This window comes from Sphingobium scionense (genome assembly GCF_014197035.1).
GTDB lineage: Bacteria > Pseudomonadota > Alphaproteobacteria > Sphingomonadales > Sphingomonadaceae > Sphingobium > Sphingobium scionense.
The window spans coordinates 1-55,411 of sequence record NZ_JACIEU010000027.1; the positions used below are offsets into that span (position 1 = coordinate 1).

Below are 55,411 nucleotides of genomic sequence, written 5' to 3' on the forward strand. Positions count from 1 at the left end.
ATGATGGTTTCCAAAGTTGGTGTCGCAACCCCTCGGAATCATATCGAAACTCGGCCGTCCACCGTTACGTCAGCGTTCTGACACAGCCTCTCAGAGTCTTTTTGCGCCCACGGCGCATCGGCACCGGTCTAGATCAGAGCGTGCGGACCCAGCCGGCCGGATCGGCCACGCTGCCGCGCTGGATGCCGGTCAGTTCGGCGCGCAGGCTTTCCGTGACCAGTCCCCCATCGCCATTGCCGACGGTGAAATCGCCGTCGGTGCTCTTGACCGTCCCGATCGCCGTGACAACGGCCGCGGTGCCGCAGGCGAACGCCTCGCGCAGCTTGCCGCTGGCGGCGTCGGCGCGCCACTGGGCGAAGCTGTAGGGCTCCTCGCGCACCTCATGCCCCTTGGCGCGGGCAAGGCTGATGATCGAGTTGCGGGTGATGCCGGGCAGGATGGTGCCGGTCAGCGGCGGGGTGACGATCGCGCCGTCATCCATCACGAAGAAGACGTTCATGCCGCCCAGTTCCTCGACCCACTTATTCTCGGCAGCGTCGAGGAAGACGACCTGGTCACAGCCATGCGTGATCGCTTCCTTCTGCGCGACCAGCGACGCGGCATAATTGCCACCGCACTTGGCCGCACCGGTGCCGCCGCGCGCGGCGCGGGTATAATGTTCCGACACCCACAGGGTCACGGCCTTCTTGCCGCCCTTGAAATAGGCGCCGGCGGGCGAGGCGATGACGCAGAAAATATATTCGTTCGACGGGCGCACACCCAGGAAGGCTTCGCTGGCGAACAGGAAGGGGCGCAGATAGAGGCTGCCCTCGCCCGAAGGAATCCAGTCCGCGTCGATCTTCACCAGCTGCTCGACCGCTTCGAGGAACAAATCTTCCGGGATCGCCGGCATCGCCATGCGTTCGGCGGATTCGGCGAAGCGGCGGGCATTTTCCTCCGGCCGGAACATGGCGACGCTGCCGTCGGCCAGGCGATAGGCCTTCATCCCTTCGAAGATTTCCTGGGCATAATGGAGCACGGCGCAGGCGGGATCGAGCTGGAACGGCTCGCGCGGGCCGACGGCGTGGCTGTGCCAGCCCTGCCCCTCGCTATAGCGGATGGTGACCATATGGTCGGTGAAGAGCCGGCCGAAGCCCGGATCCTCCAGAAGTACCGCGCGCGCGTCCGCCGCCACAGCCTTGCTGCTGGGGGTAACGGTAAAGCGCGACTTCTGTTCGACGTCCATGGTGAGTCTCCTTATGCGTTGGACGGGGGCGCCTATGTCACATCCGGCCCCGCGAAACAATTGGTCATATATACTGTCCAATTTTGGAATAAAGAGCCAAGGCGCACTCGCTGGCCTCTTCCCGTCCCAGCGCGCGCCCTGTATCGCATGCGCCATGCACTTCTTTTCGGACAATGCCACCCCGATCTGCCCCCAGGTGATGGCCGCCATCGCCGGCGCGGACCATGCCGACCATGGCTATGACGGCGACGCGTGGAGCGCGCGGCTGGACGGCGCCTTTTCCGACCTGTTCGAAACGCCGGTGAAGGCGCAATGGATCGCCACCGGCACGGCGGCGAACAGCATCGCGCTCGCCTGTCTGTGCCCGCCCTATGGCGGGGTGATCTGCCATGAGGAAGCGCATATCGTTGTCGACGAATGCGGCGCGCCGGGCTTCTACACCCATGGCGCCAGCCTGATGGCGCTGCCCGGCGTCGGCGCCAAGCTGTTGCCCGATATCGTTAAGGCAAGGCTCAAGGCCATCCGCCCCGACGTGCATCAGGTGCCGGCACGGGCGATCAGCATCACCAATGCGACCGAATATGGCATGGTCTATACGCCGGACGAGGTGGCGGCGCTGGGCGAGATCGCCAAGGTCCATGGGCTGGGCTTCCACATGGACGGCGCGCGTTTTGCCAATGCGGTGGCGCATCTGGGCTGTGCGCCGGCCGACGTCACCTGGCGCGCGGGGATCAACATCCTCTCCTTTGGCTGCGTCAAGAATGGCGGCATGGTGGGCGAGGCGCTTTTGTTCTTCGGTCCCGAACGCGAGGCGCGGGCGGCGGAAGCGGCGCGCTGGCGCAAGCGGGCGGGGCATCTGTTTTCCAAGGGCCGCTACCTTGCTGCGCAGATATTGGCGATGGTCGAGGACGGACTGTGGCTGGACAATGCCCGCGCCGCCAATGGCGCGGCGCAGGCGCTGGCCGATGCGGCCGCCGGACGGCTGATGCATCCGGTGGAGGCCAATGAGCTGTTCGTCTGGCTGACCCCGGCGGAAGCGGCGACGCTGCGCGCGCAGGGCTTCGATTTCTATGACTGGGGCGAGGGCGCGGCGCGGCTGGTGACCAACTGGTCGCAGGATGCGCAGAGCGTTGCGCCGCTGGCCGCCGCGATCCGGGCATTGGGGCATCATGACGCCTGACGACAGGGCGCAGGGCGGGATGGAGCGGGGCGGCATCGCCCTGCCCTTCATCCTCGTCACGCTGATCTGGAGTTCGACCTGGATCGTCATCCGCGACCAGCTGGGCAGCGTGCCCGCAAGCTGGTCGGTCTGCTATCGCTTCCTGCTGGCGGGGATAGCGATGGCTGCGTTCGCGCGAATGCGTGGCGTATCGCTCAATATCGGGCGGGACGGTCTGGTCTTCGCCACGCTGCTGGGCACGGCGCAGTTCGTGCTCAATTTCAACTTCGTCTATCGCGCCGAAGTCTATCTGACGTCGGGCGTGGTGGCGGTGGTCTATGCGATGCTGCTGATCCCCAACAGCATCCTCGCCTGGATCTTCCATCGCCAGCCGGTCAGCCGCGCCTTCATCGGCGGGTCGGTGATCGCGACCGCCGGCATCGCCATGATGCTGGTGCATGAATATCGCTTTGCCGGGATCGACCCGGACAAGGTGGTGCTGGGCGCGGCCTTTGCCTGTGCCGGGCTGATGAGCGCATCGACCGCCAATGTGATGCAGGGCATGGAGATCGCCCGGCGGCTGCCGATGATCGCGGTGCTGGCCTGGGCGATGCTGATCGGCGCCGGGATCGACGCCGCCTTTGCCTGGATCACCACCGGGCCGCCGGTGATTGAGCCGCGGATCGGCTATCTGCTGGGCATAGGCTGGCTGGCGCTGGCGGGATCGGTCGTCACCTTCCCGCTCTATTTCGGGCTGATCCAGCGCATGGGCGCGGGCCGGGCCGCCTATACCAGCGTGCTGATCCCGGTGATCGCGATGCTGATCTCGACACTGGCCGAGGGCTATCGCTGGAGCGGGCTGGCGGTGCCGGGCGCGCTGCTGGCGATCGCCGGGATGGTGATCGCGCTGCGGGCCAAGACCAGGAGCTGAACGCGGTTTAGAGCCTGACGCCGCCGGGCTGGTAGCGCAGCTTGGCCATGTTGAGGCGGGCGATCAGGCTGCTGAGCGATTCCGGTGCGGGGGCCGCGCGATCGGGCACGGACATGGCGTTGATGCGGTCACCGAGCGAGGAAACAGTCTTGTCGATGCTGGTCATGACACGCCCTTGTTGATGCGGTAATCCCGCTTTCGGCGCACGCTGGTTAACGGGGCGTAAACCATGCGACGAACCGATCAGCAAGGCTGATTTTCTTCCACAAGACAGGCCCTTAGACCTTCGATATGGGTTGGGTAAAGAGGTTTCCAGCCGAGCAGCCGACGCGCCCGGCCATTGGCGACGCGGCGATTTTCGGCATAGAAGGCCAGCGCCTGGGGCGAGAGGTCCGCCTGCTCCAGCGACAGCAGCGGCGGCAGCGGCCGGCCCAGCAGCTCGCAGGCGGTGGCAATCACATCATTCTGGGCGCAGGGATAGTCGTCGGCAAGATTATAGGCGCCGGGCGGGCCGTCAAAGGCGGCGATGATGCCGCCGACGATATCGTCGACATGGACGCGGCTGAACACCTGTCCGGGCAGGGCGATGCGGTGCGCCTTGCCAGCCCTGACACGATCGAGCGCGGAGCGGCCGGGTCCATAGATGCCGGGCAGGCGGAAGCGGCGGACATCGGGCCGCAAGGCGCCCCAGCCGAGATCGGCGCGGGCGCGGGCGGTGCGGCGCCCCTGCCCGACGGGGCTGGCCTCATCGACCCAGGCACCGGCAGCATCGCCATAGACGCCGGTCGAGGAGAGATAGCCGAGCCAGAGCGCCGGCGCGACGGCGATCGCGGCACCATAGCGGGTGAGGACGGGGTCGTCCTCGCCTTCGGGCGGGACGGAGGAGAGGATATGGGTGGCGCCGGCGATGGCAGCGCGGACGGCTGGTTCATCGCCGAAGGCGATATGGTTCGCGTCGGCGCTGCGGCGGACGCCGGTGACCTGCCAGCCCTCAGCCCGCAGCCGGGCAGCGAGGCGGAAGGCGCTATAGCCCATGCCGAGGATCAGCATGTGCAGCATCGAGCCCCTCCCCTAAACCGGCATCAGACCGTGAAGCTCTCGCCGCAGCCGCAGCTGCCCTTGGCATTGGGATTGGCGAAGACGAAGCCGGCGGTGAAATCATCCTCGACCCAGTTCATGGTCGAGCCGATGAGATAGAGGACCGAGGCACCGTCGATATAGAGGACGCCGCCGGGGGTCTCGATCTTCTCGTCGAACTTGGCTTCTTCGGTCACATAGTCGACCGAATAGGCAAGGCCCGAGCAGCCGCGCTTGGGGGTCGAGAGCTTGACTCCGATCGCGCCATCGGGTGCCTGTGCCATCAGTTCGGCGATGCGGCCTTGCGCGCTGGGCGTCAGCATGACGGCGGCGGGACGGGCGCGAGTCTTGGTGGTCGTCTCGGTCATCAGAGCATTCCCAATTCGAGCTTGGCTTCGTCCGACATCTTGCCCGGATCCCATGGCGGATCCCAGACCAGGTTCACTTCGACATCGCCGACGCCGGGCACCGCGCCGACGCGCAGTTCGACTTCGCCGGGCATGGATTCGGCGACCGGGCAATGCGGCGTGGTCAGCGTCATGGTGACGACGGCATGGCCGTCGCTGGTGACGTCGACGCCGTAAATGAGGCCGAGATCATAGATGTTGACCGGGATTTCGGGGTCGAAGATTTCCTTCAGCGCATCGATGATGCCGTCATAGAGATCGCCGCCCGGCTCACCGGCCGCGACTTCGCTGGGCTTCTGCGCCAGGAAACCGTCGAGATAGTCGCGCTGGCGCGGAGCGGCCTCCGCCTCTTCCACGCGCGCCTTGGGCGGGGTTTCCACCGCGTCCACTTCTTCCACCATGATCTTGCGTTCCTCGGTCATCCGAAGATCTTCCTTACCCGTTCAATGCCCTTGACCAGCGCATCCACGTCGCTGTCGTCGCTATAGATGCCGAAACTGGCCCGTGCGGTCGCCTCGACGCCCAGATGCCGCATCAGCGGCTGGGCGCAATGATGGCCGGCGCGGATCGCGACACCCGTTTCGTCCAATATGGTGCCGACATCGTGCGGATGCACCCCCTCCACCTCGAAAGAGAGGATTCCGGCCGAATCTTCCGGACCAAAGACGCGCACGCTGTTGATCTGGCTGATCGCGCTGCGGGCCTTGGCCACCATGGCACATTCATGGGCGTGGATGGCGTCGAGGCCGATGCCCTGGACATAGTCGATCGCGGCCGACAGGCCGACGACGCCGACGATATGCGGCGTGCCTGCCTCGAACCGGGTCGGCGCGGGGGCATAGGTCGTCTTTTCGAACGTCACCTTGTCGATCATCGACCCGCCACCCTGATAGGGGGGCATGGCGTCGAGCAATTCCTTGCGCCCCCACAGCACGCCGATGCCGGTCGGGCCGTAAAGCTTGTGCGCGGAGAAGACGTAGAAGTCGCAATCGAGCGCCTGCACATCGACGGCGAGGCGGGGGACCGCCTGGCAACCGTCGATCAGGATCTTGGCACCGACCATATGGGCGATGTCGGCGGCACGGCGGCAATCGAGCACGCTGCCGAGCACGTTCGACACATGGGCGAGCGCGACCATGCGGTGCTGCGGCGTGATCATCGCGCGCATCGCGTCGAGATCGATCCGGCCATCCTGCGTCAGCGGCACGACGTCGATCTGGGCGCCGACCTTTTCGGCGACGATCTGCCAGGGGACGATATTGCTGTGATGTTCGAGGGTCGACAGCAGGATGCGGTCGCCCGCCTTGAGTTGCGTGCCGGCCCAGCACTGCGCGACCAGATTGATGCCCTCGGTCGCGCCGCGGACATAGACGATCTCGCTGTCCGACGCAGCGCCGATGAAGCCGGCGACCTTGCGCCGGGCGGCCTCATAGGCGAGCGTCATATTGGCCGAGCGTTCATAGACGCCGCGATGCACGGTGGCATAGTCGGGGCCATAGGCGCGGGCGATCGCGTCGATCACGGCGGTCGGCTTCTGCGCGGTGGCGGCGCTGTCGAGATAATGCCAGTCGCCCCCCTTCCCATCTAAAAGGCCGGGGAAATCGTCCCGCAGGCGCAGGCCTTGGGCGAGATCGGTCATACCAGCGTCCCCAGCTTGGCCAGCGCCGCCGCCTCGAACCGTTCGCGCAGATCGTCCTGCGCGACATCGTCGAACACGCCGGCGACGAAGGCTTTCAGCAGCAGCGTCTTGGCGGTCGCCGGGTCCATGCCGCGCGACGCCATGTAGAAGAGCGCCTGCTTGTCCAGTTCGCCGACGGTCGCGCCATGGGCGCATTTCACGTCGTCGGCATAGATTTCCAGTTCCGGCTTGGCATTGGCCGTAGCGGTGCGATCGAGCAGCATCGCCTTGATCGACTGGAAAGCGTCGGTGCGCTGGGCATCGCGGGCGACATTGATGCTGCCGAGGTAATTGCCGGTGGCATGGCTGCCCAGAATCGAGCGGACGGTCTGGCCGCTGGTCGCGTCGGGCTGGGCATGGGTGACGCTGGTGATGATCTCCAGCGTCTGCTCGCCACCGCCGATGATCGCGCCGTTCAGTTCAAAATGGCTGCCCTTGCCCAGCGTGACAGCGAAGGTGACACGTCCAAGCTTGCCGCCCATGTTGAGCAGATGGAAATCGAACCGGGCATTATCAGCGATATCAATGACATAGTCATACACCGCGGTCGTGCCATCGGCCGCGTCCTGCAGCAGATGGTCATGCGCGCTTTCGCCCTCTGCCACCGTGATCCGGGTCGCGGCCGGCACCGGCCAGGCAGCGGCAAGTGCGTCAAGATCGCTGTAACGCCAGGCTTCATCCTTGCGCGTGGGGAGAGCGAGGAGGGTCACGCCGCGATTACCTCTGAATAGCCTTCGCTTTCCAGTTGCAGCGCCAGTTCGGGGCCGCCCGACTTGACGATCCGGCCGGCGGCCAGGACGTGGACGAAGTCCGGCTTCACATAGTCGAGCAGGCGCTGATAATGGGTGATCAGCAGCACCGCCTTGTCAGGCTTGCGCATGATCGCGTTGATGCCCGCGCCGACGGTCTTGAGCGCGTCGATGTCGAGGCCGGAGTCGGTCTCGTCGAGGATCGCCAGCTTGGGATCGAGGATGCCCATCTGAACCATTTCGGCGCGCTTCTTTTCGCCGCCGGAAAAGCCGACATTCACCGGACGCTTGAGCATCTCCATGTCGAGGCCGAGCAGGCCGGCCTTTTCCTTGGCCAGCTTGATGAACTCACCGCCGTTCAGTTCCTTCTCACCGCGCGCGCGGCGCTGCGAATTGAGGCTTTCGCGCAGGAATTGCAGGTTGGAGACGCCGGGGATCTCGACCGGATATTGGAAGCCCAGGAACAGCCCGGCTGCGGCGCGCTCATGCGGGTCCATCCCGAACAGGTCGGCGCCCTCGAAGGTCGCGGTGCCGCCGGTCACATCATAATTGGGGCGGCCGCCCAGCGTGTAGGCGAGCGTCGACTTGCCGGCGCCGTTCGGACCCATGATCGCATGGATTTCGCCCGCGTTGATCTGGAGCGACAGGCCCTTGAGGATCGCCTTGCCGTCGATTTCGTTGGTGAGGTTATCGATCGTCAGCATGTGTCTTTAGTCCTTGTGCGCGCGCTGGAGCGTCCGCGCGGTCCAGAAGGCCATGTCGCGCACGTCGCCCGGCGCGGGGAAAAGCGTATCGATATGGCGCTTGATCGGCATATAGGGCCACCAGTCGGCGTCCGGCTCGGGCGCACCCTTTTCCAGCAGCGCGACGACGAATTCGCTGACCGGTCCCATGCGGGCGAGGTTGGGCGCCTTGGCCTTGTGGAAGGCCTTGTCGCTCCGCAGCTTCTCGGTCATGGCGACATCGCCCTTTTCCAGCGCATCGCGGCATTCGGCCTGATAGGCGTCGAGGTCGCCGAAATCCTTTGCGGCGCGCGTCTGAAGCTCGCCCTCTTCCAGCTCATAATCCTCGGTCAGGATGCGGATCGCGGCGGTCCATGCCTGGCCATTGCTCACATCCTCCGCGAAATCGGCGAGGGCATCCTGGATATCGTCTTCGTCGCTCAATTTTCCGTCCTTCAAAATCTCAAATTCATCGATCGTCAAAACCAGATGCTATGCATCCGCCTGAGAAATGCTTCATCCGAAACGGGGAAACCGGAGGCATCGCCGATCACAGAATCGATACCGCATTCCGGACACATGGCTGTTCCGCCATCGTCCACCCAATCGTCTATCCGGGCAGCAGGGAAACTCGTGCAGCAGTAGAAGCAGCTAGCGATATTGCTGGCTTCCATTTCCTGCCGATGATTAGCGCAATGTATATGCGCCTCCACCTCGGCACCGCCCTGTCGCTTCAGTTCAGAAAGCCGGGCAGCCACTGCATCCGATGCCCTTGTCACCCCACGCTGCCTTCCAGGCTGATGCCGAGCAGCTTCTGCGCTTCCACCGCGAATTCCATCGGCAGTTGCTGCAGCACTTCCTTGGCGAAGCCGTTGACGATCAGGCTGACCGCGCTTTCCTGGTCCAGGCCGCGCTGCATCGCGTAGAAAAGCTGGTCGTCGCTGATCTTGCTCGTCGTCGCCTCATGCTCGATCTGGGCGCTGGGATTGCGCACTTCGATATAGGGCACGGTATGGGCGCCACACTGGTCGCCCAGCAGCAGGCTGTCGCACTGGGTGAAGTTGCGCACGCCCTCCGCGCCCGGCGCGACGCGCACAAGCCCGCGATAGGTGTTGTTCGAACGCCCGGCGCTGATCCCCTTCGACACGATAGTCGAGCGGCTGCCCTTCCCATTGTGGATCATCTTGGTGCCGGTATCGGCCTGTTGCAGATTGTTGGTGAGTGCGACGGAGTAGAATTCGCCGACGCTATTTTCGCCATTCAGCACGCAGGACGGATATTTCCAGGTGATGGCGCTGCCGGTTTCGACCTGGGTCCACGACACCTTGCTGTTGCGGCCCTGACACAGCGCGCGCTTGGTCACGAAATTGTAGATGCCGCCCTTGCCATTCTCGTCACCGGGATACCAGTTCTGGACGGTGCTATACTTGATCTCCGCATCGTCGAGCGCGACCAGTTCCACCACGGCGGCGTGGAGCTGATTTTCATCGCGCATCGGCGCGGTGCAGCCTTCGAGATAGGAGACATAGCTGCCCTCGTCCGCGACGATCAAAGTCCGCTCGAACTGCCCGGTATTTTCCGCATTGATGCGGAAATAGGTGCTCAATTCCATCGGGCAGCGCACGCCCTTGGGAATGTAGACGAAGGTGCCGTCGGAAAAGACCGCGCAGTTGAGCGTGGCGAAATAATTGTCGTGCATCGGCACGACCTTGCCCAGCCACTTCTTCACCAGATCGGGAAATTCGCGCACCGCTTCGCTGATCGAGCGGAAGATGACGCCCGCTTCCTCCAACTCCTTGCGGAAGGTGGTGGCGACCGAAACGCTGTCGAACACGGCATCGACCGCGATCTTGCGGCTGCCCTTCACGCCGGCGAGCATTTCCTGCTCGGCGATGGGAATGCCCAGCTTCTGATAGGTGGCGAGAATTTCGGGATCGACCTGATCCAGCGAATCCAGCTCCACCTTCTTCTTGGGCTCGGCGTAATAATAGGCGTCCTGGTAATCGATCGGCGGGACGTTGAGCTTGGCCCAGTCCGGCGCTTCCATCTTCTGCCACATGGCGAAGGCCTTCAGGCGCCAGTCGAGCAGCCATTGCGGCTCGTTCTTCTTGGCCGAGATGAAGCGGACCGTATCCTCGTTCAGGCCCTTGGGCGCGAAATCCTGCTCGATGGCCGACGACCAGCCATGTTCATAGGTGGAGGCACGCTCGGCGGCCTCGAGCGCTTCCTGATTACGGACGGTGCTCACTTCTTCGGTCATGCCATTTCTCGTGTCAGGCTGGCGATGGTCACGTTCGCGAGCGCTTCGCGGATCGCGTTGTTCGCCAGATTCATGTGCGGACGGATGCGGCAATCCTGTTCCAGATTGCAGTCATGCGCCCCCTGTTCGCTGCATGCGGTCATGGCGATGGGGCCTTCGACCGCCTCCACCACGTCCGCCAGGGTGATCGTCGCGGGCGGGCGCGACAGGCGCACGCCGCCACCGGTGCCCCGGCTCGATTCGAGCAGACCCGCCGCCGACAGCCGGCTCACCAGCTTCTGCGCGGTGGGCAGGGGGATGCCGGTTTCGGCGCTGAGCGTGGTCGCGTTCATCTTAGCCGCACCGCAGTGACGGGCGGCAGCAGACATCAGCACGACGGCATAATCGGCAAAGCTCGATAATTTCATGCGTGTTGCGAACCATTCTCAAATCGGATCGAATCAATCCGATTGGGCATGTGGTCCCACTCGGCCCCGGAATCAAGGCATTTTTCCTACCTTGAGGGTCTGTTTGGAAAATGCGCGAAAGAGCGCATTTTCAGAGCCGCACCGGCCCACACCCCCACCCGGCCACCCAGACATGGTATCCTGATGGGCGGCCGGGTGGGGTTCAAACGAGTCACGGGCCTCGTTTGAAGGCTGGTGCGGATGCGCCAAAGGCGCATTCCAAATAGCGATCAGCTCAGCCGGTTGAGCACCGCGACATCGCCGCCCAGCGTGCGGCGGAGCAGGGTGAGCTGGACCACGGCGGTCGGCTCGGTCTGGAGCTGGTGCGGGGTCATGCCGATGAAATGCTTGATCTCGCGGATGAAATGCGACTGGTCGTAGAAACTGCCATCGTCGCACAGCGCCTGCCAGCTTTCATGATCGAGCGCGATCCGCGCGCTGCAGCGCAGGGCGCGATATTTGCGGGCGAGCAGCTTGGGCGGGGCGCCATAGAGCTTGTTGGTGATGCGGGCGAGCTGGCGCGGGGACAGTTCGGTCATCTCGCTCAGCACGTCGATCCGGGGCGATCCCTCGCCGATCAGCCAGCTGTCGATCGCCCGCAGGATCGCCCAGGTCGCTTCGGGAAGCGGCTTGATGCGTTCGGCGAGGAAGGACCAGGTGAGCGCGGCCATGGCGTCGCCATCGTCCATGCGCTGCAACTGGGCGAGCAGGTCGAGAAAGCTGTCGTCCCGTTCCGCCGCCAGATCGCACAGCCCGTCCGCCAGCGTGTCGGCATCGCCGCCATGCAGCGCCAGCCAGCCGGCAGCAGCGACACACCCACCAGCCGGGTCGGCGCATCCAGTTCGAAACGGGTCGCCCCCAGAGTGGGACCGATCAGGCCGACAGCGGGCGGTTGCTGCACCGACCCGTCCTGGAAATGATAACGCCCCTCGCCCTTCAGCATCAGCCGCAATTGCGCGACATCGGCACGGGTGACGTCGGCATAATGGTCCGCAGCTACAGAAAATATGTAAAGCGAGCCGAAATAGGGCCGGATTTTTTCCGGTGGGGTGAAATAGCGCAGCCGGACCGGCCCTTGTTCGGCATCGACCGAATAGGACAATGGCCCGCGATTATCCGGCACCACCCCCCGCGCCGCACTTAGCGGCAGATCCCAATATTGCGGCCCCATATGTACACCCCAGTGACGCCATTATGAGCGCGGGTTGCAACCGTGCAAGAGCCATGACGCCAGGGTACGTATTTTTCGCCACAGCGTTGAGGCAAAAAAATGACCCGGCAGCTTTCACTGCCGGGTCAGGAAAAGGTCTCATCAGCCAAAATGGCCTAGAGCCTTCGGGTCGCAACACGGCTTTAAGCCCGAATCGGTGGAAGATTATTGGACAGATCGGACATCGGATTGATCAAATCGAACCGATTCATGACGAATTATGTCATGAAATGACGTTCAGCAACGAATGTGGCCGCCACGCAACAGTGACTCGACGCACAACCGACGCGCTGGCATAGCGCGGCCATGTCCTATCGCCTGATCCGCCCGCTCTTTTTCGCGCTCGATGCCGAGCGCGCCCATAATTTGTCGATCGCGCTGCTGCGGACGATGCCGACCCCCGCGCCGCTGAAGGCCGACCCGATGTTGATGCAGACGGTGGCAGGCATCACCTTCCCCAACCCGGTGGGCCTCGCGGCCGGCTATGACAAGGACGGCCGGGTCGCGCACAAGATGCACGGCCTGGGCTTCGGCTTTGCCGAACTGGGCACCCTGACCCCGCTGGCGCAGCCGGGCAATCCCCAGCCGCGCCTGTTTCGGCTGGTCGAGGACAGGGCGGTGATCAACCGCTTCGGCTTCAACAATGGTGGCCAGGGCGCCGCCGCCGACCGCATCGCCCGCTATCGCCGGCCGGTGGGTGATGGACCGGTGATCGGCATCAATATCGGCGCCAACAAGGAGGCGACGGCAGCCGGCCGCGCCAATGCCGATTATGCCACCGGCGTCACCTGCATGGCACCGCTGGCCGATTATCTGACGGTCAATATCTCCTCCCCCAACACGCCGGGGCTGCGCGCACTGCAGGGCCGGGCGGCGCTGGACGATCTGCTCGGCGCGGTGATGGCGGCGCGGCCCGAAGGCGGCCCGCCGATCTTCTTGAAGGTGGCACCCGACCTGGAACCGGCCGATATCGAGGATATTGCTGCCGCCTGCATCGACCATCGGATCGACGCATTGATCGTGTCCAACACCACCATCACCCGCCCGACGCTGCAATCGCCCCATGCAGGCGAGACCGGCGGCCTGTCGGGCGTGCCGCTGACCGACCTGTCGCTGGGCAAACTGCGCGACTTCCGCCGGTTGCTGGGCGACCGGTTGCCGCTGATCGGCGTGGGCGGCATCGCCAATGCGGATCAGGCCTATGCTCGCATTCGCGCCGGTGCATCACTGGTGCAGGTCTACAGCGCGCTGGTCTATGAAGGACCCTATCTCGCCAAACGAATCAATGCGGGGCTTAAGGCACTGATGGCGCGCGACGGCGTGCGGCATATTGGCGAAGTGGTGGGAATCGACGCCTGATCCGTCCTTCCCGGGCATGATCGAGACAAGACGGGTTGCGAAACGAAATGCGAGCTTTAGGGTGCCGGCCATGACGTCCCGCCTGACCGGCCTGCTGGCCCCCTTCGCCCTGATCGCTCCCATTGCCCTGGTGCCCGCGACCGCGCTGGCGCGCGATCCGGTGGCCTTGAATGCCACCGTGTCCGCCGCCGATCCGCGTGCGGCGGCGGCGGGGCAGGAAATATTGCGCAAGGGCGGCAGCGCCACCGATGCGGCGATCGCGATGATGCTGGCGCTGAACGTGGTCGAACCGCATAATAGCGGCATCGGCGGCGGCGGCTTCCTGATGCATCATGACGGCGCCAGCGGTGTGTTGGAATCGATCGACGGGCGCGAGACCGCGCCGGCCGCTGCCCGGCCTGACCGCTTCATGGGCGCCGACGGCAAGCCCCTGCCCTTCGTTCAGGCCTGGCCGGGCGGTTATTCGGTCGGCGTGCCGGGCAATCTGCGCATGGCGTGGGAAGCCCACAAGAAATGGGGCAAGCTGCCCTGGGCCGACCTGTTCCAGCCGGCGATCCGGCTGGCGGGCGACGGCTTCCAGCTGGGCGAGCGCACCGCCACGGCGCTGAAGGCGCTCCAAAATATCTGGGCCGATTTCCCGGAAATCCGCAGCTATTACTGGATCGACGGGCAATTGCCGGCGGTCGGCGCGACGCTGAAGAACCCGCCGCTCGCTGCCCTGTTCAAGCGGATCGCGGCAGAAGGGCCGGACGCCTTCTATCTGGGCGAGAATGCGCAGGCGATCGCCAAGGCCGTCACCACCGCGCCGCGGAACCCGGTGCCGATGACGACGAACGACCTGGCCAATTACCAGGTCAAGGACCGCAAGCCGGTATGCGGCCATTATCGCGTCTATACCGTGTGCGGCATGGGACCGGCATCGGCCGGCGGCGTCACGGTGCTGCAGATATTAGGCATGGTCGAACGCTTCCCGCTGGCGCAGTGGGGCAAGGATGATCCGCGCTCCTGGCACGTCATCGGCGAAGCGATGCAGTTGGCCTATGCCGATCGCGACACCTGGCTGGGCGACCCCGAATTCGTCCATGTGCCGATCGCCGGACTGATCGACCCCGCTTACCTCAGGCAGCGGTCGGGCGAGATCCGGCTGAACAAAGCGCTGGGTGCCTACAAGCCGGGCCTGCCCGCCGGGGCGCAGCCGCGCACCAGCGCCCTGCCCCAGCCGGAAAGCGGCACCAGCCATTTCGTCGCGGTGGACCGCAATGGCGACATCGCTGCCTGGACATCGACGATCGAAAGTTTCTTCGGTAGCCAGCTGGTCGCCAATGGCGTGGTGCTGAACAATGAGCTGACCGATTTCAGCTTCACGCCCGAGAAGGATGGTGCGCCGGTCGCCAACCGGGTGGAGCCGGGCAAGCGGCCGCTGTCCTCCATGTCGCCGACGATCGTCTATGACGAAAAGGGCATGCCGATCTTCACCGTCGGCGCGGCCGGCGGCAAGACCATCATCATGCAGGTCGCCAAGGCGCTGATCGCCCATTTCGACTGGGGCCTGTCGGCGCAGGATTCGATCGCACTGGGGCTGGAATTCTTCAATGGCGACGGGCTGGTGCTGGAACAGGGGACGTCGCTGGAAGCGATGAAGGCGCCGCTGGAGAAGCTGGGCCACCGCGTCACCATCTCGCGCCTGGGCCTCAAGGCCAATGCCGCCGAGCGCACCGCCGACGGCCACTGGATCGGCGCGGCCGACCCGCGCAGCCCCGGCGTGTCGCTACAGGAATAAGCCAAGCGATCATGGCGCGCGCATCGCTGCGCGCGCCTGTCGCGCGTCAGGCGCCCTTTTTGAGGTCGAGCCCGGCGACGTTGAATTCGAACGGGAAGCGCTGATCCTTGGGGCCGACGGCGAGGTTTACCTTCACGCTCTTCGCCTTGGCGATCGCCTCATAGGCATTTTGCGAGGGCATGATCTCGATCCCGTCCTTCGCTTCGGTCATGCGCCCCTTCCAGCGATGGGCCTTACCGTCATCGGTGGTGGCATCGACCGCGCAATCGGACAGGTCGCACTGGAAGGGCGCGCCGACCAGCTTCACCGTCACGGTCTTTTCGCCATTGGACATGGGCTGGACCATCAGCACCGAGAAAGTGTCGGCGGCGGTCATGGTCTGCACGCTGTTGGCACTGCCGATATAGGCGACCTTCTGGCTGGCGCCGGCGGTTTCATATTTCCAGACCTGGCCGATCTGGTCGCGCTGGGTCGGTTCCTTCTTGTCCCCACCCGAACAGGCGGCCAGCAGGCCGAGGATGGCGAGGGGCATGATATGGCGCATTGTCGCATTCTCCTTGTCAGGCAAGAACGCTGGGATGCGCGGGAGTTTCCGTCAGGCGTAGCGAGCAGCGGTCTCGCGGATCAGGGCGATCATGTTGGGGATGCCTCCTGTGCGCTTCGATGTGAGATGATTTTCCAGATGAAAGCGCGTCAAAGCACCATCAATATCAACCGACAGAATATCCGCAGGTTGCTCATCTTGCACGGCCGCAAGAACGAGCGCGATTATGCCTTTTGTGATAGCAGACGTGCTATCGGCCAAAAAATGCAAAGAGCCATCTGAATTACGGATTGGGTAAGTCCAAACTTGGGACTGACAGCCTCGAACCAAGGTCGAATCCGTTTTCAAGGCGGCAGGCATCGCTTCAAGCTTGCGACCAAGATCTATGATTAGAATATGTCGGTCATCCCGATCGAGGAATTCAAACTCATCATAGATGTCATCGAGGGAACGCTTGTCTGCCATCCGCGCCATATAGGCGAATTTACTCCGTCCGAAAGCCCCGTTCGCCCTAAACTCAAATGACACTACATTACTGGTCAAGAAAGTGAGGGCTTCGACAAGCTCAGCCCGAACGGGGAAAAGCGGATCAGAGATCGACGCCGGCGGCGATGGCTTCGAGCTTGCGGATGCGTTCCTTGAGATCGGCAACCTCGATCCGGGCGGCGGCCGAGGGCGGTGCGGCTTCCTCGGCCCGGCGCCCCAGTTCGGCACGCTTGAGGTCGAGCCAGCCATTCCAGCCGCGCAGCGACGCGAAGGCGACGATGGTGAGACCGGCGAGGCCGGCGGTGGCCATGGTCAGATAGAAGAGGGGATCCTGCATCATGTCCTCCCTGTGTTTCCCTTACCGCGATCAGTCGCGGTCCTTGAGCTTCTCGAATTCGCGCTCCAGCGCGGTCGAACTGTCGGTGGCGAGCCGTTCCAGCACGGCGACCCGTTCCTTGAGCGCCTTCACTTCGGCGCGGAGGCGTTCGGCCTCCGGATCGGGACCGCGCTGGATGAAATCCTCACCCTTGTGGCGGCGCACGACGCCATATTTGGCGCGGACGACGCTGGCGATGGCGGTGATCGCAACGATGGCGACGACCATTTCGAACGGGTTCATATCTGTCCTCCCTTGGGCGCGCGAGCGATCAGTTCGCCGGGCCGCGCAGTCGCTCGATTTCGCGATTGAGCTGATGGCTTTCATCGGTGACGATCCGCTCGACCACGGCGAGCCGGTCCTTCATCGAGCCGATTTCGGCGCGCAGCTGGGCATTTTCCTGGCTGATCAGCTTGATGCGCTCGACCAGTTCCTCATTTTTCTGCGGATAGACCGCCTTGCCCCAGCTATTTTCCAGCGGGTAACCGTGCCGAATGCGGAGCCAGGTGGTAAAAACCCAACCCGCGACACCCAGTGATCCGACGATGACCGCGGCAGGCGCAAGAACTTCAACTGGAACCATGATCTTTACTCCCCTTGCCTGGTCAGCGTCAGCGCAGCGCGTCGATATCGCGCGCGGTCCGGGCGGCGGGATCGGTGGCGATCCGTTCGAGGACTGCGATGCGTTCTTCGAGGCGGCTGATGCGGCCAGTCAGCTTTTCGTTTTCACTTGAAAGAAGGTCGATTTTTCGACCGGCGTCGGGATCTGTTCGATGAACGGTGCCGGTCCATTCATTTTCAACCGGATAGCCGTGCCGGGCACGGACCCAGGTGGTGAACATCCAGCCCAGCGTCGACATGGCGATGATGGCCAGAACGAAGGTCGGTCCTGCGAAATTCATGACCTTGAACTCCCTATTGCCTTTGGCCGGGCTGGGTTCAGCGGAGCCGCTCGATCTGGTCCGCGAGGCGGACCGGGCGGTCGGTGACGATCTGTTCCAGCACCTTGATCCGTTCTCGCAGTTCATGGGTGACGATCTGCTGGTCCTGGTCGACGACATTGGCCGTCAACTCGGCCGTCGCCCTGGCGACCTTGCGCCGGGCATAAGCCTGGATCAGGAGCGTCGCGGTGATCCCGCTCAATGCCCCCATGATGAAATATGGTGTCGGATCCATGTTCTCTTCCCCCGGATTTCCGCTTCCTAGCGCAGGCTGTCGATCTCGTCGGCCAAGCGCGTGTTGCGGCTGGTATAATAGACCTCGATGTCGGCGAGGCGACGGTCGATGTCGCGGAACTTGGAGCGGACGTCGCGGGTGGAGCGCGCCGGGTTGGTGCGCACACCCTGCCAGAATTTCTCGTCATCCCGATCCGAATAGAGGCCCTGGGGCTTGGCATCGGCGAAATAGGCGGCGGCGACATAGGCGATCAGCGTCCAGGGGAAGGCGCCCATCAGGGTGACCAGCACCGCGCCGACCCGAACCCAGACCACGTCGATCCCGGTATAGTCGGCGATGCCGGAGCACACGCCCATCCACTTGCCATTCTGCTTATCGAGATAGAATTTGGTGCGGCGGGCGCTCATGTCAGTTCCTCCGGTCGAAGCTGTAATCGTCGTCACCCTGTACCGGGCGTTGCGGGCGGAAATCCGGGTTGTCGGCAGCGACGATCCGTTCGACCGTCTGCAACCTGTCTTCCAGACGGCGGGCGAGCAGGTGGAGTTCATCCAGCAGCCGCTCGTCCTCGTCCGTGATCTTGGGGGCCTGCTTCCACTTGGTGACATAGTGGAAGATCAGCCAGGGCATGCCGATGAACAGCATGCCGCACACGACCACGGGCAGAAACACGTCTTCCATCGGATCAGGCTCCCTTGTTCATCGACGCCTTGAGCGCGGCGAGATCGGCATCGACCTTGTCGGCCGACTTGAGTTCCGCAATCTCTTCCTCCAGCGTCTTGGGCTGCTGACCCAGGCCCATGGCATCGGCGCGGCCTTCGGCCATGTCGACACGGCGTTCGAGCATGTCGAAGCGGGCAAAGGCTTCATTGACCTTCTCGCCGGCATAGGCTTCGCGGACACGCAGGCGGTTCTCGGCGCTCTGCATCCGGGTGACCAAGCTGTTCTGGCGAGCGCGCGCTTCGCGCAGCTTGGCCTGCAGCTTGGCGATATCCTCTTCGGCAGCCTTCAGCGCATCATCGAGGGTCTCGATCTCGTGGGACAGATGCTCTGCCATGTCGGTCGCCTTCTGGCGTTCGACCAGAGCGGCCTTGGCCAGATCCTCGCGGTCCTTGCTAAGGGCGAGCTGAGCCTTTTCGGTCCAGCTGTCCTGCAGCGCGCCCAGCTTGGCGATATGGCGACGCATTTCCTTCTGGTCGGCGATCGTGCGGGCAGCGGACGCGCGCACCTCGACCAGCGTCTCCTCCATTTCGAGGATGATCATGCGGATCATCTTCGCCGGGTCTTCGGCCTTGTCGAGCAAGTCGGTGACATTGGCGGCGATGATGTCTCGGGTGCGGGAGAAAATACCCATTTTAACGGTGCTCCTGGTCTTCTCATTCAAGGGGGCCGGGGCGGACGAGAGGGGGCATTTCCGCCCCGGCCTGGGTCGTGCGGCCTTACGCCAGATAGCGCAGGGTCGCGGGGGTATCCTGGGTCGCGAGAACCGGGGCTTCGCTGGCGCGGGCCGGGCCGACCGCCGAAAGGATCATGGTCGATCCGAACAGGACGGCGGCAATGGCGACCGACATCAGTTGACCGATTTCGCGAACGCTGTTGCTGTTCTTTTCCATCTTCAACACTCCTTAAACCTGGCCTTCTAAAAGTGCCGCCTGTCTGTGCAGCGGCTTCATTCCCGACATTGCAGAGGCCGTGCCAATTTTTGAAAAGCACGGAAAACCGCCATTTTTTGAGGATCCGGCACGACTGCACGAAGATTTCACTTGCTGACAGTTGGGAAATTTCGCCATATTTTGGCGCATGGAGAAAAATACCCAGTTTGTCGGCCAGTCGCTGGCCTTTCTCGACGCCGTCGAACTGGCCGGGCGGGCAGCCGAACTCAATCGCCCGGTCCTGGTGATCGGCGAACGCGGCACCGGCAAGGAACTGATCGCCGAGCGCCTGCATCATCTGTCGCCGCGCTGGGGCGAGCCGCTGATCGTGATGAACTGCGCCGCCTTGCCCGAGACGCTGATCGAGGCGGAACTGTTCGGCCATGAACAGGGCGCCTTCACCGGCGCGACCAAGGCGCGGCCGGGCCGGTTCGAGGAGGCCGATGGCGGCACCTTGTTCCTGGACGAACTGGGCACATTGTCGATGGCAGCGCAGGAGCGACTGTTGCGGGTCGTCGAATATGGCGAGGTCACGCGGATCGGCGCATCCAAACCGGTCAGGGTGGACGTGCGCATCGTGGCCGCGACCAACGAGGATCTGCCCGCTGCGGCGGACGCCGGGCGCTTCCGCCCCGATCTGCTCGACCGGCTGAGCTTCGAGGTCATCACCCTGCCGCCGTTGCGCGCGCGGGAGGGCGACATCAGCGTGCTGGCCGACCATTTCGGGCGACGTATGGCAGCGGAACTGAACTGGCCACAATGGCCGGGCTTCTCCGCCGCCTGCGCGGCCGAACTGGAAGGCTATGGCTGGCCGGGCAATGTGCGCGAACTGCGCAATGTAGTGGAACGGGCGGTCTATCGCTGGCCCGAGCCGGGGCGGCCGATCTCGTCCATCGTGTTCGACCCCTTCGCCTCGCCCTGGAAACCGCGCCCGCTGATGCCGGGGACTGCGGCACCGTCAGCAGAAAGTGCGGCACCGGCACCTGTGACCGCATCGGTGATGAACGGCCATGGCGATGTCACCGATCTCAAATCGGCGGTCGACGCGCATGAGGCGGCGATCGTGCGGGCGGCGCTGGAGCGGTTCCGCTATAATCAGCGGGCGACCGCCAAGGGGCTGGGCCTGACCTATGACCAGTTGCGCCATTGCATGAAGAAACATGGGTTGAGCGCAGGATAGGGCGACGCACGGCCGCCCTATCACACCGGATCAGCGGGTCGGGACGGGTTCCGGCCCCGAATAATCATAGAAGCCCCTGCCGGTCTTGCGGCCATACCAGCCGGCCTCGACATATTTGACCAGCAGCGGCGCCGGGCGATATTTGGGATCCCCGGTGGTGGTAAGGAAGACGTTGAGGATTTCGAGCGCGGTATCGAGGCCGACGAAATCGAGCAGCGTCAGCGGCCCCATCGGATGGTTGAGGCCCAGCTTGCAGCCCTGATCGATGTCGGTGACGCTGCCGACACCCTCACCCAGCACGAACACCGCCTCGTTCAACATCGGCAGCAGGATGCGGTTCACCACGAAGCCGGGCGCATCGAAAGCATGGACGGTGGTCTTGCCGATCTTCGCGGCAAAACCCTCGACCGCGGCGACCGTCTCGGGCGACGTGGCGAGACCGCGAATGACCTCGACGAGCACCATCACGGGCACCGGATTGAAGAAATGGACGCCGACGAAGCGACCGGCATCGGGCGCGGCCTGGGCCAGGCGGGTGATCGGGATAGACGAGGTGTTGGTAGCGAGGATGGCGCCGGGCGCCAGGATCTGGCCGACGTTGGTGAAGATGGCGCGCTTCACCTCTTCCCGCTCGGTCGCCGCCTCGATCACCAGTTGAGCACCAGCGAGCGGCGCGATCTCGCCTACCGGGGCGATGCGGGCGAGCGCGGCGTCGGCGTCGGCCTGGCTGATCTTTTCCTTCTCGACCGCGCGGGCCAATAGCTTGGCGATGCCGGCCTTGCCCTTTTCGGCGCGGGGCAGGTCGATGTCGGACAGGATCACGGCATAGCCGGCCTGGGCGGCGACCTGGGCAATGCCCGCCCCCATCTGGCCGGCGCCGATCACGCCCACGGTCTTTATGTCGGTCATGCCATATTCTCCTAACCAGTTGCCGTTTGCGTAACCCCTACCGGCAAGTAGGGTGACACGCCAAGCCCCTCCGCAGGCGGCAAACAGGCCAGAGCAGAGGATGGATGGTTCGCCGCCGCGATTTTCCGCCTTTGCGTGACGCCTACGCCATGCTTAATAGCCGCCCATGCCCCTTGCCGATCCCTTGCCAGCGCCCGCGTCCGGACGGTTCATCGCCGCCGTGCATCATTTCCCGCTGCGCATCTATTTCGAGGATACGGACCTGTCGGGGCTGGTCTATCACGCCAATTATCTGCGTTATATGGAACGCGCCCGGTCCGACATGCTGCGCGTCGCCGGAATCGACCAGCGCGCCAATCATGAAGGCGGCGAGGGCGTCTATGCCGTGACCGACCTGAAACTGGCCTATCGCCGCCCCGCCCGGCTGGACGACGACCTGATGGTCGTGAGCCAGGTGATGGAGGTGCGCGCGGCCAGTTGTGCCATTCAGCAAAGAGTCATGCGCGGCGAGGACATATTGACCGACGGCGTCATCACCGTCGCCTATCTGACACCCCGGGGACGACCGCAGCGCCAGCCGCGCCCCTGGATCGAGATTTTCAGCCGTTTGATGCGAGGGGAAGACATCCACCCATGAACCTGTCCATGCCTGACGTCGGTGCCGCCGTGGGCGCCGCGACCGACGCCGCCACCATTTCGCCGCTCGCCCTGTTCCTGCAGGCCGACATCGTCGTGAAGGGGGTGATGCTGGGCCTGTTGCTGGCCAGCATCTGGACCTGGGCGATCATCCTGGGGTTCAGCTTCACCCTGCGCAAGGCGAGCAAGCAGAGCCGCGCGTTCGAGGAAGATTTCTGGAAGGCGGACGATATCGACCGTTTCTATGAAGCGCGCGGCAAGGCCGAATTTCCGGCCGCCAAGGTAATGGCCGCCGGTGTCACCGAATGGCGCCGGTCGACCGCGCAGAAGGTGATCGACCGCGACGGCACACGCGACCGGCTAGCCACCAGCATGTCGAGCACGATCGCGGCGGAGGTTGACCGCCTGTCGGACCGGCTGAACATCCTGGCGACGGTCGGATCGGTCGCGCCGTTCGTCGGCCTGTTCGGCACGGTCTGGGGCATCATGCGCGCCTTCACCTCGATCGCCGCCGCGCAGAACAGCTCGCTCGCCGTCGTGGCGCCGGGCATTGCCGAGGCATTGTTTGCGACCGCGATCGGCCTGTTCGCCGCCATCCCGGCGGTGATCGCCTACAACCGGTTCAGCCATGGCATCAACCGGATGGAATCGCGCCTCAACCGCTTTGCCGACGGTTTCTACGCGACGCTGAGCCGCGAACTTGAGGCCCAACGCTGATGGCGATGTCCGGTCCTCCGTCCGGTCGGCGCGGGCGCAATCGCGCACCGATGGCGGACATCAACGTGACGCCGCTGGTCGACGTCATGCTGGTGCTGCTGATCATCTTCATGGTGACGGCGCCGCTGCTGGTGACCGGCGTGCCGGTCAACCTGCCCGAAACCCGCGCCAAGGGGCTGGACCAGGATGCCAAGCCGACGGTGGTGTCGATCGACCGCGACGGTGCCATCTATGTCGACGAGGATGTGGTCAGCGACGCCGACCTGCCCGACCGGCTGGCCGAGATCGTGTCGGCCAATGCCGGCAAGCCTGACGCGCCGCAGATTTTCCTGCGGGCGGACACGGCGCTGGATTATGGCCGGGTGATGCGGGTGATGGGCGAGCTCAACCGGGCCGGCCTCAACAAGGTGGCGCTGGTCAGCACCGGCGGGCAGGACGGCGCCGACGATGTCAGCGCAGGTTCAGAATAGGGGCCATAGGTCAAACCGATGGAACGCGCGGAAAAAATCGGCCTTGGCGTTGCGACGGCAGGCCATGTCCTGCTGTTCGGCCTGCTGTCGGCCGGGTTCCTGGCGACGCCCAATCCGCTGAAGCTGAACAGCCCGCCGATGGATGTCAGCCTGGTCGACGAGGTGGCGCTGCAATCGACCGCGCCGCGCATCTCGACCGAGCCGCCGCCGCCCAGCGTCGCGCCTGAAAAAGGCCCGACCGAGGATGCCGCGCCCGCCGCCCAGCCCGAGCCGGCCCCCGTGCCCGAGCCGACCCCGGCGCCGCCCAAACCCAAGCCGGTCCCGCCCAAGGAAGTCGCGAAGCCCGCGCCGCCCAAGCCGAAGCCAACGCCGCCGAAGAAGGAAACGCCCCAGGCTGCGCCAAAGCCAAAGCCGGCGCCCGAAAAGCCGGCGGAAAAGCCCAGGGCGAAGCCGGCGCCGGAGAAGCCCAAGGCAGCGGCGGCCGCGCCGGCCAAGGCCAGCGCCAAGCCCGCGCCCAAGGCCGCCAAGCCGGCCGCCGCATCGGGATCGGGCAAGGCTGCGGCCAAGCCCAAGGGATCGCTGCTGGGCAATGATTTCCTGAAAGGCATCGACACCAGCGCCGATGCGCCGCGCAAGCCCGCGGCCGCGCCGCAGGCCGCCGCCATGGGGCCACAGCAGAAGGCCGCGCTCGACGCCGAGATCCGTCGGCAATTGAAGCCTAACTGGCGCCCGCCCTCCGGCGCCGACGCCGATCAGTTGGTGACTCTGCTGGAAGTGCGGCTGGACAAGAATGGCGCGGTGATCGGCACGCCCGAAGTGATCGACCAGCTGGGCGTCACCGCCAGCAACCGGCCCCAGGCCAAGCTGCATGCCGAGCGCGCGATCCAGGCGGTGAAGCTCGCTTCGCCCTTCCGCAATTTGCCGCCCGAATATTATGAACAATGGAAATGGCTGCGGCCACTCCGCTTTGACGCGAGGCTGAACCGATGACGACGACCCTGCTCCGCCGCCTGGCCGCGGCGACCGCCGCCCTGCTCGCCTTCACCGCCATGCCCGCGCTGGCGCAGCTGTCGGTCGACGTGACCGGCGATATCGACAGCAACCTCAAGATCGCGGTGCCCGCCCTGCCGGCACAGCAGGATGTGGCAACCCCGGCCGGCACCGCCAATGAACTGGGCCGCAAGATCGCCGAAGTGATTGCCACCGATCTCAAGGGATCGGGCCTGTTCGATCCGTCCGGCCCGGGCGGCATGCCCGCGCTCGCTTTCCCGGAAGTGACCAATCCGGTCTATGACAAATGGGGTGCCTATCAGGCGCTGGTGCAGGGTTTTGTCCGCACCACCGGCGGCGAGGCCGACATCACCGTGGGCTGCTACCTCTATGACGTGGCGCTGAAGCAGGAGCTGACGCGCCAGGGCTATGTCGTCGCGCCGCGCGACTGGCGCCGCGCCGCGCATAAATGCGCCGACGCCATCTATGCCCGCCTGTCGGGCGAGAGCCCCTTCTTTGACAGCCGCATCGCCTATATCGCCGAAAGCGGCCCGAAGGATAACCGCGTCAAGCGCCTGGCCATCATGGATTCCGATGGCGCCAACCACCGCTTCATCACCAATGGCCAGTCGATCGCCCTGACTCCGCGCTTCTCGCCCGACTACAAGTCGATCGTCTATGTGAGCTATCTGGGCAGCCGGGTGCGCATCTATGTCTATGACATCGGCACCGGGCAGCAGCGGCTGGTGACCGAGAGCAACAACACGACCTTCGCGCCGCGCTGGTCGCCCGATGGCCGCAACATCCTGTTCTCGATGGCGGTGTCGGGCAATACCGACATTTATCGCGTGTCGGCGCAGGGCGGCGCGCCGGTGCGGCTGACCAACTCGCCGGGCATCGATGTCGGTGGTTCCTATTCGCCCGATGGCCGCCAGATCGTGTTCGAGAGCGACCGGTCGGGCGGACAGCAAATCTATGTGATGAATGCCGACGGGTCGAACCAGCGCCGCATCAGCCATGGCGGCGGCCGCTATGCGACGCCCGAATGGAGCCCGCGCGGCGACCTGATCGCCTTCACCAAGCTGTCGGGCGATTTCAAGATCGCGGTGATGACGCCAAGCGGCGACAATGAGCGCATCCTGACCAATGGCTGGCAGGACGAGCAGCCGACCTGGTCGCCCAATGGCCGCGTGCTGCAATATTTCCGCACCACGCCCGGCCGCCAGGGCAGCAGCCAGGTGTGGCAGGTCGATCTGACCGGCGTGAACGAACGGCGCATCCCGACTCCCCTGAGCGGGTCCGACCCGGCCTGGGGTCCGTTGCTGCCATAAGTTTTCCACAGCTTTTCGACGCGATAGGGAACCCTATCGTCTTGACAGCGTAACGATTTTTACCAACCATGCTGTTGCCCATCCGGGTGACAGCATGGCGATATCCCTAGGAGACCCCGATGAAGATCACCCGGCCCCTGCTCATCGCAACCGCCGTCCTGGCCCTCGCCGCCTGTTCGAAGAAGCCGCCGGCCGAACTGCCGCCGGCGCCGGGTGGCAGCGACACGACCCAGACGGGCGGCTCCACCGGTCAGACCGGCCCGGTCAAGGGTAGCCAGGAAGATTTCGTCGCGTCGGTGTCGTCCGACCGCATCTTCTTTGGCCTCGACCAATATGATGTCGATGCCGAGGATCAGGCGACGTTGCAGAGCCAGGCCGCCTGGCTGCAGCAGAACCCCAATGTCCGCATCACCATCGAAGGCCATGCCGACGAACGCGGCACTCGCGATTACAATATCGCGCTGGGCGACCGTCGCGCCAATGCGGCCAAGAATTATCTCGCCTCGCTGGGCGTCGCCCCGACCCGGATCAACACCGTGAGCTATGGCAAGGAACGGCCGGCTGCGCTGGGATCGGACGAGGCAAGCTGGGCGCAGAACCGCCGCGCGGTGACGGTTACCGTCCAATATTGATCCCCGTCGGGTCGCACTGACGGCTATGGGCTCGCCGATCTTGATCGGCGGGCCCTTCTCTTTTTTGAGGCCTGCCGCGATCATTGCTCGAGCGTTGCGGAATTCGTTTCCGATATGTGGGACGACCCTATATATGGGACGAAAACAGGAAGCGAAAAATATATGCAAATTGGCGAAGAGAAGCAGGAACAGGGCGTAAAGGGCACGCAGACGCTGATGCGCGCGCTCGACATCATGGATGAGGTGATCGACGGGCCGATCCGCGCTGCGGATCTGGCCCGTAAGCTGGGCATGAGCAAGACCACCGCGCACCGGCTGGTGCAGGCGCTGAAATCGCGCGACTATCTGGCCGTGACGCGCAACGGCTTTGCGCTCGGCCCCAAGCTGTTGCAGCTGGGCGTGCTCGCCACCGAGCAGATCGACTATGTCCGCGTGGCCCGCCCGTTCATGGAATTGCTGTCGGAAAAGACCGGTTTCTGCGTTTTCGTCGGCAAGCGCGAGGGCGACTGGTCGCGCCATCTGGACCGGGTGACCGGCAGCCAGCGGCTGCGCGTCGCGACCGCGCCCGGCGATCGCCGCCCGGTGGCCGAGACCGGCCTGGGCAAGGCGCTGCTGTTGGACGAGGAAGAAGCGACCTGGGAACGGCTCTATGTCGAGGCCAAGGGTGGCGAGCCGAGCCGCAAGCAGATCGACGCCTATATTGCCGAGATGCGGGTCCACAAGGCGCGCGGCGAAGTGCTGCACGACAGCGAACTGGGCGATGGCGTGCGGTCGATCGCAGTGCCGGTGCGCGATGCCAAAGGGCAGATCTGCGTCGCCATCTCGATCGCGAGCGCGGCCCATTATCTGACCGACGATGTCCGCCCGGCGCTGGCCGAGCAGGTGATGAAATCGGCCGAACAGATCAGCGCCGCCGTGGGCTTCAGCGGCCAGCGCTGAATTTCCTTTCGTCCCAAACCAGAAAACAGGCGCGGTTACCAATGGTAACCGCGCCCGCCAGATAAAAATGGAGCCTGATTCACGCCTTCGGTGAAAGCGCGAAGCGCTGCCACCTCAGACGATCAGGCTCCAAGGTTGGGGAGGACTGGAAAATTACATCCGGTAGGTCACGCCGAAGGTGAAGGTGCGACCGATGCGGGTTTCGAAAAGCGTGTCCTGACGCTGGCTGTCGATATAGAGGCGGTTCTGCTCGTCGGTCAGATTCTGCGCCTCGACGATGATCTTCAGGCGATCGGTGACATTATAGCTGGCCGACGCATCCATGTAGAAGGTCTTGGCATTGCCCTGAAGGTCGCTGCCGGGCGAGGCGGGAATGCCGCGGATGAACTTGTCGCGGAAATTGCCGGTGGTGCGGATGCTGAACTTTTCGTCCTCATAATAGAGCGTGCCCGACGCGGTGTTGGGCGACAGGCCGACGAGATCCGCCGTGGTCGTCACGGTCGGCACGCCATTCACGCTGGCGAGGATATAGTCGATCTTCGACGTGACACGGGTGTAGTTGGCCAGCACGCCGAAATTGCTGAAGAAGCCGTCGAGGAAGGTGAAGGGAATCTGAGCGTTCAGCTCGATACCCTTGAGCTTGCCGCCCGGTGTGTTGAAAGGCTGCGACACGGTGAACAGCTCATCCGGCGAGGTATTGCTGTTTTCCAGCAGCGCATTGGGCAGACCGAGCTGGTTGAACGGAATCTGGCTGTTCACATTCTGGATGAAGCTCTTGATGTCCTTGTAGAAGAAGGCGGCCGAGAGCAGCGAACCGGGGCGGAAATACCATTCGACGGCGACGTCGAAAGTGTTGGCCCGGATCGGGTCAAGGAACGGATTGTTGACGTTGCCGACGCGGGTCACCGGATTGACGCCGCTGGTAGGGGTCAGCAGGCCGAGTTCCGGGCGAGCCATGACCTTCGCGCCGGAGAAGCGGACCAGAACATTTTCGACCGGCTCGACCACGATGTTGGCCGAGGGCAACCAGTCGTCATAGCTGTTGGTCGCCGCCGCGAACTGGCCGGTCAGACCCGTCGGCGAGCTGGCCTGGGCCACAGCGACATAGCCCGACGACAGCATATCGGTCTTGACGTAACGGACGCCTACATCGCCGCGAACGCCGAAGCCGATCGCATCGCGCAGGTCGAAATTGGCCATGAGATAGCTGCTCATGACTTCTTCGCGCACGCGGCTGCGGCCGCCGCCACATTCGACGCCGCAATAGCGGACATCGTCGAAGCCGAAAGTGTCGGCCCATTTGTCGGGATCGATCGCCGCCCAGCTGGACGGCGCGCCATGGCCCCACAGCTTGTCGACGCCGCTGATGGTGGTGGTGATATCCGCCAGCGTCGTGCCGGCCGGCAGCGCCCGCACTACGGTATCGGCATTATAGGGTCGCAGGAAGGTCGAGAGGAAATTGCTGCGCCGATATTGCGCACCGCCCTTGATCGAGAAGGCGTCGCTGACCGTCCATTTGAGGTTGATGTCGGCGGTCATGTTGTCGGTCGTGTTCTTCGACGGCTTGCCCTGATAGCTGAAGCCGCCCAACACGGTCCCGTCGGAACGGCCCGGTGCATAGTTGAAGCTGCCGGGATCATTGACGTCGATGCCGAAGCCCAGGGTCGGCGTGGTGCCGCCCTTGCTATAGTCGATCGTGAAGCCGTCGGTATCGATGGCGTCCATGAAGGTCTGAAGACGCTTCTTGCCGTCCCAGATCGAGCGGTTGAAGCCGACGATGCCACTCAGTTCCAGGCTGTCGTTGAGGCGACGGCGGAAGTTGAGGTTGGCCTGCTTGAAGGTCGAGACGAAATGGTCGACCAGCCCTTCGGAACGGACATCGACGCCGTCGAACACGCCCTGGACCAGCGAGCCATTCTCGTCGAACGCGATATCGCGCACGGAGGTCATCGGCTGACCGTTATTGGCGGCCGAGCGGGCGAAGGAGATGGCGGCGATATAATTGTCGCGCCGGGTCACCTCGAACCGCGAATAGAGCATGTCGAGCGAGATATCGGTGTCGTCGTCGGGATTGAATTGCAGGGTCAGCGACCCGCCGATCCGTTCCTGATTCTGTTCCGAATTGAGGTAGCGCGGAATGCGCGGCAGGAAGGCGCCGCTGCCCGGCGTGTTGGGCAGGTCGTCGCGACGCAGATCATAGATGGCCTGATAGGCGGCGCTGGTGCTGGTGCGCGGATTGCCGGTCGAGCAATTGAGCGCATCGGCGCCCTTGGCCGCATTGTCGGCCGGATTCTGCGGCGCGAAGCCGACCGGCGAGCAGAAACCGCCATTGGTATTGGCCGACAGGATGTCCACGGCCGAATAGCCGACTTCGCGGATGTGCCGCTTCTGATAGGCGATCGAACCGAGGATGCCGAAGCCGCTGTCGCCGAACTTCTTCGACACCAGCAGCGAGGCACGCGGGTCAACCTCCTTCGACAGTTCGTTATAGACGCCGCGCGCGGTCATCGAGAGGACGAAATCCTCCTTCTGCTCCATCGGCTTGGGCGCGCTCAGATCGACCGTCGCGCCGAGCGAGCCTTCCTCGACATCGGCCGAGGGGGTCTTGCGCACCGACAGGGCCGAGAAGATTTCGGTCGGGAAGACGTTGAAGTCGAAGCTGCGGCCATTGTTGCCGGCCCCGTAAATGTCCGACGAACCGGTCTGCGACGTGCCTTCCATGCCGTTGATGCGGGTGCGGGTGAAGGCCGGGCCAAGGCCGCGGACCGAGATGTTGCGGCCTTCGCCGCCGTCGCCGCGCTGGAGCGCGATGCCCGGCACGCGCTGCATCGATTCGGCGAGGTTGGAGTCGGGGAACTTGCCGATATCTTCGGCGACGATCGAGTCGATCGCGGCGGCTTCCCGCCGCTTCATGCTGAGCGCGCTGTTGAGCGAGGCCCGGAAGCCGGTGACGACGATGTCGGCATTTTCCGGGTCAGGCTGTGCCTGCGGCGCCTGGTCCTGCGCAAAGGCCGGCGCGCCCGCCATCATGGCGACGGCCAACGCGATCACCGACGAACGGCGCGCGGACGCAATACGGCTGTAATGCTCGATCATGACTTCCTCCCCAATGTGCCGGCCCTCGCCAGCATTCCCACTATGTGAAATTTCGTGTCACACTATATTATATTTCACGACATTTCCATAAAAATCATAATATGACCGCAAGTCCCACTATGCGGATCGCCCTGACGCTGATCGCATTGAATGCAGGGAGGGATTGACCGGGATTTTTTCCCTATATATGGATCATACTATCAATTTATGAGACCGATCCCATCGTGATCGCGACCGGATTCCTGCTTCCGCCTCTGCACGGGCGGTTTTCTTGGGGGAGCGCGTCTTGGCGTGCTCCCCTATTTGTCTCGCTCAGGATGTTTGCGTCATGCCGCTCAGCACCAGCCTTGCCCTGATCCTGATGGCAGGATCCTCCATCGCCGCGCCGCAATCCTTCGACCTGTCGTCGGGCAGTGCCACACGGCAGACGCCCTATCAGGCCGGCGGCCATGGCATGGAGCCGGGCAGCACGGACGGCGATTTCCTGTTTTCGGTGGCGGTGCCCGACGGCACCTATCGGGTGACGCTGAAGCTGGGCGATCGCAAGGCGGCTGGCGACACCACGGTCAAGGCCGAAGCCCGGCGGCTGATGCTGCGCAACGTTGCCACGAAAAAGGGGGAGTTCATCCAGCGCCAATTTCTGGTCAATGTCCGCAGCCCTGCCCTGCCGCCGCCGCCCGCCAATGCGCCGGGCGGGACAATGGTGCGGATCACTTCGGGCGATGCGCGCGAATATACGTGGGACGACCGGCTGACGCTGGAATTTCTGGGCAAGCCGCAGGTCGCTTCGGTAACGATCGAACCGGTGAGCGCGCCGACCATCTTCCTGGCGGGCGATTCGACCGTGACAGACCAGGCGGCCGAGCCGGCGGCGAGTTGGGGCCAGATGCTCCCCGTGATGCTGGACGGCACGGTTGCGGTCGCCAACCATGCCAAGTCGGGCGCGACGCTCAAATCCTTCCTCACCGACCTGCGTTTCGACAAGCTGCTGTCGGCGGTGAAGCCGGGCGACTGGCTGTTCATCCAGTTTGGCCATAATGACCAGAAGCAGGAATGGCCGCAAACCTATGCCGATGCGGCCACCACCTACCCCGCCTATCTGCGCGCCTATATTGCCGAGGCACGGCGGCGCGGTGCCCATGCGGCGCTGGTGACGTCGCCCGAGCGGCGCAATTTCGACGAAAGCGGCCACATCAAGGATACGCTAGGCAGCTATGCCGATGCGGTGCGCAAGCTGGCGGCCGAGGAACGGGTGCCGCTGATCGACCTCAATGCCGACAGCCGCGCCATTTATGAAGCGCTGGGGCCTCAGGTCGCGCCCACCGCCTTCAACGATGGCGGCAAGGACAAGACCCATCATAATAATTATGGCGCCTGGCTGCTGGCGAGCGCGGTGGCCGAGCGGATCAGGACGCAGATCCCCGAACTGGCGCCCCATATCGTCGCCGCGCCCTTCGTACCCGCCCAGCCGCCGAGTGCGGCGCAGGTGGCGATCGTGCCGAGCCGCGCGCATAGCGATGTGCGTCCGGCGGGTAACTGAGCGATGCTGACGATGAGCCGACGCGAGATGAGCCTGGGCCTGGCCGCCGGCGCGCTGCTGGCGCCCGGCACCGCCTTCCCCTTTGCCGGTCATGCGGCGCGGCGTTTCGACGTGCGCGATCATGGCGCACGGGGCGACGGTATGGCGATCGACAGCGATGCGATCAATGCCACGATCCTGGCCGCGTCGCGGGCGGGTGGCGGCACGGTGCTGCTGCCGCGCGGCCACTATCTCTGCTTTTCGATCCGGTTGAAGAGCCATGTCACCCTGGTCATCGGCGAAGGCGCGGTGATCGAGGCGGCCGATCCGGCGCGCCATGCCGGGCGCTATGATTTGCCCGAGACGGGCATCGACCAGCTCTACCAGGATTTCGGCCATAGCCATTGGCACAACAGCCTGATCTGGGGCGAGGATCTGGTCGAGGTCGCGATTCTTGGCCCCGGCATGATCCATGGCCTGGGCCTGACCCGCGACGGGCCGGGCGCGCGCTGGAAGAAGCAGGCGGGCGAAAGGCCGCTGTCGATGCGCGGGATGAGCGACGCGCAGATTGCCGAGCTGGAACCCGATGCCGCCAGGATGAACGGCCTTGGCAACAAGGCGATCGCGCTGAAGAACGGCCGCAACATTCACCTCAGCGGCTTTTCGATCCTGAAAGGCGGACATTTCGCGATCATCGCGACCGACACCCAGCAATTGCGTATCGACAATCTGGCGATCGATACCGAGCGCGACGGCATCGACCTCGACTGCGTGCGCGACGTGGTGGTGGAACGCTGCCGGGTCAATTCGCCCAATGACGACGGCATCGTCGTCAAGAGCAGCTATGCGCTGGGCCGGGCGATCGCATCGGAGAATATCCTGATCCGCGACTGCGACGTGTCCGGCTATGACATGGGATCGATGCTGGACGGCACGAAACGCACCACGCAGCAGATCGCGCCCGATCAGGACCGGGTCACCGGCCGGATCAAGCTCGGCACCGAGAGCAATGGCGGATATCGCAATATCCGGATCGAGGATTGCCGCTTCACCCGCTGCCGCGGGCTGGCGCTGGAAACCGTCGACGGCGGTGTGATGGAGAATATCGTCGCGCGGCGGCTGACAATGCGCGAGGTGACGACCGCGCCGATCTTCCTGCGCATCGGCGACCGGCGGCGCGGACCGGACGGCACCGGCATCGGCGCGATCAACGGGGTGGAGATCAGCGAGGTGGATGCGCGCGGGATCGATCACAGATTTGCTGCGAGCATTGCCGGCCTGCCGGGCCATCCGGTGCGCGACGTGACGCTGCGCGACGTGCATCTGGCCTATCAGGGCGGCGGCACCGCGCAGGATGCGACGCGCAGACCGGCCGAACTGGCCGACGCCTATCCCGAACCCAGCATGTTCGGCGTGCTGCCCAGTTGGGCGCTATGGGCGCGCCACGCCGAGCGGCTGACGATCGAGCGCTTTACGGCCGAGACGGCGACGCCCGATGCGCGCCCACCGGCGCTGTTCGACGATGTGGCAGCCCTGACGATCCGCAACAGCCCGATCCTGGCGCGCTGAAACAGACATCGTCCCACCCATTCTTAGCATTTGACGAACATATGGGACGATGTTACCCAAATATAGGTTTCGAGTTCCATAATATGGTTCACAGGGGAGAGCCGATGTCCGTCCACGCCTTCAAGATGCAGCTCAAGCCCGGCGTGGTCGCGGAATATCGCAAGCGTCACGACGAGATCTGGCCGGAACTGTCGGCACTGCTGACCGAATCGGGTATCTACGACTATTCGATCTTCCTGGACGAAGAGACGCTGAGCCTGTTCGCGGTGCTGAAGCTGAGCGAGGACAATGATCGCGACAGCCTGCCCGACCATCCGGTGATGAAGCGCTGGTGGGACTATATGGCACCGCTGATGGAAGTGCAGCCGAGCAACCAGCCCAAGGAATGGCCGCTGTCGCTGCTGTTCCACATGGATTGAGTGCAGGAACAGGCTGACATCCATGCGTAGCTTCATCGCCGCCCTCGCCCTTGGCACCATGCTGGCCACGCCCGTCCTGGCGCAGCAGGCCAAACCGACTGCCAACCTCTCCGCGCCGGTCAAGACCTTCGGCCGCGTCTCCTATGACGCGCGATCGCTGATGATCGACGGCAAGCGGATGGTGATCTGGTCGTCGGAATTCCACCATTTCCGCCTGCCCTCGCCCGACCTGTGGCGCGACATCCTGCAGAAGATGAAGGCCAGCGGCTTCAACAGCGTCGCCGTCTATTTCGACTGGGGATTCCACAGCCCGAAAAAGGGCGTGTACGACTTTAGTGGTATCCGCGACATCGACCGGCTGCTGACGATGGCGGAGGAGGAAGGCCTCTACGTCATCACCCGCGCCGGCCCCTATGTGAATGCGGAACTGTCGCGCGGCGGCTTTCCCGGCTGGCTGGTCAACCAGCGCGCCCGCGCCCGCACCGACGATCCCGATTATATGGCGGCGGCCGACGAATGGCTGACAAAGGTCAACGCGATCATCGCCAAGCACCAGATCAACAATGATCCCAGCCGCAAATATGGCGTGATCCTGCACCAGATCGAAAATGAGCTGGCAATGACCACGCCGGCCCAGCGGCGCTACATGGACCATCTCTATGCCAAGGCGCGGGCCGACGGCATCACCGTGCCGCTGTTCCACAATGACCAGGGCCGCAACGGTTACTGGGCGCCGGAAAGCAGCAAGGTGGACAAGGTCGTCCATGGCCCCAACGACATGTATGCGTTCGACGGCTATCCCGGCGGGACCTGCACCGTGGACGGCAAGCCGACGCGCGGGTCGGCCGCGCCCGACTGGGGATATTATGGTCCTGGCGGGGCCAAGGGCGGCGCGTCCGCTTCGCCCGACACGCCCGGTTTCCTGGCCGAATTCGGCGGCGGCTGGTTCGACTATTGGGGGTCCAACGGCGGTTATGAGTGCAACGCGATCCAGCGTGGCAAGCGCTTCCAGCGCGTCTTCTATGGCACGAACTTGGCCAATGGCATCGGCATCCAGAGCTTCTACATGGGCTATGGCGGCACGAGCTGGGGCTGGCTGCCCGCGCCGGTGGTGTTCAGCAGCTATGATTATGGCTCCGCCATTTCCGAGCCGCGCGAGGTGCGCGAAAAGGCGCTGGAGATGAAGCAGCTGGGCGGCCTGATCGCCTCGGTCCCCGACATGGCCGGCATGATCCCGGCCGGCACGCCGGAGATCAGCTCGCCCAATATCCAGGTCTATCACAACAAGAGCCCGGAGACGGGCGCGCGCTTCCTGATGGTGACGCACAAGCCGTCCAACGGGCAGACCAGCGACAGCTTCAGCTTCACAGCCGACCTGCCCGATGGCCGCTATACCGTGCCGATGCAGCTCAACGGCTTCGATGCCAAATGGCTGGTCGCGGGCGTGACGCTGGGCGGGCAACGGCTGGTCTATTCCAGTTCCGAACTCCAGTCGGCGCAACAGATCGACGGCAACGACCTGATCCTGCTCTATGGCCGCGCCGGCGAGCCGGGCGAGACCGTGCTGCGCTACGCATCCGCGCCCAAGGTGACGGTGCTCGAAGGCCAGGCGCGCAGCGCGTTCGATGCCGCCAAGGGCGACCTGAAGCTGGATTACAGCCATCAGGGCCGCGCCGTGCTGCGGATCGAGGGTGGCGGGCGTCCGCCGCTGACCCTGATCCTGGCCGACGAGGCCGAGGGCGCGCGCTACTGGCGCGAGAAGGACATGTTGGTGCGCGGACCGGCGCTGGTACGCAGCGGCGTTGCCAAGGGCGGTGCGCTGGCGCTGACCGGCGATACGGCTGCAGCCAACCCGCTCGAAATCTGGGCGCCCAGGGCGGTCCGCACGGTCAGCTGGAACGGCGCGAAGGTGACGACGAAGGCGACAGCCATCGGCAGCATCGCCGCGGTCCAGCCGCTCGCCGGCCCGACCGATGTTGCGCTGCCGGCGCTGACCGACTGGCGCATGGCGCAGGGGTCGCCCGAGGCGCAGCCCGGTTTCGACGACAGCGGTTGGCAGACGATCGACAACCGGTCCTATGCCAGCACCACCGCCAAGCCCGACGGCCAGCCCAATATGCTGATGGACGCCTATGGTTTCCATGATGGCGATGTCTGGTATCGCGGCCGCTTCACCGGGTCGGCCGATGCCAAGGCGCTGTCGCTTTATTATGGCGCGGGCGGTTCGGGACTGGTGCAGGCCTGGGTCGACGGCAAGTTTATCGGCGAAGGCGAGACGCCTGGCGGCCTGCCCCGGCCGATCACCACCGGCACGGCGCGCTTCGCCCTGCCGGCGGAGGCGCAGGCGGCAGGCGAGCATGTCATCTCCGTCATGGTCCGCAACAATGGCCATAATTGGGACCTGGACAGCGACGATTTCCACAAGGAAGCGCGCGGCCTGATCTCCGCATCGCTGGAGGGCGGCCCGAGCGGACGCAGCTTCGCGGTGCCGATCAACTGGAAGATCCAGGGCAAGCAGGGTGGCGAGGATCTGCCCGATGTCGCCCGTGGTCCGGCAAACAATGGCGGCCTCTATGGCGAGCGGATGGGCTGGCACCTGCCCGGCTTCAACGATGCCGGCTGGGCCAAGGCCAGCGTGCCCGCGGCCCAGGCTGCGGCCGGGACGAGCTGGTATCGCACCAGCTTTGCCCTGAACGTCCCCAAGGGGCAGGATGCGACCATTGCCCTCAGCTTCGGCGACGCCAGCAAGCCGCGTTCGCCGGTCCGTTACCGTGTGCTGGTCTTCGTCAACGGCTGGAACATGGGGCAGTTCATCGCCCATGTCGGGCCGCAGCGGACCTTCCCCATTCCCGAAGGCATCCTGAACCACAGGGGCCAGAACCATGTCGCGCTGGCCGTCACGTCCGACGGTCAGCCGGGCGATGCGCTCGAAGCCGTGCGCCTCGTCACCCTACGCAATGTGAAAGGCGGTCTGCCGGTGCAGATGGTGACCGCGCCAAACGCACCTTCAGACCTCAAGGAGACCAAGTAAGTGGCCGCTCTCACCCATGATGTACCGCGCCAGCAGGTCGTCGAATCCATCGACCGGCTGATGGACAATCTCGTCAATATCAAGGACGAGACAGGCGAATTCCTGCTCCATCTGGAAGATGGCCGCATCATCGACACCAAGGGCTGGGCCGGATGGGAATGGACCCATGGCGTCGGCCTGTTCGGCATGTGGCGCTATTTCGAGCAGACCGGCGACCAGAAGGCGCTGGGCATCATCAAGCAGTGGTTCGAGGATCGCTTTGCCGAAGGCACGCCGACCAAGAATATCAACACGATGGCCCCGTTCATCACGCTGGCCTATCTGTATGAATATGAGCCCGACCCGCGCTACATCCCCTATCTGGACGTCTGGGCCGAATGGCTGATGGCGGCCGACGGCCTGCCCAAGACCGAGGAAGGCGGGTTCCAGCACATCGTCTATAATGACGTGAATCCCGGCGAGATGTGGGACGACACGCTGATGATGTCGGTGCTGCCGCTGGCCAAGATCGGACTGCTGCTCAATCGCCCGGCCTATGTCGAGGAAGCCAAGCGCCAGTTCCTGGTCCATATCAAATATCTCTATGATACGAAGACCGGCCTGTGGTTCCATGGCTGGGACTTCAACGGTCGCCACAATTTCGCCGAAGCGCTGTGGGCGCGCGGCAATTGCTGGGTGACGATCGCCATCCCCGAGATCATCGAGATTCTCGACCTGAAGGAAGGCGATTTCTTCCGCACCTTCCTGATCGATACCCTTGCAGCACAAGTGAAGACCCTGGCCGAGACGCAGGACGCCGAGACCGGCCTGTGGCACACACTGATCGTCGATCCGACCAGCTATCTGGAAGCATCGGCCACCGCCGGCTTTGCCTATGGCATCCTGAAGGCCGTGCGGAAGGGCTATCTGCCCCGCCACTATGAAGCGGTCGGCATCAAGGCGGTGCGCGGCGTGCTCGCCAATATCGACGAGACCGGCGAGCTGCAGCAGGTGAGCTTCGGCACGGCGATGGGCGACACGATGCAGTTCTACAAGGACATCGCGCTCACCTCCATGCCCTATGGCCAGAGCCTGGCCATGTGTGCGCTCGGCGAGTTCCTGCGCACCTATATCTGAGTCACGGGAAACGGGGATCGAGGGGTAAATGGAAGGACCGATCGATCGCCGTTTCCTGCTGAAAGGTGCCGCCGGCATATCCATGCTGGCGGCACTGCCCGCCTTCGGCCGCGCCCTGCCGCAGGGCATCGTCAATGTCCGCGATTTCGGCGCGAAGGGCGATGGCCGCCATATCGACAGCCCGGCGATCGACCGGGCGATCGCCTTTGCCGCGCAGCGCGGCGGCGGGACCGTCTATGTCCCGCCCGGCAGCTATGCCAGCTATACCATACACCTGAAGAGCAATATCACCCTGTGGCTGGACCGGGGCGCCACCCTGCTGGCGGCATCGGTGCCGCTGACTGGCCTCGCCAATGGCGGCTATGATGCGGCCGAGCCGCAGGACCCGGCGATCGCCCCCTATCAGGATTATGGCCATAATCACTGGCGCAACAGCCTGATCCATGGCGAGGGGCTGCATGATATCGCGATCTGCGGCGATGGGCTGATCTGGGGCAAGGGGCTGAGCCGGGGCCATCCCGACAAGGACCGACCGGCCGCCGAACTGCCCGGCGTCGGCAACAAGGCGATCGCGCTCAAGAATTGCCGCAATGTCGCGCTGCGGGACTTTTCGATCCTGGAGGGCGGGCATTTCGCGTTGCTGGCCACCGGTGTCGACAATCTGCTGATCGACAACCTGACCGTCGACACCAACCGCGACGGGTTCGACATCGACTGCTGCCGCAATGTGCGGGTCAGCAACTGCACGCTCAACACCCCCTATGACGACGCGATCGTGCCCAAGTCCAGCTATGCGCTGGGCTATCCCCGCGCGACCGAGAATGTGACCATCACCAATTGCCATGTCAGCGGCTCCTATGTCGTCGGCACGCTGCTGGACGGGACGTTCCGGCCACTGGCGCGCAATCGCGACACCTGGCTGCTGGGCCGGATCAAGTGCGGCACCGAAAGCAATGGCGGGTTCAAGAATATCACGATCAGCAATTGCGTGTTCGACCAATGCTGGGGGCTGGCGCTGGAAACGGTGGACGGCGCGGTGATGGAGGATGTGACGATCAGCAATATCGCCATGCGCGGCTGTCACAGCCCGGCCCTGTTTCTGCGGCTGGGCCGGCGGATGCGCGGGCCGGCCGGCGCGGCGGTGGGGTCGATGCGGCGGGTGCTGATCGACAATATCACCTGCCAGAGCGGATCGATGCTGCCATCGATCATCGCGGGCGTGGCCGGCCATCCGGTCGAGGACGTCCAGATCAGCAACATCTTCATCGACCAGCCGGGCGGCGGCGATGCGGCGATGGCGGCGATCGATCCACCGGCGAAGGACGAGGATTATCCCGATCCCGACCGGTTCGGGCCGTTGCCGGCGAGCGGCTTCTTCATCCGCAATGCCCGCAACGTGGACCTGAGCCATGTCGAGGTCCGCACCCGCGCCGCCGAGGCGCGGCCGGCCTTCTGGCTGAAACATGTCGAGGGATTTGACGGATCCTATCTGAAGATGCCGAGCGGCGCGGGCGCCTTCCGGCTGGAGCATGTGACCGGCTTTCGCAGCAGCGCGATCCGCGACCTGTCGGACCGGCGGATCGACACGGTCGGCATGGTGCGTTTCTGATGCGCTGGTGGCTGGCGCTGCTGCTGCTCGGCGCGACGCCGGCGCAGGCGGCGGACTGGGTGCGGTCGGTGGCGCAGCGGGGGGATTTTCCGCTGGTGGCGCAGGGGCAGGCGGCGCGGATCGTCACCGATCCGGCCGACGACGCCGTGGTGCGGATCGCCGCCGATGATCTGAAGCAGGATATTGGCCGGGTCACCGGCGCAGCCGAGGGCGGTGCTGCGCAGGTCTGGATCGGCACGCTGGGCCATAATCAAGCGATCGACCGGCTGGTGGCGGACAAGCGGATCGATGTCGCGAAGCTGAAGGGGGCGTGGGAGAGTTTCCTGATCCTGCCGGTCGAGCGGCCGGCGCCCGGCGTGGCGCGCGCGCTGCTGATCATCGGCAGCGACCGGCGCGGCACCGCCTATGGCGCCTATGAATTGTCGCGCGCGATCGGCGTGTCGCCCTGGCACTGGTGGGCCGATGTGACGCCGCTGCATCGCGATGCGCTCTATGTGGCGAAGGATGCCCGGCGGTTCGGGCCGCCATCGGTCAAATATCGCGGCATTTTCCTGAATGACGAGGATTGGGGGCTGGTGCCCTGGGCGGCGGGCAATCATGCGCCGAGCGAGAAGCCGCTGGGGCCGAAAACTTATGCACAGCTGTTCGAGCTGCTGCTGCGGCTGAAGGCCAATCTGCTGTGGCCGGCGATGCACAAGGTGACGACGCCCTTCAATGCCGACCCGGCCAATGCGGCGCTGGCCGACCGCTATGCCATCATCATGGGGTCGAGCCATGCCGAACCGATGCTGCGCAACAATGTCGGCGAATGGACCGCGCCGGCCGAGGATTTCGATTATCTCCAGAACCCTGACGGGGTGCGGCGCTACTGGGATGCGCGGGTGCGCAGCAATGCCCGCTATGAGAGCATCTGGACGCTGGGGATGCGTGGCATCCATGACAGCGGCATGGTCGGGCCGAAGACGGTCGAGGAACGACGCGCCACGCTGGAGCGCATCTTTGCCGACCAGCGGGCAATGCTGGCCAGCGCCGGCGCGGCGGAGGCGCCGCAGGTCTTCACCCCGTACAAGGAAGTGCTGGACGTCTATCGTGCGGGCCTCAAGGTGCCGGACGATGTGACGCTGATGTGGCCGGACGATAATTTCGGCTATATCCGCCACTTCCCCGATGCCGCCGAGCGGGCACGCAAGGGCGGGTCGGGCGTCTATTATCATCTCTCCTATCTGGGCGCGCCGCTCTCCTACCTATGGTTATCCACAACCCCGCCGGCGCTGATCGGCGCGGAGATGGGCCGCGCCTGGGATTCCGGCGCACGCCAGGTCTGGGTCGCCAATGTCGGCGATTTGAAGCCCGCGGAGCTGGCCACCGACTATTTTCTGAGCCTCGCCTGGTCTGTGGATAAAGTGCGGGCAAAGCCTGTGGATAAGTTTGTGGAAGACTGGGCGGCGGAGAATGTCGATGCCGCGCAGGCGCCCGCTGTTGCCGGGATATTGCGTGATTATCACCGGCTGAATTTCGCCCGGCGGCCCGAGCATCTGCAGTGGAATCTGCCTGTGGATAAGTATCGGCAAAGTCCGCTCAGCATCGCCGAGGCGGATGCGCGACTGGCCGAATTTGCCGCGATGGAAGCGGCGCTGGCAAAAGTGGAGCCGGCGATCGCGGCCGAGCGGCGCGACGCTTTCTATGAATTGCTGGCCTATCCGGTGCGGGCATCGGCAGCGGCCAACCGGCGCTTCTTCGCAGCGGAGGCGCATGACCGGCTGCGCGACAGCGACCTGGCCGAGGCGACGCGGCGCGGCAAGATCGCGCATGAAGCGGACAGCGAAATTGACAGGCTGACGGCCTATTATAACCGCACGCTGGCGGGCGGAAAATGGCGCGGAATCATGGCGGTCGAACCTGCGGACGGGCAATGGCGCAGCTATCGTCAGACGCCGGTGATCCTGCCGCCGGTCGATGCGCTGGCGCCGCCGGCCGGGCCGGCAAAGACTCAGCCGGCAGCCCCTGCCCTGCCGCTGCTGACGCCGGACCGATTCGCCGGATGGACGCGCGTAGAGGGGCTGGGTCGTCATGGCGCGATGCTGGCACCAAGCGGGAAGGCCGGCGCAAGCCGCGCGACGATCGACCTGCCACCGGGCGAATGGACCACGCTTGTGGATATATTGCCCACCTATGCCGACCGGGATGGCGAGGCGCTGCACCTGACCATTGGCATCGACGGCGTGGCACAGGTTCTGGAGAGCCGGCGCGAAACCGGCAGTCGCGACTGGGCGATGGGGGTGCTGGACAATCGGGCGACCATGACGTTAACGCAACGACTAAGCGGCGGACGGCATGTCGTGACGCTGGAGCGCGCCGATCCGGGCGTGCTGATCGAGGCGATCCGCTTCGTGCCGGCGACCGCAGAAAAGGCCGAGGACGGCTTGCATTAGTCTCATATCGTGTGATAGCCGTTCACTATGTGGCATATATCTCATATGCCCGCGCGCGTCAGAACAAGAGCCCAAGCGCCGATCATTGCCCTAGGCGGAGGACCTGAATTGCCCGAGACTGCCCCATCCACCGCGCGTCCCGTCCGCCTGCAAAATTACCTCGCCTATGGCTCCAACGACGTGCTGGGCGCGGGATCGATGGCGGTCATTTCCGGCTGGGTGCTGATCTTCTACACGCAATTCTGCGGCCTTAGCGCCGGGCAGGCGGCGACCATCTTTGCCGTCGCGCGCATCCTGGACGCCTTCGCCTCGCCGATGATCGGCTATATTTCCGACCATTTCGGCGGCACCTGGCTGGGCCGCAAGTTCGGGCGGCGCCGTTTCTTCATCCTGGCCGCAATCCCGCTGCTGCCGAGCTTTGCATTGATGTGGCTGCCGGGTCAGGGCTTCTGGTATTATCTGGTCAGCTATGTGCTGTTCGAGCTGGTCTATGCGATGGAGATCATTCCGTTCGAGACCCTGGCCGCGGAAATGTCGACCGACTATCGCACCAAGGCGAAGTTCGCCGGGTCGCGCATCCTGTTCGGCCAGGCATCGGCGATCCTGGCCGGCTTCCTGCCGCTGTGGCTGATCAACGCGCTGGGTCGCGACAGCGCCGACACCTTCTTCTACATGGGCATCATCTTTGCCGTGCTGTTCATGGTGACGGCCGGGCTGCTCTACCTGTTCAGCTGGGAACGACATCTGCCCGGATCGGCCGAGGCGATCGGCCAGCATCCCGTCACGGCCGGCGGACCGGGACAGGCATTGAAGGCGCTCTATCGCAACCTCTTTTCGACCATGCGCATCCGCGCCTTCCGCCTGCATCTGGGCATGTATCTGGGTGGCTATATCAGCCAGGACATCTTCAACGCGGCCTTCACCTTCTTCGTGATCTTCGCACTGGCCGGATCGACGGCGATCGCATCGGGCCTGCTGGGCACCATGTATATCGTCCAGTTCGTGGCGGTGATCATCGCCATCAACCTGGCGCTGCGGGCGTCGCCGGCCAAGGCCTATCAGGTTGCGGCCGTCGACTTCGCGATCGGGTGCCTGACGCTGATCGGCCTGTGGTTTGCGGGCGTGGCGGCGACCAGCCCGTGGATCTGGCTGCCGATCATCCTGTGCGGCCTGGGGCGCGGCGCACTCAACTATATTCCCTGGGCGACCTATAATTATATGGCCGATGTCGACGAGATCGTGACCGGCCAGCGCCGCGAGGGCAGCTTCGCCGGGGTCATGACCTTCGTGCGCAAGGCGACGCAGGCGGCCGCCGTCGCGGGCGTGGGCTTCATCATGCAGGCCGGCGGCTTCGTCTCCGGCGCGCAGGAACAGAGCCACGGCGCGATCCTGACCATGGCGCTGCTGCTGGGCGTGGGCACGGTCGGCTGCCTGGGGCTGGGCATCTGGGTGTCGACCAAATTCCGCCTGAGCCCGGCGACGCACGACATATTGATGCGCGAGATCGAGCATCTGCGCAGCGGTGCGCGCACGCCGACATCGCCGGTCGCCGCCGAGGTGGTCGAGGATCTGTCGGGCTGGCGCTATGACCAGCTGTGGGGCCGCAACCCGGTCGCGCAATAAGGGCCGGGCCGGCAATAAGGGAGAGGGACATGGGCAAGAGGATGCTGTTGGGTGCGGCGCTGCTGGCGATGGTCGCCGCAACGCCGGCGCAGGCCCAATATTGGTCGCGCAGCTGGATGGCAGCGCCTTTGGTCAACCGCGCCCCGCTCGAGAAACATCCCGACCTCAACGACCGCACCGTCCGCCAGGTCGTGCGCCTGTCGAACGGCGGGCAGCGCATCCGCATCCGCCTGTCGAACGAGATGTCGGTCAATCCGCTGCTGGTGGGCAGCGTACATGTCGCGCTGGCCGGCGAGAATGGCGCGATCGTGCCGGGCAGCGACCATGTCGTGACCTTCAACCAGGCGCAGGGCGCGACCATCCCCGCACGCGCGCCGCTGCTGAGCGATCCCATTGACCTGGCGGTCAAGCCGCTGACCCGGATCAGCATTTCCATCCATCTGCCGCAGGGCGCAGCGGATGCGACCGTGCACAGCTATTCGGCGGCGACGACCTGGACCGCGCCGGGCGACCAGACCGGGGCACAGACGCTGACCAGCCCGGCCGTCATCGGGCCGCGCGTGGTGATTTCGGCGGTCGAGGTCGACAATGCCAAGCGCGGCACGGCGATCGTGACGCTGGGCGATTCCATCACCGATGGCGTGCGCGCCACCCCCGACAGCAACCGGCGCTGGCCCGATCTGCTGGCCGAGCGGCTGCAGAAAGCCGGGCGCAAGAGCGTCGGCGTTGCCAATGCCGGGATCAGCGCCAACCGGCTGCTGAGCGAGGCGGACGGCTATAATGCGCTGGCGCGGTTCGACAGCGATGTGCTGGCGGTGCCGGGCGTCACCCATGTCGTCATTCTGGAAGGGGTGAATGATCTGGGCGGGGCCGCGCGCGACAAGCGCCCGATGCTGACGCCGCAGACCGTGATCGGCGCCTATCGCCAGATGATCGCGCGGGCGCATGACCGCAATATCAAGGTCATTTTGGCGACCATCCTGCCCTATAAGGGCGCAGGCTATTGGAGCGCGGAGGGCGATGCGGTGCGTGTCGCCGTCAATGACTGGATCCGCACGACCAAGGAGGCCGACGGCTTCGTCGACCTTGCCAAGACGGTGGCCGACCCGGCCGATCCGTCGCGCATGGCCAAGCCCTATGATGTCGGCGACGCGCTGCACCCCAATGATGAAGGCTTCCGCGTCATGGCCGATGCGTTCGACCTGAGGCTGTTCAGATGATCGCATCGCTGCTGTTGATGGCGGCCGCCGCGAGCGGGCCGGTGGCACCCAAGCCGCTGCTGCGCGACCCGGTGCATGATGGCGCGGCCGATGCGTCGACCGTCTATGACCGCAAGAGCGGCGAATGGGTGATGTTCTACACCAATCGCCGCGCCGACCTTCCACAAGAGGATGCCAAGGATGTCCGCTGGGTCCATGGCACGGCGATCGGCACGGCGCGGTCGAAGGATGGCGCCAGGTGGCGCTATAGCGGCACCGCGACGATCCCGACCAGTTGCACCGGCGAGACGCTGTGGGCGCCCGAAGTGCAATGGCTGGAAGGCCAGTGGCATATGTGGCTGACGGTGGTGCCGGGCGTCTATCGCGACTGGAATGCGCCGCGCTTCATCGTCCATCTGACCAGCCCGGACCTCAAAAGCTGGACCTGTGGCGAGCGGCTCGACCTTGGCTCCGACCGGGTGATCGACGCCAGTGTTTTGGCGTTACCGGGCGGGGGCTATCGGCTGTTCTTCAACGACGAGCGGATGAACAAGGCGATCCGCACCGCCGACAGCAGCGACCTTATCCACTGGAGCGTCAAGGACCGGCTGACCGACACGCCGGGCGAAGGCCCCAAGGCGTTTCGCTGGAAAGGCCGATACTGGCTGATCTCCGACGCGTGGAAGGGGCTGCTGGTGATGCGATCCGACGACGGGACGCACTGGACGCGCCAGCCGGACTATATCCTCGCGACGCCGGGCAAGGCACCGACCGACCGGGCCAAGGGCCAGCATCCCGACATCATCGTGTCGGGCGACCGCGCCTATATCCTCTATTTCGTCCATCAGGAGGGCGAGGATGAGGCCAAGGCCGATCCCGACTGGAAGCGGCGGTCGGTGCTGCAGATCGCCGAACTGACCGAGAAGGACGGGATCGTCAGCGTCGATCGCGATGCACCGGCGCATATACGACTAAAGCCCTGATCGCCGCGATTTTCCTTGCCCGTAAAAGTGGCTAGGAAGATGGACGATGCAGAAAGCCGCGAAGAAGAAGCCGCCCACGATCCGCGAAGTCGCCGCCCGCGCCGGCGTGTCGATGATGACCGCGTCGCGCGCGATCAACGGCAAGGCGCTGGTCAGCGCCAAGTCGCAACAGGCGGTCGAGCAGGCGGTCAAGGATCTGGGCTATGTGCCCAATGCGTCGGCGCGCGCGCTGGTGGGCAGTGCCGACCGGCGGGTGGCCTTGCTGCACAGCAATTCGACGACATCGGCCTATCTGGGCGAATTACTGCTCGGTGCGCTGGGCGAGGCGCCGCAGCGCCATCTGCATCTGGTGGTCGAGCAATGCGCGCCCGGCGCCTTTGCCAAGGAGATCGTCGATCAGGTGTCGAAGGCGCATGTCGCCGGCGTCATCCTGCCGCCGCCGCTGTGCGACTGGGCCGAACTGGTCGAGGCGTTGCAGGCGCGTGACATCGCCGTGGTCGGCATCGCGCCCGATGGCGATGTGCCCGGCATGCTGGCGGTGGGGACCGACGACCGCCATGCCGCCTATGACCTGACCCGGCACCTCATCGACCTCGGCCATCGGCAGATCGGCTTCATCTCCGGCAATATCCGGCACCGTGCCAGCGCCCGGCGCCTGCAGGGCTTTCGCGACTGCCTGGCCGACCGGGGCATAAAGCTGGACGAGCGCTGGATCGTGCCGGGCGACTTTTCCTACCGATCCGGGCTGGATGCCGCCGAGCAGTTGCTGAGCCTCGACACGCCGCCGAGCGCCATCTTCGCCTGCAATGACGATATGGCGGCAGCGGCGATCACGGTGGCACATCAGCGGCGGATCAACGTGCCGGGCGACATCACCATCTGCGGTTTCGACGACACCCCGCTGGCGAGCGCGATCTGGCCGGCGCTGACGACGATCCGCCAGCCGATCCGCGACATGGCGCGCGAGGCGATCGGCCTGCTGGGCGCGCATTTCAGCAGCCAGGACGAAGGCGCCGGCGAAGAAACGCTGGGCCGGGTGAAGCTGGATTATCAGCTGATCCGCCGCCAGTCGGACGCGGTGCCTGCGCGGCATTAATTACAAGCTGCCAGGATGCTGACGCATCGGCAGCTTGAAACGCTCAGGCGCCGCGCGGGCTGATCAGAGCCCGCGCAGGGTGACAGCGAAATTTACAGGAAGCCGACCTGTTTGAGCCAGGCTTCGCACAGGCGGGGCCAGAGCGAAACGGGCTGATCCTGCGTGTCGAGCGCGAAGCCATGGGGGGCGTCGGCGAAGATGTGCAGTTCCGCGCTGCCCCCCGAATCCTGCCAGGCGCGACCCAGGCGATGGGCGTTTTCGACCGGCACCACCGGATCATTGCCGGCATAGACGATGAAGGCGGGCGGCGGATCGGGCAACAATTGCGCGTCGGGCTGGAGCGCGTCGTAGAGCGCCTGCTTTTCCACCGGCGGCAGCGGCGGCTTGTCGGCGACGATGGTGCGGCCCCTGGCATTGGTGGAGATGGGCGCATAGCCAATCACCATGACATCGGGCCGCTGTGGCGCGACATCGCCCCAGTCCGCCGGATAATGCGCGGCGAGGCAGGCGGCGAGATGGCCGCCCGAGGAGAGGCCGACGACGCCGATGCCGTCAGGCGCCAGATCGGACGCGCGGATCATCTCCATCGCAGCGAGCGCATCGTCGAGCGGCGCGGACGGACCGGTGCCGGCATGGGGGAAGCGGTGGATGAGGACGAAGGCATGATAGCCGCGCGAGGTCAGCCATTGCGCGACCTGCACCCCTTCGCGTCCGGCCATCAGCGCGACATAGCCGCCGCCGCCCAGGATGAGCATGGCGCGGCCATTGGGCCTGTCGGGCACGTAGCCGAGCAGCACCGGGTGATCGACGGCGGTGACGACCGCCTGTTCGGGCGCGGCATTGGCGTCTTCCAGCACGAAGGCGCCGCTTGGCGCATCGCGCAGCGGCCAGACCAGATCAGCAGCGAGCATCGGACACTCCCATCGGGCAGCCATGGGTGGGATAGGCTTCGCCATCCAGTTCGACCGCCTCGCGCACGACCTCCAGCCGATCGCCGACGTCGCGCATTTCGTAGAATTTGGCGATCGCCCGCTTGAACGGGCGGTGGAGGACCAGCATCAGCTTGCCATCGAAGCTGTGGAACAACATGCCATGGCCGCTGTCCTGCATGATGAGCGGCCCAAGCTGTTCCCAGGGGCCGGCGAGCGTGCCCGATGTGGAGCGGGCCTGCGCCTGGACATAGCCGCCCTTCCCCCAGCTCGACCAGAGCATCAGCAGGGTGCCGCTTTTGGTGCGATAAAGCTCGGGCCGTCGGTGACATAGCCCATGTCCCCTTCGGGCTGTTTCTGGCCGATCACCCAGTCGGCTTCATTGGCGCGGAACAGCAATTGCGGCTTGCCGGCCGGCAAGAGATCGTCCTTGAGCGGCAGCGCCTCCATCGTGCCGATGCCCATTTGCAGCCATTCATGGGCATAGACCATCCAGGGCTTGCCGGCCGGGTCGACATGGAGCGTGCCATCGAGCGTCATGGCATCAGGCCCAGTGACCGGCTCACCCTTGTGGATAAGGTGATAGGGGCCATCGACCCGGTCGGCCACCGCCAGCAAGGTGGCGCGGCGATAATTGGGGCGCTTGCCGCTGACCGGGATTGCCGCCTTGTCATTGTGGAAGGTGGCGAAGAGATAATAGCGCCCCTTCCAGCGATGCACCTCCGGCGCCCAGCCGCCGTCATCGGCCCAAACGTCCTTCGGCAGGGCGAAGACCAGCTTCGGCTTTTGCCAATGGGCAAGGTCGCTGCTGGCATAGGCCATGATGCCGATGCGCGGATCGCCGGTGACGGCTGGGTCGTTCTTCGAGAAGAGCCAGTAGGTCGCGCTCGCCTGCTCCGCCACGACGAAGGGATCATGGATGCGCAGATGCGATGTCAGCAGCGGCGCGTCGGCCGCCGCCAGCGGGGCGGCGAGCGTCAGCAGCAGGGCGGCGAGCCGGCGACGCATCAACTGGCCAGCCTGTTGCCATAGCCGATGATGAGAGTGGCGAGGATCAGCAGGCCGACGCCGCTCCACACCATGCGGCGGACCGCCGGCGCGGCATCCTTCCACTCGCGGAAGGCAAAGCCCCAGCAGGTGCCGAAGATGATGATCGAGGCCATGTGCAGCGTCCAGCTGGAGAAGCCGAAGCGGCCCATCTGGCTTTCGCCCATGGTGTAGAAGAAGAACTGGAAATACCAGGCGGTGCCGGCCACCGCGCAGAGCAGGAAATTGGGCAGCAGCTTGGGGCGCTGGCCGCTGGCGTCGGGCGCGCCGGCCCACTGGCCCGCCGACTTGTTTTTCGCGATCAGCCAGCCGCACCAGAGCGCGTTGGTGATGAGGCCGCCGAACATGACGAGGCAGAGGGTGGGAAGGCCGGTCCACAAGGGTCCGGTGCCGGCGGCGGCCGACAGCGCCTTGACCGGTTCGCCGGCGGCGAGGCCGAAGGCGAAGCAGCTCGACATGATGCCGGAGAAGACGGCGACGGCGATGCCCTTCCTGAAATCGAATTCGGCGACGGCCGCAGCCTTCTGCTCGGTCGAGAGCGCCGCATCCTTGCGCGCGCCGGCACGGGCGACGACGACGATGCCGAGCACGGTGACGGCAAGGCCCAGCAGAACGATCTGGCCGTGCAGGGTGCCGGCGATTTCCGTCATGAAGGTGCCGTCGAAGATCGGCGGGATCAGCGTGCCGAAGACGGTGCACAGACCCAGCACAACCGCCATGCCGAGCGAGAGGCCCAGATAGCGCATGGTGAGGCCGTAGGTGAGGCCGCCAAAGCCCCAGAGGAAGCCGAAGAAGATGCACCAGCCGACCACGGACGAGGGCACCTGCGCCATCACGCCCATCAGATCGTTGGTCTGGACCGAGGCGAAGAACCAGGGCGCGATCACCCAGGAAAATATGCCGCCGGTCAGCCAGAAAATCTCCCAGTTCCAGCGCTTCACGCCGCGGAAGGGGACATAGAAGCTGGCCGAGGCGAAGCCGCCGAGCCAGTGGAAGAGGACGCCGAGCAGAGGATTGGGGGTCATAGCGCAAGTCCCAGACGATAGAGGCGATTGGCGTTGCCGGCGAACATGGCGCGGCGATCGGCTTCGGGGAAATCCGACACGATAGCGTGATAGGCTTCCATATAACGGTCGATCGGGCCGAACAGCTTGTCGGTCGGCGTGTCGCTGGCGAAGGCGCAGCGTGTCGTCCCGAACATGTCGATCGCCTCATGCACCAGCGGCGCGATGCCCGCCATGGTCCAGTCGCGGCGGATGAAGCCCATGCCCGACAGCTTGACCGCGACATGGGGCAGCGCGGCGAGCGCCTTCATGCCCCGGCGCCAGTCGTTGAGGCCATCCGGATCGGTCAGGACCGGCATGCCCATATGGTTGATGATGACCGGGATGTCCGGGTGGCGCTCGATCAGCGGGACGAGGCCCGGCATCTGCCCCGGATAGCATTGCAGGTCGAAGGAGAGGCCATGCTTTGCCAGGAGCGCATAGCCCGCCTGCCATAGCGGATCGACGGTGAGGTCGACCGGGCCATAGGTGCGCTGGGGATCGGCATGCCAGTTGACGATATGGCGAATGCCCTTGACGCGGGGATGGGCGGCCTGGGCGGCCAGCAGCGCATCGACATCGGGGTCGTTGAGGGCGGCGAAGGCGACGAAGCCGGTGGGGAGACCGTCGACGGCGGCAAGCGTGTCGAGCCACTGGGTCTCGCGCAGCGCGCTTTCCGCGGCCGCGCCGGCATCGACATGGACGGCGCCGATGACGTTCCAGCGGGCAAGGTCTTGGCGATAATGCGCGACGCCATAGTCATGGGCGATCGGCTCGACGCTGCCATTGGGGCCATCGTCCGAAAAGGGCGGGCTCAGCCAGTCGTAGCGGATATGGTGGAGATCCCACAGATGGATATGGGCATCGACAAAGGGGATCATGCGTCCTCTCCCATGAACAGTTCAGCAGCCTCTTTTCCCGTTCGGGCTGAGCAAAGTCGAAGCCTCTGCCTGAGTGTAGAAGGCTTCGACTTCGCTCAGCCTGCCCTTCGACAGGCTCAGGGCGAACGGGGGAGACTGGCGTAAATCGCGGCGCGCCGGGCTCTTGAATGGCCGGTCGCGCCGCGCAGAGGGCTGGATCAGAAGGTGGTGCGGCCGCCCGAGGTGTCGAAGGTCGACGCCGTGGTGAAGCTGCATTCCTCGCTGGCCATGAAGCAGACCATCGCGGCCGATTCCTCGACCAGGCCAAGCCGGCCCATGGGGATCTTCGAGCGCATATAGTCGACCTGGCTCTGCGGCAGCTGTTCCAGGATCGGGCTTTCGAAGGTGGCCGGGGTCAGCGCATTGGCGATCACGCCCTTGCCAGCCAGCTCCTTGCCGATGCTCTTGGTGAGGCCAATGACGCCCGCCTTGCTGGCCGAATAGGCGCTGGCGTTGGGATTGCCCTCCTTGCCTGCGACCGAGGCGAGGTTGACGATCCGGCCATAGCCATTTTCGAGCATGAAGGGCACGACTTCCCGGTTGCAGTAGAAGAGGCCGTTCAGGTTGATGTCGATCACCCGCTGCCAGCTGTCGACCGGATAGTCCCACACCGTGGCGGTCGCGCCGGTGATGCCGGCCGAGCAGACGAGGACGTCGATCTTGCCGAGCGCATCCGCGCTTGCCTTGGCGGCGGCGGCGACGGCAGCCTGATCGGAGACGTCGAGCGCGACCACATGGGTCGCGCCGACTTCATCCTTGGCAGCGGCGAGGGCATCGGCGTTCAGATCCCACAGGACCACCTTGCCGCCTTCTTCGACGATGCGCTTGGCAACCAGCTTGCCCAGGCCCGAGGCGCCACCAGTGACGATGGCGCAGCGACCTTCATAGCGTCCGGAAAAGACGCTCATCCGAGCACCTCGTCACCCAGGTGGCGCCACTCCACGACATTCTGCTTCTGGCTGCCGAGCTTGGCGATGCCCAGTTCCATGACGTCGCCGGCCTTGAGGTAGATGGCTTGCGGCTTCTTGCCCTCGCCCACGCCCGGAGGGGTACCGGTGATCATCAGGTCACCGGGATAGAGGGTGATATATTCGCTGACATAGGAGATGAGCTGGGCGACGTTGAAGATCATCGTCCTGGTGTTGCCAGTCTGCATCCGATCGCCATTGACGTCGAGATACATGTCGAGATCCTGCGGGTTGCCGATTTCGTCGGCGGTCACCAGCCAGGGGCCGACCGGGCAGAAGGTGTCATGGCCCTTGCCCTTGCTCCACTGGGTGCCGCGCTGCTTCTGGTTGAAGCGTTCCGACACGTCGTTGACGAGGACATAGCCCGCGACCTTCGACAGCGCCTCTTCTTCCGACACGAAGCGGCAGGTTTCGCCGATGACGACGCCCAGTTCGACTTCCCAGTCGCCATGGGTCGCGCCCTTGGGCAGCATCACTTCGTCATTGGGACCGTTGAGCGACGACAGCGCCTTCATGAACATCATCGGCTCGGTCGGGATCGGCAGGTTGGATTCGATCGCATGGTCTTCATAGTTGAGGCCGATGGCGACGATCTTGCCGATGCCCTTGACCGGCACGCCATAGCGCGGGTCGCCATCGACGACGGGGAGCGAGGCGATGTCGACGCCCTTGGCGGCGGCGAGGCTCTCGATCGTCAGGTCGGCGACGACGCCGGACAGGTCGCGAATCTTGCCCTCGGCATCGATCACGCCGGGCTTTTCCTGGCCACGCTGGCCGAAACGACAGAATTTCATGGGATCAGTCTCTCTTCTGGGCAAATCAGTGGGTGTAGGGACGGTGCATCGCGATGTCGGGGTTCAGGTCGACGCCGAAGCCCGGCTTGTCGAGCGCGGTCACCTTCATGCGGCCATTTTCCGGCACCGGCTCACCCAGCAGCTGCGGGTGGAACATCGGCACCACTTCCGTCGGCCCCGGATGCATCATCAGGAACTCGGCGAAGGGCGAGTTGTGGCGGGTGATGACGAAATGATAGCTGTAGACCGACGAGCCATGTGGCACGACCATTTTGCCATGGGCGTCGGCGAGCGCGCTGATCTTGAGCAACTCGGTCACGCCGCCGCACCAGCCGACATCGGGCTGGATGATGTCGCAACAGTCCATTTCCATCAACATGCGGAAGCCCCAACGGGTCGCTTCATGCTCGCCGGTGGTGACCAGCATGCCCTTGGGCACATTGCGCTTGAGCTGCTGGTAGCCCCAATAATCGTCCGGGCTGATCGCTTCCTCGATCCACTTGAGGCCCAGTTCATGCGCGGCGATGGCGAGGCGGGTGGCATAGTCGACGTCGAGCGCCATCCAGCAGTCCCACATCAGCCAGAAATCATCGCCGACCTTGGAGCGCATGTCGGCCAGTTCGGCGATATTCTTCTTGAGGCCGTCGATACCTTCGGCCGGGCCGTGGTGCAGCGCCATCTTGCCGCCGATGAAGCCGAATTCCTTCGCCTTGTCGGGGCGTGCGCCGGTGGCGTAGAATTGCAGCTCGTCGCGGACCGCGCCGCCGAGCAGATGATAGACCGGTTCCTGGCGCAGCTTGCCGAGCAGATCCCAGAGCGCGAGGTCGACGCCGGAGATGGCGTTGATGACCAGGCCCTTGCGGCCATAATATTGGGTCGAGAAATACATCTGGTCCCAGATCTTCTCATAGTCGGTCGGCGACCGGCCTTCGAGGAAGCGGGCGAGATGCTTTTCGACGATATAGGCGGCGGGCTCGCCACCGGTCGTCACGGCGAAACCGATGGTGCCGTCTTCCGCCTCGATCTCCACCACCAAGGTGCCGAGCACATTGATGCCGAAGCTCTGCCGCGACTGGCGATATTCGGGATATTTCGACATCGGCGTCGCGATGTGATCGTCGATCCAGTGGCCTTCGCCCTGGTCATGATAATCGGCACCGCCGCCGCGCACGGTGAAGGCGCGGACATGCTTGATCTTCGGCAACGTCACGATGGGCACGCTGAAACTCCCTTGGGCCAGACCCATCGCAAGGGGATGGGCAATAACACTTCCACCATATGGACAAAATGCGCACAACGTGGGGCAATTGAGGGGAAGAATCGCGTCCAGCCTCTCCTACACCCTTGTTTTTCTCATTTTGTGGGATAGAGTGTTAGTAGATGAGACAAAATACGTCAAACCCGGAATCGGGTCCACGAGAGGAAAAGTCGAAGACGCAGGGGTCGCAGACCCTTCAGCGCGGGCTGGACCTGCTCGACCAGGTGATCGACGGGCCGGTGAAGCTCGCCGACCTGTCCGAGCGCATGGGCCTGACGCGCTCCACCACCCATCGTCTGGCCAATGCGCTGGTCGAACGCGGCTTCCTGACGTTCCTGCCGCGCGAGGGCTATCAGCTTGGCCCCAAGCTGCTGCAGCTCGGCTTTCTGGCGCAGAGCCAGGCCGACGTGGTGCAGATTGCCCGCCCCCATCTGGAAGCGCTGGCCGCCGCGAGCGAGGATGTGGTGCATCTGGGCCGGCTGGACGGCGACCAGGCGCTCTATCTGGACAAGATTCCCGGCCGCCGCCGGGTCGAGATTTCGAGCCGGATCGGCGATCGCCATCCGCTGACCTCGACGGGCCTTGGCAAGGCGCTGATGCTGGACGATGCGGAGGCGGGCTGGACCCGGCTGCTGGAAAGCGAGCGGGAAAACGGCACCCATGATGCCGACCCGGCGCAATGGCTGGAGCGGATGCGCGGCTATGTCGCGGCCGGGCGCGCGTTCGACCTGGAAGAGAATGAGGACCAGATACGCTGCGTCGCCGCGCCGATCCGCGATGCATCCGGCGCGATCGTCGCCGCCATCAGCCTGTCGAGCGCCGCCCAATATATGGACGATGCGCGCATGGCATCGCTGAGCGACGAAGTTCGCGCCGCCGCGCAGAAGGTCAGCGCCGATCTGGGCTGGACCCCCGGCGTCAAATCCCCCCGCCGCCCGGTGCGGCGCTAATCCAAGGAAATGCTCGCATGAAGCTGCTTGAAGGCAAGACCGTCCTCGTCACCGGCGCATCGACCGGCATCGGCCGGGCGGCCGCCATCGGCGCCGCCCAGCATGGCGCCGACGTCGTCATCAACTATGCCCATAGCGACGGCCCGGCCGCGAGCTGCGTCGCCGAGATCGAGGCGCTGGGCCAGCGCGCGATCGCGGTGAAGGGCGATGTCGCCGATCCGCAGACCGCGCAGGACTTCGTCGCCAAGGCGGTCGAGGCGTTCGGCAAGGTCGACGTGATGGTCAGCAATGCCGGCATCTGCCCGTTCCACGGCTTCCTCGACATGCCGGTCGACGTGGTGGAGCGGACCTTCAAGGTCAATCTGCACGGCGCCTATTTCATGGTGCAGGCAGCCGCGCAGCAGATGGTGAAGCAGGGCCATGGCGGTTCGATCGTCGCGGTATCCTCCATCTCGGCGCTGGTCGGCGGCGAATTTCAGACGCACTACACCCCGACCAAGGCCGGCGTGCATTCGCTGATGCAGTCGACGGCGATCGCGCTCGGCAAATATGGCATCCGCTGCAACAGCGTGCTGCCCGGCACCATCCTGACCGAGATCAACAAAGATGACCTGGCCGATGTCGAGAAGCGCGAATATATGGAAAAGCGCACGCCGCTCGGCCGCCTGGGCGCGCCCGAAGACCTGGCCGGTCCGATCGTCTTCCTGGCGTCGGACATGGCCGCCTATGTCACCGGCGCAGCGCTGCTGGTCGACGGCGGCATGTATGTGAA

General features: G+C 64.7%; 58 protein-coding genes and 1 pseudogene (1 of these 59 cut by a window edge). 25 read left to right on the forward strand and 34 right to left on the reverse strand.

What is annotated here, in order from left to right; all coding sequences use genetic code 11:
- Nucleotides 1-133: 133 nt before the first annotated feature.
- Nucleotides 134-1,225: a branched-chain amino acid aminotransferase gene (locus tag GGQ90_RS23045; RefSeq protein ID WP_188084077.1), complete on the reverse strand. Its 1,092-nt coding sequence runs from the start codon at nucleotides 1,223-1,225 to the stop codon at nucleotides 134-136.
- A 154-nt stretch (nucleotides 1,226-1,379) separates the two neighbouring features.
- Here GGQ90_RS23045 and GGQ90_RS23050 point away from each other — a divergent pair, with 154 nt between their 5' ends.
- Nucleotides 1,380-2,405, forward strand: a complete 1,026-nt coding sequence (locus GGQ90_RS23050) for a threonine aldolase family protein (RefSeq protein WP_188084078.1) — start codon at nucleotides 1,380-1,382, stop codon at nucleotides 2,403-2,405.
- The gene (locus GGQ90_RS23055) at nucleotides 2,395-3,315 is read left to right on the forward strand and encodes a DMT family transporter (RefSeq protein ID WP_246428395.1); all 921 of its coding nucleotides are present in this window, start codon (nucleotides 2,395-2,397) and stop codon (nucleotides 3,313-3,315) included. The genes GGQ90_RS23050 and GGQ90_RS23055 overlap by 11 nt, the downstream gene beginning before the upstream one ends.
- 7 nt (nucleotides 3,316-3,322) lie before the next feature.
- Here the strand turns inward: GGQ90_RS23055 and GGQ90_RS23060 are convergent, their stop codons facing one another.
- The 12 genes and pseudogenes from GGQ90_RS23060 to GGQ90_RS23115 form a co-directional block, all read right to left on the reverse strand.
- Nucleotides 3,323-3,481, reverse strand: coding sequence for a hypothetical protein (locus GGQ90_RS23060; RefSeq protein WP_188084079.1), 159 nt, complete (start codon nucleotides 3,479-3,481; stop codon nucleotides 3,323-3,325).
- Between the two features lie 77 nt (nucleotides 3,482-3,558).
- On the reverse strand, nucleotides 3,559-4,374 hold the full coding sequence (locus GGQ90_RS23065) for a Rossmann-fold NAD(P)-binding domain-containing protein (protein WP_188084080.1): 816 nt from the start codon (nucleotides 4,372-4,374) through the stop codon (nucleotides 3,559-3,561).
- A 23-nt stretch (nucleotides 4,375-4,397) separates the two neighbouring features.
- Complete coding sequence (locus GGQ90_RS23070; protein ID WP_188084081.1) at nucleotides 4,398-4,760, reverse strand: HesB/IscA family protein; 363 nt, start codon at nucleotides 4,758-4,760, stop codon at nucleotides 4,398-4,400.
- Nucleotides 4,760-5,221 (reverse strand): SUF system Fe-S cluster assembly protein, encoded by a 462-nt coding sequence (locus GGQ90_RS23075; RefSeq protein WP_188084082.1) that lies wholly within the window; start codon nucleotides 5,219-5,221, stop codon nucleotides 4,760-4,762. The genes GGQ90_RS23070 and GGQ90_RS23075 overlap by 1 nt, the downstream gene beginning before the upstream one ends.
- A complete protein-coding gene (locus tag GGQ90_RS23080) occupies nucleotides 5,218-6,438 on the reverse strand; it encodes an aminotransferase class V-fold PLP-dependent enzyme (RefSeq protein ID WP_188084083.1) in 1,221 nt (406 codons plus the stop codon). Before GGQ90_RS23080 ends, GGQ90_RS23075 begins: the two co-directional genes overlap by 4 nt.
- The gene (locus tag GGQ90_RS23085; protein ID WP_188084084.1) at nucleotides 6,435-7,187 is read right to left on the reverse strand and encodes a SufD family Fe-S cluster assembly protein; all 753 of its coding nucleotides are present in this window, start codon (nucleotides 7,185-7,187) and stop codon (nucleotides 6,435-6,437) included. Before GGQ90_RS23085 ends, GGQ90_RS23080 begins: the two co-directional genes overlap by 4 nt.
- Nucleotides 7,184-7,930 (reverse strand): Fe-S cluster assembly ATPase SufC, encoded by a 747-nt coding sequence (gene sufC / locus GGQ90_RS23090; protein ID WP_188084085.1) that lies wholly within the window; start codon nucleotides 7,928-7,930, stop codon nucleotides 7,184-7,186. Before sufC ends, GGQ90_RS23085 begins: the two co-directional genes overlap by 4 nt.
- A 6-nt stretch (nucleotides 7,931-7,936) precedes the next feature.
- Complete coding sequence (locus GGQ90_RS23095; RefSeq protein WP_188084086.1) at nucleotides 7,937-8,392, reverse strand: hypothetical protein; 456 nt, start codon at nucleotides 8,390-8,392, stop codon at nucleotides 7,937-7,939.
- A 35-nt stretch (nucleotides 8,393-8,427) separates the two neighbouring features.
- On the reverse strand, nucleotides 8,428-8,706 hold the full coding sequence (locus GGQ90_RS23100; RefSeq protein WP_223178411.1) for a cytoplasmic protein: 279 nt from the start codon (nucleotides 8,704-8,706) through the stop codon (nucleotides 8,428-8,430).
- Nucleotides 8,707-8,723: 17 nt separating this feature from the next.
- Nucleotides 8,724-10,208 (reverse strand): Fe-S cluster assembly protein SufB, encoded by a 1,485-nt coding sequence (sufB, locus tag GGQ90_RS23105; RefSeq protein WP_007708677.1) that lies wholly within the window; start codon nucleotides 10,206-10,208, stop codon nucleotides 8,724-8,726.
- Nucleotides 10,205-10,615: an RrF2 family transcriptional regulator gene (locus GGQ90_RS23110; protein WP_004209390.1), complete on the reverse strand. Its 411-nt coding sequence runs from the start codon at nucleotides 10,613-10,615 to the stop codon at nucleotides 10,205-10,207. Before GGQ90_RS23110 ends, sufB begins: the two co-directional genes overlap by 4 nt.
- 269 nt (nucleotides 10,616-10,884) lie before the next feature.
- Nucleotides 10,885-11,825, reverse strand: a pseudogene (locus GGQ90_RS23115) (helix-turn-helix domain-containing protein).
- 345 nt (nucleotides 11,826-12,170) lie between these two features.
- Here GGQ90_RS23115 and GGQ90_RS23120 point away from each other — a divergent pair.
- Together GGQ90_RS23120 and ggt are read left to right on the forward strand one after the other, a co-directional pair.
- The gene (locus GGQ90_RS23120) at nucleotides 12,171-13,223 is read left to right on the forward strand and encodes a quinone-dependent dihydroorotate dehydrogenase (RefSeq protein WP_188084087.1); all 1,053 of its coding nucleotides are present in this window, start codon (nucleotides 12,171-12,173) and stop codon (nucleotides 13,221-13,223) included.
- A gap of 70 nt (nucleotides 13,224-13,293) precedes the next feature.
- Nucleotides 13,294-15,003 (forward strand): gamma-glutamyltransferase, encoded by a 1,710-nt coding sequence (gene ggt / locus GGQ90_RS23125; RefSeq protein WP_188084088.1) that lies wholly within the window; start codon nucleotides 13,294-13,296, stop codon nucleotides 15,001-15,003.
- 46 nt (nucleotides 15,004-15,049) lie between these two features.
- Here the strand turns inward: ggt and GGQ90_RS23130 are convergent, their stop codons facing one another.
- The 11 genes from GGQ90_RS23130 to GGQ90_RS23180 form a co-directional block, all read right to left on the reverse strand.
- Nucleotides 15,050-15,547, reverse strand: coding sequence for a hypothetical protein (locus tag GGQ90_RS23130; protein ID WP_188084089.1), 498 nt, complete (start codon nucleotides 15,545-15,547; stop codon nucleotides 15,050-15,052).
- A 51-nt stretch (nucleotides 15,548-15,598) separates the two neighbouring features.
- Nucleotides 15,599-16,012, reverse strand: a complete 414-nt coding sequence (locus tag GGQ90_RS23135) for a SufE family protein (RefSeq protein ID WP_188084090.1) — start codon at nucleotides 16,010-16,012, stop codon at nucleotides 15,599-15,601.
- 124 nt (nucleotides 16,013-16,136) lie between these two features.
- Entirely contained in the window at nucleotides 16,137-16,370 is a 234-nt protein-coding gene (locus tag GGQ90_RS23140; RefSeq protein ID WP_188084129.1) for a hypothetical protein, read from the reverse strand.
- 30 nt (nucleotides 16,371-16,400) lie between these two features.
- A complete protein-coding gene (locus GGQ90_RS23145; protein WP_188084091.1) occupies nucleotides 16,401-16,652 on the reverse strand; it encodes a hypothetical protein in 252 nt (83 codons plus the stop codon).
- A gap of 28 nt (nucleotides 16,653-16,680) precedes the next feature.
- On the reverse strand, nucleotides 16,681-16,992 hold the full coding sequence (locus GGQ90_RS23150) for a hypothetical protein (protein WP_037508090.1): 312 nt from the start codon (nucleotides 16,990-16,992) through the stop codon (nucleotides 16,681-16,683).
- A gap of 28 nt (nucleotides 16,993-17,020) precedes the next feature.
- Nucleotides 17,021-17,311: a hypothetical protein gene (locus tag GGQ90_RS23155; protein WP_004209379.1), complete on the reverse strand. Its 291-nt coding sequence runs from the start codon at nucleotides 17,309-17,311 to the stop codon at nucleotides 17,021-17,023.
- A 37-nt stretch (nucleotides 17,312-17,348) separates the two neighbouring features.
- Nucleotides 17,349-17,585, reverse strand: coding sequence for a hypothetical protein (locus GGQ90_RS23160; RefSeq protein ID WP_188084092.1), 237 nt, complete (start codon nucleotides 17,583-17,585; stop codon nucleotides 17,349-17,351).
- Nucleotides 17,586-17,611: 26 nt separating this feature from the next.
- Complete coding sequence (gene pspC / locus GGQ90_RS23165) at nucleotides 17,612-17,992, reverse strand: envelope stress response membrane protein PspC (protein ID WP_188084093.1); 381 nt, start codon at nucleotides 17,990-17,992, stop codon at nucleotides 17,612-17,614.
- A gap of 1 nt (nucleotide 17,993) precedes the next feature.
- Nucleotides 17,994-18,263, reverse strand: coding sequence for an envelope stress response membrane protein PspB (gene pspB, locus GGQ90_RS23170; protein WP_188084094.1), 270 nt, complete (start codon nucleotides 18,261-18,263; stop codon nucleotides 17,994-17,996).
- Nucleotides 18,264-18,267: 4 nt separating this feature from the next.
- Complete coding sequence (gene pspA, locus GGQ90_RS23175) at nucleotides 18,268-18,936, reverse strand: phage shock protein PspA (RefSeq protein WP_188084095.1); 669 nt, start codon at nucleotides 18,934-18,936, stop codon at nucleotides 18,268-18,270.
- Nucleotides 18,937-19,021: 85 nt separating this feature from the next.
- The gene (locus tag GGQ90_RS23180; RefSeq protein ID WP_007708701.1) at nucleotides 19,022-19,195 is read right to left on the reverse strand and encodes a hypothetical protein; all 174 of its coding nucleotides are present in this window, start codon (nucleotides 19,193-19,195) and stop codon (nucleotides 19,022-19,024) included.
- Nucleotides 19,196-19,382: 187 nt separating this feature from the next.
- Here GGQ90_RS23180 and pspF point away from each other — a divergent pair, with 187 nt between their 5' ends.
- Complete coding sequence (gene pspF, locus GGQ90_RS23185) at nucleotides 19,383-20,414, forward strand: phage shock protein operon transcriptional activator (RefSeq protein WP_188084096.1); 1,032 nt, start codon at nucleotides 19,383-19,385, stop codon at nucleotides 20,412-20,414.
- 30 nt (nucleotides 20,415-20,444) lie between these two features.
- Here pspF and GGQ90_RS23190 read toward each other — a convergent pair whose 3' ends face one another.
- Nucleotides 20,445-21,323 (reverse strand): 3-hydroxyacyl-CoA dehydrogenase NAD-binding domain-containing protein, encoded by an 879-nt coding sequence (locus tag GGQ90_RS23190; protein ID WP_188084097.1) that lies wholly within the window; start codon nucleotides 21,321-21,323, stop codon nucleotides 20,445-20,447.
- 166 nt (nucleotides 21,324-21,489) lie between these two features.
- Between GGQ90_RS23190 and GGQ90_RS23195 the strand changes: the two genes are divergently transcribed.
- From GGQ90_RS23195 to GGQ90_RS23225, 7 genes are all read left to right on the forward strand, one after another.
- Nucleotides 21,490-21,960 carry a YbgC/FadM family acyl-CoA thioesterase gene (locus tag GGQ90_RS23195; protein ID WP_188084098.1) on the forward strand — a complete coding sequence of 157 codons (471 nt, stop codon included), beginning with the start codon at nucleotides 21,490-21,492 and terminating at the stop codon, nucleotides 21,958-21,960.
- The gene (gene tolQ, locus GGQ90_RS23200; RefSeq protein ID WP_188084099.1) at nucleotides 21,957-22,676 is read left to right on the forward strand and encodes a protein TolQ; all 720 of its coding nucleotides are present in this window, start codon (nucleotides 21,957-21,959) and stop codon (nucleotides 22,674-22,676) included. Before GGQ90_RS23195 ends, tolQ begins: the two co-directional genes overlap by 4 nt.
- Entirely contained in the window at nucleotides 22,676-23,146 is a 471-nt protein-coding gene (gene tolR / locus GGQ90_RS23205) for a protein TolR (protein ID WP_004209369.1), read from the forward strand. The genes tolQ and tolR overlap by 1 nt, the downstream gene beginning before the upstream one ends.
- Nucleotides 23,147-23,164: 18 nt before the next feature.
- Nucleotides 23,165-24,136 carry an energy transducer TonB gene (locus GGQ90_RS23210; protein WP_188084100.1) on the forward strand — a complete coding sequence of 324 codons (972 nt, stop codon included), beginning with the start codon at nucleotides 23,165-23,167 and terminating at the stop codon, nucleotides 24,134-24,136.
- On the forward strand, nucleotides 24,133-25,467 hold the full coding sequence (gene tolB, locus GGQ90_RS23215) for a Tol-Pal system beta propeller repeat protein TolB (protein WP_188084101.1): 1,335 nt from the start codon (nucleotides 24,133-24,135) through the stop codon (nucleotides 25,465-25,467). Before GGQ90_RS23210 ends, tolB begins: the two co-directional genes overlap by 4 nt.
- Before the next feature lie 119 nt (nucleotides 25,468-25,586).
- Nucleotides 25,587-26,099 carry a peptidoglycan-associated lipoprotein Pal gene (pal, locus tag GGQ90_RS23220; RefSeq protein WP_188084102.1) on the forward strand — a complete coding sequence of 171 codons (513 nt, stop codon included), beginning with the start codon at nucleotides 25,587-25,589 and terminating at the stop codon, nucleotides 26,097-26,099.
- Nucleotides 26,100-26,261: 162 nt separating this feature from the next.
- On the forward strand, nucleotides 26,262-27,038 hold the full coding sequence (locus GGQ90_RS23225; protein ID WP_188084103.1) for an IclR family transcriptional regulator: 777 nt from the start codon (nucleotides 26,262-26,264) through the stop codon (nucleotides 27,036-27,038).
- Nucleotides 27,039-27,191: 153 nt separating this feature from the next.
- Here the strand turns inward: GGQ90_RS23225 and GGQ90_RS23230 are convergent, their stop codons facing one another.
- Entirely contained in the window at nucleotides 27,192-30,134 is a 2,943-nt protein-coding gene (locus GGQ90_RS23230; protein WP_188084104.1) for a TonB-dependent receptor, read from the reverse strand.
- 328 nt (nucleotides 30,135-30,462) lie between these two features.
- Here GGQ90_RS23230 and GGQ90_RS23235 point away from each other — a divergent pair, with 328 nt between their 5' ends.
- The 11 genes from GGQ90_RS23235 to GGQ90_RS23285 all read left to right on the forward strand — a co-directional run bounded on the left by GGQ90_RS23235 (nucleotide 30,463) and on the right by GGQ90_RS23285 (nucleotide 46,730).
- A complete protein-coding gene (locus tag GGQ90_RS23235; protein ID WP_188084105.1) occupies nucleotides 30,463-31,674 on the forward strand; it encodes a rhamnogalacturonan acetylesterase in 1,212 nt (403 codons plus the stop codon).
- Nucleotides 31,675-31,677: 3 nt separating this feature from the next.
- Entirely contained in the window at nucleotides 31,678-33,222 is a 1,545-nt protein-coding gene (locus tag GGQ90_RS23240) for a rhamnogalacturonidase (RefSeq protein ID WP_246428397.1), read from the forward strand.
- 104 nt (nucleotides 33,223-33,326) lie between these two features.
- Nucleotides 33,327-33,641, forward strand: coding sequence for an L-rhamnose mutarotase (locus GGQ90_RS23245; RefSeq protein ID WP_188084106.1), 315 nt, complete (start codon nucleotides 33,327-33,329; stop codon nucleotides 33,639-33,641).
- A 22-nt stretch (nucleotides 33,642-33,663) separates the two neighbouring features.
- The gene (locus tag GGQ90_RS23250; RefSeq protein ID WP_188084107.1) at nucleotides 33,664-36,672 is read left to right on the forward strand and encodes a glycoside hydrolase family 35 protein; all 3,009 of its coding nucleotides are present in this window, start codon (nucleotides 33,664-33,666) and stop codon (nucleotides 36,670-36,672) included.
- Nucleotides 36,673-37,788, forward strand: coding sequence for a beta-galactosidase BglB (gene bglB, locus GGQ90_RS23255; protein ID WP_188084108.1), 1,116 nt, complete (start codon nucleotides 36,673-36,675; stop codon nucleotides 37,786-37,788).
- 28 nt (nucleotides 37,789-37,816) lie between these two features.
- Entirely contained in the window at nucleotides 37,817-39,397 is a 1,581-nt protein-coding gene (locus GGQ90_RS23260) for a rhamnogalacturonidase (protein WP_188084109.1), read from the forward strand.
- Nucleotides 39,397-41,829 (forward strand): glycosyl hydrolase 115 family protein, encoded by a 2,433-nt coding sequence (locus tag GGQ90_RS23265; protein WP_188084110.1) that lies wholly within the window; start codon nucleotides 39,397-39,399, stop codon nucleotides 41,827-41,829. Before GGQ90_RS23260 ends, GGQ90_RS23265 begins: the two co-directional genes overlap by 1 nt.
- Nucleotides 41,830-41,937: 108 nt before the next feature.
- Nucleotides 41,938-43,452, forward strand: a complete 1,515-nt coding sequence (locus GGQ90_RS23270; protein ID WP_188084111.1) for an MFS transporter — start codon at nucleotides 41,938-41,940, stop codon at nucleotides 43,450-43,452.
- Nucleotides 43,453-43,481: 29 nt separating this feature from the next.
- Nucleotides 43,482-44,672, forward strand: coding sequence for an SGNH/GDSL hydrolase family protein (locus tag GGQ90_RS23275; RefSeq protein ID WP_188084112.1), 1,191 nt, complete (start codon nucleotides 43,482-43,484; stop codon nucleotides 44,670-44,672).
- Nucleotides 44,669-45,634, forward strand: coding sequence for a glycoside hydrolase family protein (locus GGQ90_RS23280; RefSeq protein ID WP_188084113.1), 966 nt, complete (start codon nucleotides 44,669-44,671; stop codon nucleotides 45,632-45,634). Before GGQ90_RS23275 ends, GGQ90_RS23280 begins: the two co-directional genes overlap by 4 nt.
- A gap of 46 nt (nucleotides 45,635-45,680) precedes the next feature.
- Nucleotides 45,681-46,730, forward strand: coding sequence for a LacI family DNA-binding transcriptional regulator (locus GGQ90_RS23285; RefSeq protein ID WP_188084114.1), 1,050 nt, complete (start codon nucleotides 45,681-45,683; stop codon nucleotides 46,728-46,730).
- A 92-nt stretch (nucleotides 46,731-46,822) separates the two neighbouring features.
- Here the strand turns inward: GGQ90_RS23285 and GGQ90_RS23290 are convergent, their stop codons facing one another.
- The 8 genes from GGQ90_RS23290 to rhmD form a co-directional block, all read right to left on the reverse strand.
- Complete coding sequence (locus tag GGQ90_RS23290; protein ID WP_188084115.1) at nucleotides 46,823-47,641, reverse strand: alpha/beta hydrolase; 819 nt, start codon at nucleotides 47,639-47,641, stop codon at nucleotides 46,823-46,825.
- Nucleotides 47,628-47,942, reverse strand: a complete 315-nt coding sequence (locus GGQ90_RS29430; protein ID WP_246428398.1) for a glycoside hydrolase family protein — start codon at nucleotides 47,940-47,942, stop codon at nucleotides 47,628-47,630. The genes GGQ90_RS23290 and GGQ90_RS29430 overlap by 14 nt, the downstream gene beginning before the upstream one ends.
- Nucleotides 47,942-48,667 (reverse strand): family 43 glycosylhydrolase, encoded by a 726-nt coding sequence (locus tag GGQ90_RS23295; RefSeq protein ID WP_246428399.1) that lies wholly within the window; start codon nucleotides 48,665-48,667, stop codon nucleotides 47,942-47,944. Before GGQ90_RS23295 ends, GGQ90_RS29430 begins: the two co-directional genes overlap by 1 nt.
- Entirely contained in the window at nucleotides 48,667-49,731 is a 1,065-nt protein-coding gene (gene rhaT / locus GGQ90_RS23300; RefSeq protein WP_188084116.1) for an L-rhamnose/proton symporter RhaT, read from the reverse strand. Before rhaT ends, GGQ90_RS23295 begins: the two co-directional genes overlap by 1 nt.
- On the reverse strand, nucleotides 49,728-50,630 hold the full coding sequence (locus tag GGQ90_RS23305; RefSeq protein WP_188084117.1) for an amidohydrolase family protein: 903 nt from the start codon (nucleotides 50,628-50,630) through the stop codon (nucleotides 49,728-49,730). The genes rhaT and GGQ90_RS23305 overlap by 4 nt, the downstream gene beginning before the upstream one ends.
- A gap of 197 nt (nucleotides 50,631-50,827) precedes the next feature.
- Complete coding sequence (locus GGQ90_RS23310; protein WP_004209347.1) at nucleotides 50,828-51,577, reverse strand: SDR family NAD(P)-dependent oxidoreductase; 750 nt, start codon at nucleotides 51,575-51,577, stop codon at nucleotides 50,828-50,830.
- Nucleotides 51,574-52,431 carry a 2,4-didehydro-3-deoxy-L-rhamnonate hydrolase gene (locus tag GGQ90_RS23315; RefSeq protein ID WP_188084118.1) on the reverse strand — a complete coding sequence of 286 codons (858 nt, stop codon included), beginning with the start codon at nucleotides 52,429-52,431 and terminating at the stop codon, nucleotides 51,574-51,576. Before GGQ90_RS23315 ends, GGQ90_RS23310 begins: the two co-directional genes overlap by 4 nt.
- Before the next feature lie 25 nt (nucleotides 52,432-52,456).
- Nucleotides 52,457-53,677, reverse strand: coding sequence for an L-rhamnonate dehydratase (rhmD, locus tag GGQ90_RS23320; RefSeq protein ID WP_188084119.1), 1,221 nt, complete (start codon nucleotides 53,675-53,677; stop codon nucleotides 52,457-52,459).
- 134 nt (nucleotides 53,678-53,811) lie between these two features.
- Between rhmD and GGQ90_RS23325 the strand changes: the two genes are divergently transcribed.
- A complete protein-coding gene (locus GGQ90_RS23325) occupies nucleotides 53,812-54,639 on the forward strand; it encodes an IclR family transcriptional regulator (protein WP_188084120.1) in 828 nt (275 codons plus the stop codon).
- 17 nt (nucleotides 54,640-54,656) lie between these two features.
- Nucleotides 54,657-55,411: the 5' portion of an L-rhamnose 1-dehydrogenase Lra1 gene (gene lra1 / locus GGQ90_RS23330; protein ID WP_004209342.1), read on the forward strand. 10 nt of this gene lie beyond the right edge of the window; the window shows 755 of its 765 coding nt (coding positions 1-755); its start codon is at nucleotides 54,657-54,659; the stop codon falls past the right edge of the window.

Bases quoted from the DNA above. Each gene is read 5' to 3' on its own strand.
- GGQ90_RS23045 (WP_188084077.1), bottom strand. From the start codon at position 1,225: ATGGACGTCGAACAGAAGTCGCGCTTTACCGTTACCCCCAGCAGCAAG.
- GGQ90_RS23050 (WP_188084078.1), top strand. From the start codon at position 1,380: ATGCACTTCTTTTCGGACAATGCCACCCCGATCTGCCCCCAGGTGATG.
- GGQ90_RS23055 (WP_246428395.1), top strand. From the start codon at position 2,395: ATGACGCCTGACGACAGGGCGCAGGGCGGGATGGAGCGGGGCGGCATC.
- GGQ90_RS23060 (WP_188084079.1), bottom strand. From the start codon at position 3,481: ATGACCAGCATCGACAAGACTGTTTCCTCGCTCGGTGACCGCATCAAC.
- GGQ90_RS23065 (WP_188084080.1), bottom strand. From the start codon at position 4,374: ATGCTGCACATGCTGATCCTCGGCATGGGCTATAGCGCCTTCCGCCTC.
- GGQ90_RS23070 (WP_188084081.1), bottom strand. From the start codon at position 4,760: ATGACCGAGACGACCACCAAGACTCGCGCCCGTCCCGCCGCCGTCATG.
- GGQ90_RS23075 (WP_188084082.1), bottom strand. From the start codon at position 5,221: ATGACCGAGGAACGCAAGATCATGGTGGAAGAAGTGGACGCGGTGGAA.
- GGQ90_RS23080 (WP_188084083.1), bottom strand. From the start codon at position 6,438: ATGACCGATCTCGCCCAAGGCCTGCGCCTGCGGGACGATTTCCCCGGC.
- sufC (WP_188084085.1), bottom strand. From the start codon at position 7,930: ATGCTGACGATCGATAACCTCACCAACGAAATCGACGGCAAGGCGATC.
- sufB (WP_007708677.1), bottom strand. From the start codon at position 10,208: ATGACCGAAGAAGTGAGCACCGTCCGTAATCAGGAAGCGCTCGAGGCC.
- GGQ90_RS23110 (WP_004209390.1), bottom strand. From the start codon at position 10,615: ATGAAATTATCGAGCTTTGCCGATTATGCCGTCGTGCTGATGTCTGCT.
- GGQ90_RS23120 (WP_188084087.1), top strand. From the start codon at position 12,171: ATGTCCTATCGCCTGATCCGCCCGCTCTTTTTCGCGCTCGATGCCGAG.
- ggt (WP_188084088.1), top strand. From the start codon at position 13,294: ATGACGTCCCGCCTGACCGGCCTGCTGGCCCCCTTCGCCCTGATCGCT.
- GGQ90_RS23130 (WP_188084089.1), bottom strand. From the start codon at position 15,547: ATGCGCCATATCATGCCCCTCGCCATCCTCGGCCTGCTGGCCGCCTGT.
- GGQ90_RS23135 (WP_188084090.1), bottom strand. From the start codon at position 16,012: ATGGCAGACAAGCGTTCCCTCGATGACATCTATGATGAGTTTGAATTC.
- GGQ90_RS23140 (WP_188084129.1), bottom strand. From the start codon at position 16,370: ATGCAGGATCCCCTCTTCTATCTGACCATGGCCACCGCCGGCCTCGCC.
- GGQ90_RS23145 (WP_188084091.1), bottom strand. From the start codon at position 16,652: ATGAACCCGTTCGAAATGGTCGTCGCCATCGTTGCGATCACCGCCATC.
- GGQ90_RS23150 (WP_037508090.1), bottom strand. From the start codon at position 16,992: ATGGTTCCAGTTGAAGTTCTTGCGCCTGCCGCGGTCATCGTCGGATCA.
- GGQ90_RS23155 (WP_004209379.1), bottom strand. From the start codon at position 17,311: ATGAATTTCGCAGGACCGACCTTCGTTCTGGCCATCATCGCCATGTCG.
- GGQ90_RS23160 (WP_188084092.1), bottom strand. From the start codon at position 17,585: ATGGATCCGACACCATATTTCATCATGGGGGCATTGAGCGGGATCACC.
- pspC (WP_188084093.1), bottom strand. From the start codon at position 17,992: ATGAGCGCCCGCCGCACCAAATTCTATCTCGATAAGCAGAATGGCAAG.
- pspB (WP_188084094.1), bottom strand. From the start codon at position 18,263: ATGGAAGACGTGTTTCTGCCCGTGGTCGTGTGCGGCATGCTGTTCATC.
- pspA (WP_188084095.1), bottom strand. From the start codon at position 18,936: ATGGGTATTTTCTCCCGCACCCGAGACATCATCGCCGCCAATGTCACC.
- GGQ90_RS23180 (WP_007708701.1), bottom strand. From the start codon at position 19,195: ATGGAAAAGAACAGCAACAGCGTTCGCGAAATCGGTCAACTGATGTCG.
- pspF (WP_188084096.1), top strand. From the start codon at position 19,383: ATGGAGAAAAATACCCAGTTTGTCGGCCAGTCGCTGGCCTTTCTCGAC.
- GGQ90_RS23190 (WP_188084097.1), bottom strand. From the start codon at position 21,323: ATGACCGACATAAAGACCGTGGGCGTGATCGGCGCCGGCCAGATGGGG.
- GGQ90_RS23195 (WP_188084098.1), top strand. From the start codon at position 21,490: ATGCCCCTTGCCGATCCCTTGCCAGCGCCCGCGTCCGGACGGTTCATC.
- tolQ (WP_188084099.1), top strand. From the start codon at position 21,957: ATGAACCTGTCCATGCCTGACGTCGGTGCCGCCGTGGGCGCCGCGACC.
- tolR (WP_004209369.1), top strand. From the start codon at position 22,676: ATGGCGATGTCCGGTCCTCCGTCCGGTCGGCGCGGGCGCAATCGCGCA.
- GGQ90_RS23210 (WP_188084100.1), top strand. From the start codon at position 23,165: ATGGAACGCGCGGAAAAAATCGGCCTTGGCGTTGCGACGGCAGGCCAT.
- tolB (WP_188084101.1), top strand. From the start codon at position 24,133: ATGACGACGACCCTGCTCCGCCGCCTGGCCGCGGCGACCGCCGCCCTG.
- pal (WP_188084102.1), top strand. From the start codon at position 25,587: ATGAAGATCACCCGGCCCCTGCTCATCGCAACCGCCGTCCTGGCCCTC.
- GGQ90_RS23225 (WP_188084103.1), top strand. From the start codon at position 26,262: ATGCAAATTGGCGAAGAGAAGCAGGAACAGGGCGTAAAGGGCACGCAG.
- GGQ90_RS23230 (WP_188084104.1), bottom strand. From the start codon at position 30,134: ATGATCGAGCATTACAGCCGTATTGCGTCCGCGCGCCGTTCGTCGGTG.
- GGQ90_RS23235 (WP_188084105.1), top strand. From the start codon at position 30,463: ATGCCGCTCAGCACCAGCCTTGCCCTGATCCTGATGGCAGGATCCTCC.
- GGQ90_RS23240 (WP_246428397.1), top strand. From the start codon at position 31,678: ATGCTGACGATGAGCCGACGCGAGATGAGCCTGGGCCTGGCCGCCGGC.
- GGQ90_RS23245 (WP_188084106.1), top strand. From the start codon at position 33,327: ATGTCCGTCCACGCCTTCAAGATGCAGCTCAAGCCCGGCGTGGTCGCG.
- GGQ90_RS23250 (WP_188084107.1), top strand. From the start codon at position 33,664: ATGCGTAGCTTCATCGCCGCCCTCGCCCTTGGCACCATGCTGGCCACG.
- GGQ90_RS23260 (WP_188084109.1), top strand. From the start codon at position 37,817: ATGGAAGGACCGATCGATCGCCGTTTCCTGCTGAAAGGTGCCGCCGGC.
- GGQ90_RS23265 (WP_188084110.1), top strand. From the start codon at position 39,397: ATGCGCTGGTGGCTGGCGCTGCTGCTGCTCGGCGCGACGCCGGCGCAG.
- GGQ90_RS23275 (WP_188084112.1), top strand. From the start codon at position 43,482: ATGGGCAAGAGGATGCTGTTGGGTGCGGCGCTGCTGGCGATGGTCGCC.
- GGQ90_RS23280 (WP_188084113.1), top strand. From the start codon at position 44,669: ATGATCGCATCGCTGCTGTTGATGGCGGCCGCCGCGAGCGGGCCGGTG.
- GGQ90_RS23285 (WP_188084114.1), top strand. From the start codon at position 45,681: ATGCAGAAAGCCGCGAAGAAGAAGCCGCCCACGATCCGCGAAGTCGCC.
- GGQ90_RS23290 (WP_188084115.1), bottom strand. From the start codon at position 47,641: ATGCTCGCTGCTGATCTGGTCTGGCCGCTGCGCGATGCGCCAAGCGGC.
- GGQ90_RS29430 (WP_246428398.1), bottom strand. From the start codon at position 47,942: ATGCTCTGGTCGAGCTGGGGGAAGGGCGGCTATGTCCAGGCGCAGGCC.
- GGQ90_RS23295 (WP_246428399.1), bottom strand. From the start codon at position 48,667: ATGCGTCGCCGGCTCGCCGCCCTGCTGCTGACGCTCGCCGCCCCGCTG.
- rhaT (WP_188084116.1), bottom strand. From the start codon at position 49,731: ATGACCCCCAATCCTCTGCTCGGCGTCCTCTTCCACTGGCTCGGCGGC.
- GGQ90_RS23305 (WP_188084117.1), bottom strand. From the start codon at position 50,630: ATGATCCCCTTTGTCGATGCCCATATCCATCTGTGGGATCTCCACCAT.
- GGQ90_RS23310 (WP_004209347.1), bottom strand. From the start codon at position 51,577: ATGAGCGTCTTTTCCGGACGCTATGAAGGTCGCTGCGCCATCGTCACT.
- GGQ90_RS23315 (WP_188084118.1), bottom strand. From the start codon at position 52,431: ATGAAATTCTGTCGTTTCGGCCAGCGTGGCCAGGAAAAGCCCGGCGTG.
- rhmD (WP_188084119.1), bottom strand. From the start codon at position 53,677: ATGGGTCTGGCCCAAGGGAGTTTCAGCGTGCCCATCGTGACGTTGCCG.
- GGQ90_RS23325 (WP_188084120.1), top strand. From the start codon at position 53,812: ATGAGACAAAATACGTCAAACCCGGAATCGGGTCCACGAGAGGAAAAG.